This is a genomic window from Mycolicibacterium sp. XJ879 (assembly GCF_053483935.1).
In genome coordinates, this window is the sequence record NZ_JBEFTH010000001.1 from 171,254 (window position 1) to 228,113 (window position 56,860).

The following is a 56,860-nucleotide window of genomic DNA, read 5'->3' on the forward strand; positions in this document are numbered from 1 at the left end:
GTCGCGCAGGGTCGAGAAGATGCTCTTGGGCGTCTCGCGTTCGCCGAACGCGGGCGGAGTGGCGGGTACGAACGGCCGGTCCTTGAGGGCCGGGCGGTCGAGCCGGTAAACCTGCCACAGCGCCGAGAGGTCCAAAAGGCCCGGCACCTCGATGACGTCCCCGGTGTCCACCTCGAGTTCACGCAACAGCAACTCGAGCATGCTCTCGGTCATGTCGTCGGAAACTTCCAAGCGCACCGGCGAACCGAAACGCCGCCGCGCCAATTCCCGCTCCAGCGCCTGCAGAAGATCCTCGTCGCGGTCTTCCTCCACCTCGAAATCGGCGTTGCGCGTGATGCGGAACGCGTGGTGCTCGACGATCTCCATGCCCGGAAACAGCACGGGAAGAAACGCCGCGATCAGTTCCTCCATCGGAAGAAACCGCGCGACATGGTCGGCGTCGTCGCGGGCCCCCAGTTCGACGAACCGGTCCACGTTGTCGGGCACCTTGATTCGGGCGAAATGCTGGCCGCCGTCGTCGGGGTGTTTGACAGTGATCGCCAGGTTCAGGCTCAAGCCGCTGACGAACGGAAACGGGTGGGCGGGGTCGACGGCCAACGGGGTCAGCACGGGGAACACCTGCTCGTGAAAGTAGGTGGACAACCGGGTCCGTTCGGACTCGTCGAGTTCGGACCATGTCACGATCACGATGCCTTCGTCGGCCAGTGCGGGGCGCACGGAGTCGAGGAATACGTGCGCATGTCTGTCGGCGATCTGTTGTGTGCGTTCACTGATCCGGCGCAGTTGCTCCCGCGGCGACAGGCCGTCTGCCGAACGTACCGACAGCCCCATCTCGTCGCGGCGTTTGAGACCCGCGACGCGCACCATGTAGAACTCGTCGAGGTTGGACGCGAAGATGGCCAGGAACTTGGCCCGCTCCAGCAACGGCAGCGACGTGTCGGCGGCCAGCGCGAGCACCCGCGCATTGAAATCCAGCCAACTCAATTCGCGGTTGAGGTAACGATCCTCTGGCAGCGCATCCTCGACTGCCGGCGATGTCGCCGCAGGCGGGGCTGTCGGCGCCGAATCCGCCGGGGACGGCCTCGCCTGCGGCGCCGAGCCCACGTCCGGCGCCGCCGTCGACGTGGCGGTGGACGTCGACGGGGCGTCGTCGGCGCGGATCTGGGTTTCGGCTTCCGTCATGCCTTGATGATCCCTTACCGCGGGTGGTCCTGCCACCGCCTCAGCGCGTTGAATCGATCGCTGCCGCGGTCGCCGCGCCGACGCCGAGACGGCGCGCCACCAGCAGATCATCGGGGGTGTCGATGTCACACCGCAGGCCCGGCCACGGTCCGGTCAACTCGATGGCACCCGAGTTGCGATGGCGTCGTGCAGAATCAGGACCGAACTGAGGCGTCAACGCCACACCGAAGGCCAGTAGTGCCGACGTGCCGGTGCCGTGCCGGTCGCCGACGAAACTGCGCCGGTATCGACGGCCGGCGGCGATCGCGTCGGCAAGCTCCTGCGGCTGCAATGCGGGCAGGTCACCTTGCAGCACAACGATATTGGGAGTCTCGTCGCGCACCTCGGCCTCAGCCACCGCGATGGCGTTGTTCAGCGGGTTGTGATGGCCCTCGGGGGTCGGGTCGGTGAGCACACGTGCGCCGAGTTCGCGCACGGCATCGGCGGCGTCGTCGTCGGGTGTCACAACGGTTATGCCACGCACGTCGGCGACCGCCGACGCGGCGGTGATGGTGTCGATCAGCATGGCCAGCACGACGTTTTCCCGGGTGCTCGCGGAGAACACCGGAGCCAGCCTGGTCTTGGCGGCGCCGAGTCGTTTGACGGCGATCACCAGTCCGATGTCGCTCTCGCATGACCCGCTCATACGCGTCATCCTGCCAGCAGAGTTCTGCGCGCTAGGGTGAAGGCGTGGTCAAGGCAGCGGTGATGGGTGCCGGTGCGTGGGGCACGGCGCTGGCCAAGGTGCTCGCCGACGCCGGCACCGAGGTGAGGTTGTGGGCCCGTCGTCGGCAGCTGGCCGACGAGATCAACACCACGCACCGCAACGCCACATACCTGGGAGATGTGGCGCTGCCACCGTCGATCCGCGCGACCAGCGATCCCGCCGATGCGCTTTTCGGCGCCTGCACGGTGCTGCTGGCGGTGCCGTCGCAGACCCTGCGCGCCAACCTCGAACAGTGGAAAGATGCGATCGGCGACGACGTGACGTTGGTCAGCCTGGCCAAGGGCATCGAGCTCGACACGCTGATGCGGATGAGCCAGGTAATCGTGCAAGTCACCGGCGCGGACTGGGAACGCGTCGCCGCCGTCAGCGGCCCGAACCTGGCAAGCGAGATCGCCCAGGAGCAACCCGCCGCCACCGTGGTGGCTTGTAGCGACTCCGGGCGCGCGGTCGCGCTGCAGCGTGCCATGTCCACCGGTTACCTCCGCCCGTACACCAACGCCGACGTGATCGGCGCCGAGGTTGGTGGCGCATGCAAGAACGTCATCGCGCTGGCGTGCGGGATGGCCGCCGGGGTGGGACTGGGGGAGAACACCGCGGCCGCCATCATCACCCGCGGACTCGCCGAAATCATGCGCCTGGGAATCGCGTTGGGCGCCAAGCCGGCGACGCTGGCCGGACTGGCCGGCATCGGTGACCTGGTTGCAACCTGCATGTCACCGCACTCACGCAACCGGTCCTTCGGCTACCGGCTTGGTCGCGGCGGCACGATGGAATCGGCGATGCTGGCCGCAGGCGGTCAGGTCGCCGAAGGTGTCGCATCATGCCAGTCGGTGCTGGCGCTGGCGCAGAGCTACGACGTGGAGATGCCGTTGACCGACGCCGTCGTTCGGGTATGCCACAAGGGGTTATCGGTCGACGAGGCGGTCGCGCTGCTGCTCGGTCGTAGCACGAAGCCGGAGTAGCGGGATGGACGCCCAGTACGGCGACTCCACCCGCAGCGTCAAAGCGGTGGGTACAGAACCCATTCCGGGCAGCCCGGTGATGCCCCCTCCGGTGCCCGCGGCCGCCTACCACCTCTCGCCCGACGAGACCGAGCCGGTGGATTTCTACGGCCGCAACTCCAACCCGACATGGCGTCGTCTCGAGGCAGCGCTCGCCGAACTCGAAGGTGCGGCAGCGGCGCTGACGTTCGGCTCCGGTATGGCCGCGATCACCTCCGCGCTGCGGGTGCTGGCCAAACCCGGCACGAAATTGCTCATCCCAGCCGACGGCTACTATCAGGTCCGCCGCTATGCCGCTGAATACCTTGTGCCACACGGTGTTACGGTAGTCGAAGCGGTGTGCGCCGACATGTGCGCGGCGGCCGCCGACGCCGACGTCGTCCTCGCGGAGACGCCGGTGAACCCCGGGCTCGACGTTGTCGACCTACACCGGTTGGCGATGCACTGCCGAAGCCGCGGCACCATCCTCGTCGTCGACAACACCACGGCGACGCCCCTGGGCCAGCAGCCGTTGTCGTTGGGCGCCGATCTCGTGGTCGCCAGCGCCACCAAGGGGTTGTCGGGCCACAGCGATCTGGTCGCCGGCTATGTGGCGGGCAGTCACCCCGAGTTGATGGAGGTTGTGGCGCGGGAGCGGCTGTTGGCCGGGCCGATCCTCGGGGCGTTCGAGGCATGGCTGGTGTTGCGTGGCATCGGCAGCGCGGGGCTGCGGTTCGAACGGCAGTCGCAGAACGCCCAGGCGCTGGCGGTGATGTTGCGCAGCCACCCGGCGGTGCGTTCGGTGCGGTATCCGGGGCTGCCCGACGACCCGTCGCATCGGGTCGCCGCACAACAGATGAAGCGCTTCGGCGGACTCCTTGGTGTCGAACTCGAGAGCGCCGAAGCGGTGCACGCGCTGGTGGCGCGCAGCACGCTGTTGATCTCCTCGACCAGCTTCGGCGGAATCCACACCTCGGTCGACCGCCGCGCCCGCTGGGGTGACGCGGTCAGCGACGGGTTCGCGCGCATCTCGTTGGGCATCGAGGACATCGACGACCTGATCGCCGACGTCGAACAGGCGCTTGGCTGAAAACACCACGTCGCCGCGTCGACATCATCGCATTGGGCCTCGGGCGGTAGCCTCTCTAGGTTGTGACTGCCCACAGTGACTCCGGCTCGGAGCGCATCCGGGTCGCCGTTGTCTACGGCGGACGCAGCTCCGAGCACGCGATCTCATGCGTCTCTGCAGGCAGCATCCTGCGCCATCTGGATCCGGCGCGCTTCGATGTCACTGCGGTCGGCATCACGCCGCAGGGCGCATGGGTGCTCACCGACGCCCAACCCGACACCCTGGCGATCACCGACGGGCGGCTGCCCGAAGTGACCGAGGCGTCGGGCACCGAACTGGCTCTGGCCGCCGATCCCGGCCGTCGCGGCCAACTGCTGTCGCTGGAACGGGGCGCCGGTGAGCTGCTTGCCGCGGTGGACGTGGTGTTCCCCGTGCTGCACGGCCCCTACGGCGAGGACGGCACGATCCAGGGGCTGCTCGAGCTCGCCGGTGTGCCGTACGTCGGCGCCGGCGTGTTGGCCAGCGCGGCAGGTATGGACAAGGAGTTCACGAAGAAGCTGCTCACCGCGGCGGGCCTGCCGATCGGCGATCACGTGGTGCTGCGCCCGCGCGACGATACACTGGAGCTGGAGGCACGTGAACGGCTCGGTCTGCCCGTCTTCGTCAAACCGGCCCGGGGCGGCTCATCGATCGGCGTCAGCCGCGTCACCGCGTGGGATCGGCTGCCCGACGCGATCGCACAGGCCCGGCGCCACGACCCGAAAGTGATCGTCGAGGCCGCGATACCGGGACGCGAATTGGAATGCGGGGTGCTGGAATTCCCCGACGGCTGTGTCGAGGCGAGCGCGATCGGCGAGATCAGGGTGGTCGCCGCGCAGGGCCGCGAGGACGGATTCTACGACTTCGCGACCAAATATCTCGAAGAGGCCGCCGAACTCGACGTGCCCGCCAAGGTCGACGACGACACTGCGGATGCGTTGCGCAGCTTGGCTATTCGCACGTTTCACGCCATCGACTGCCAGGGGCTGGCCCGCGTCGACTTCTTTTTGACCGACGACGGCCCGGTGGTGAACGAGATCAACACCATGCCGGGCTTCACCACGATCTCGATGTATCCGCGGATGTGGGCTGCCAGCGGCGTGGACTATCCGACGTTGTTGGCCACCATGGTCGAAACGGCCGTTGCGCGCGGCACCGGCCTGCGTTAGCCCACCGGCGCTGGGTCAACGCGGGTGGTAGGCAAGGATTTAGCGATCGCTTCCGAGATCTCCTGAATCGGTGTCGGCCCGGAATCCTGCGGCAGGGTCAGCGCGATGTAGACGGGCCGGTCGACGGCATACCACGTGCTGCGCCCCGCCTCGGAGACCTGAAACCAGCTCACCGCATCGACGACCTGCAGCGGAGTGCCGACTATGAATTCGGCGGGCCGCTCTAGCCCACAGCGCAAGATGACCGCCTCACGGTCGGGGTCGGTGCGCCACGCCGCTGATCCGGGCGGTGCGGGTTCGGCCAGGCGGGCACGGTCGAAATCGCCCAGCTTGTCCGGCAGCGCGTCGACGAGCGCGTCGCACTCGGGGCTCTGCGCCTCGGGTGCGGGCACCGCCACGATCCCCACCACCTGTTGTTCGGCGGGGGTCTCGCGCAGCGCCGCGACCGCCAGGATCGCGACGACGGCACCCACCGCCACCACCACCGCCGCGATCAGCAGGGCCCGCGGCGGACCGTCTCGCTCCTCGGAGTCCACAGTCCAACTCTATGGCCGCATAGACTCCACGCCGCAGGGACCGGTGCAGCACGGGTTCCGGGGAGGTGACATGGCGACAGACGATCCCGCCGAGACCCTCGCGAGCCAGGGCGAGTTCGAGGTGATCTCGCAGTTGGTGGCCGATCGCGAACAACCCCCGGCGGTGGCACTCGGCCCCGGCGACGACGCGGCGGTGCTGTATACCCCCGACGGAAAGACGGTGGTGTCCACCGACATGCTGGTGGCCCAGCGGCACTTCCGGCTCGACTGGTCCACCCCGTATGACGTCGGGCGCAAGGCGATCGCCCAAAACGCCGCCGACATCGAGGCGATGGGGGCACGCGCCACAGCGTTCGTCGTCGCGTTCGGCGCACCGTCGGACACCGCAACGGCCCAGGCGCTCGAACTCGCCGACGGTATGTGGCACGAGGCGCTGCTGCTGGGTGGCGGCATCGTCGGGGGTGATCTGGTGAGCGCCCCACAATGGGTGATCTCGGTGACCGCGCTCGGCGACCTCGACGGCCGTGGACCGGTGCTGCGCAGCGGCGCCCAAGTGGGTGACACCGTGGCCGTGACTGGGACGCTGGGGCATTCGGCAGCCGGATATACGTTGTGGCACAACTCGATTAATGCGTTTGACGGGCTACGACGACGTCACCTGGTTCCCGAACCGCCGTATGGGCAGGGGCGGGTCGCCGCCGACGCCGGCGCTACCGCGATGACCGATGTGTCCGACGGGTTGCTGGCCGACCTCGGGCATATCGCCTCAGCCTCGGGTGTGGTCGTGGAGGTGTCAACGGACATGTTGAGGGGCGATCGCGAGGCCGTCGATGCCGCGGCGGCGGCGGTCGGCGCCGACCCGTGGGCGTGGGTGCTCGGCGGCGGTGAGGACCACGCGCTGGTCGCGGCGTTCGTGGATGCGGTGCCCGAGGGATGGCGGGTGATCGGGCGGGTGCTCGCCGGCGCGCCGCGGGTGCTGGTCGATGGCGCCGAATGGCAGGGCGATCCCGGCTGGCAGTCGTTTGACTCGTTAAGGTGACGGATCGTGACGGTGTACGCGATCGCGCAACTGAAGTTCACGGACCGTCGCGCCTATGACCGCTACCAGGCGCGCTTCATGGAGGTCTTTTCACGGTATGCCGGGACGCTGCTTGCCGCCGACGAAACTCCTCAGCTCGTGGAAGGCCAGTCGGATCGAGACAAGGTGGTGCTGATGTCGTTTCCCGACGAAGCGTCGTTTCATCGGTGGGCGCAATCACCTGAGTACCAAGAGATCTCCAAGGACCGCCAAGCCGGGGCGGATGCCGTGGTGCAGTTGATCAAGGGGCTGACGTGACGGCGCGACCGCTGGGCGAACTCGTCGAGGAAGGCTGGGCCAACGCGCTGGAACCGGTGGCGCCGCAGGTCGCCCAGATGGGGGAGTTTCTGCGTGCCGAGCTGGCTGCGGGTAACGGGTACTTGCCTGCCGGTCAGAATGTGTTGCGGGCCTTCACCTTTCCGTTCGATCAGGTCAGGGTGCTGATCGTGGGGCAGGATCCGTATCCCACGCCAGGCCACGCGGTCGGGCTGAGCTTCTCGGTGGCCGCCGACGTGCGTCCGCTGCCGCGAAGCCTGGAGAACATCTTCACCGAATACGGCAAGGACCTCGGTCATCCGCCGCCGGCCAACGGCGATCTCACGCCGTGGGCCGAGCGCGGGGTGATGCTGCTCAACCGGGTGCTCACCGTGCGGCCCGGCAGCCCGGCGTCACATCGCGGTAAGGGCTGGGAAGCGGTGACCGAATGTGCGATCAAGGCACTGGTCGCCCGCAAGCAGCCGCTGGTGGCGGTGCTGTGGGGGCGCGACGCGTCCACCTTGAAACCGATGCTCGAGGGCAACGACTGTGTGTCGATCGAGTCGCCGCACCCATCACCGCTGTCGGCCTCACGGGGCTTCTTCGGCTCGCGCCCGTTCAGCCGGGCCAACGAGCTGCTGGAGAAGATGGGCGCCGACCCGGTCGACTGGCGCCTCACCTAGGCCGTTAACCCGCCGAGCCGCCCGCACCTTCCGCCGAGATCGACGTTGCGGCGCGTTTCACTCGCACTTTGCCGCGCGTTTGTCCCTCTGGGCGCGACGAGTGCGCTTCTACGTGCCGGGGATCGGCGGCGGCGACGGAATCGGTGGCGGTGACGGGATCGGTGGCGGCGAGGGGATGTCGGGCACCGGAATCTCGACGGTGGCGTCGGGCGGCGGACCTGCGGTGGTCTCGGCCGGCAGTTCGGGCGATGGCGTCGTCGGCGCCGGCGTCTCGACCGTCGTTTCGACCGTCGTTTCGACCGACGTCGTAGTCGTCGTCGTGGTGGTGGTCTCGGAATCGGCGGCGTCGTCGCCACCGCAGGCCGTCACCAACGACGCCACCGCAATTCCGGAGGCCAGCGCGAACAGTTTCGGTTTAGATGCTCCGCGTGAGGTCATGAAGCCACCACTTACCCGAGACGGCAGGCGTTCAAACGCCTGGCCGGGGTGACTGTCACGTCGGGAACATCGATTCGCGCGCCGGACCACCGTCGCGCCGAGATCGACGTTCTGGCGCTCTTCACTCGCACTTTCCCGCCCGTTTGTCCCTTTCGGCGCAAAGGAGGGCGCGAAAGCGGGTCAGTTCTGGGGGGTCATCGTCACTTCGGGAACATCGATATCCGGTGAGGGAATCTCGATGGTGTTGTCGCCCTCGCCTTCGCCCTCGGTGGTTTGGGGCGCCTCAGTGGTCGTCTCGGTCGTGGTGGTGGTCGTGGTTTCGGTGTCGGCGGTCTGGCTGTCGCCGCATGCCGCTAACAGCCATCCAGCGGCAAGGGCTCCGCTGATGGTGACCAGTACAGGACGAGCGTATCCAGCGTGCATTTGTGACCGTTCCTTCCGACCGGGCCGGGTGCCCGATCTCCCGGTCAGCCTTTCCCGCCCGCGGCGATGCTAAACGTCGCCGTCACCGGGCAGCGTCAGGCGCGCGCGACCTTGCCGGCCTTGATGCACGACGTGCACGCGTTGATGCGCTTCTTGTTCCCGCCGGGAACGGCGGCGTGCACGGTCTGCACGTTCGGATTCCACCGACGGCTGGACCGGCGATGGGAGTGCGACACCGACTTGCCGAAGCCGGGGCCCTTCCCGCAGATATCGCAGACGGCAGCCATATGTAGAACTCCTCGGATCAGTACTTGGGGGTCCGGACTTCGTCCGCCGCGCGTCGCGACGGGGCCGACCCAACAACCTGATCAGGATACCGGCAGCTGCATTGATCACCAAAATAGGCGCTGTAAAGCTGTCGGCGCCCTCGAACGCGAGCTTGTGCGCGACGTCCGCGTGAAATCTCGCAGACAAGCTCACATCGGGCGCAAAGGGCGACCCGAACAGTGTGTCGGCGCCGTCAGCCGGAGTCGTTAGGCTGACGCCCACGGCGGCATCGGAGCGGCGATATCTGGCGGGAGGTGGGCATGTCGGGTCGACGGCTGGACGCCTCTGCGCTGCGGGGTTGGGCGCACACCGCCGTCGGCGACCTCATCACCCACACCGACGAGATCAACCGGCTCAACGTGTTCCCCGTCGCTGACGCCGACACCGGCACGAACATGCTGTTCACCATGCGTTCGGCGTGGGCGCAGGCCGACGCCCTGCCCGACACCGATGACATCGCGCAGGTGGCAGCGGCGCTGGCCCGCGGCGCGCTGCACGGCGGCCGCGGCAACTCCGGGGTCATCCTGTCCCAGATCCTGCGCGGGCTCGCCGACGTCAGCGCCGAAGCAGCCGCGCAGCGGCGTGCGGTGCTGGTCGAGGTCGACGGCGCCCTGCTGGCCTCGGCGCTTCGCCGGGCGGTCACGCTGGTGGTCGCCTCGATCGGCCAACCCGTACCCGGCACCATCTTCACCGTGCTGAGAGAGGCGGCCAACGCCGCCGAGCAGGCGGTTGCCCACGGCTCCGAGCTGGCCGACGTGCTGCTGGCCGCCGGTGATGCCGCGGCCGTCGCCCTGGACAAGACACCCGGGCAGCTCGCCGTATTGGCCGAGGCCGGCGTGGTCGACGCCGGTGGGCGGGGCCTGCTGGTGCTGCTGGACGCGATGAGCGCCACCGTGACAGAACACGCGCCCAGCAGGCCCGAGTACGTGCCGGCGCCACCGCACGCCCATGACGCCGTCGCCGCCGACACCACTGCACCGCCGCAGTTCGAGGTGATGTACCTGCTCACCGGCTGCGACGCCGGCGGGGTGGAGAAGCTGCGCGGCGAACTGGACCGGCTCGGCGATTCGGTGGCCATAGCCGCCGCCGGCGCCGGCGGGCAGTACTCGGTGCACGCGCACGTCGACGACGCCGGAGCCGCCGTCGAGGCAGGGCTGTCCGTGGGAACACCGAACCGCATCCAGATCACGTCGCTCACCGGCACCAGCGGTGCCCGCCCGTCGGGCGGATGGGCGCGGGAGCGGGCCGTCCTTGCAGTCGTCGACGGGGTAGGGGCGCAAGAACTGTTCGCGGGCGAAGGCGCACACGTGCTGCGCGTGCTACCGGATACCCCGGTCAGCGCCAAGCATCTGCTGCACGCGCTGGTCGACGCGGGCGCAGCCCAGGCCATGGTGTTGCCCAATGGCTACGTCGCCGCCGAGGAACTGGTCGCGGGGTGTACCGCAGCGATCGGCTGGGGGATCGACGTGGTGCCGGTGCCTGCGGCGTCGATGGTGCAGGGGCTGGCCGCGCTGGCCGTTCACGACGCCGAGCGCCAAGCCGTCGACGACGGCTACACAATGGCCCGCGCCGCGGCGGGCGCCCGGCACGGTTCGGTGCGGGTGGCCACCGAGGCGGCGCTGACCTGGGCAGGAACGTGCAAACCGGGGGACGGGTTGGGGATCTCGGGCGACGAGGTGCTGATCGTCGACGACGACGTGGCCGCCGCGGGTGCCGGGTTGATCGACCTGCTGCTGGCCGCGGGCGGCGAACTGGTCACCGTGCTCACCGGCGCCGGCGTCGACGGCAGCGTCGCCGCGGCGCTGCAGGAGCATGTGCACCGCCAACACCTCGGCATCGAGCTCGTCACCTACCACACCGACCACCAAGGCGATGCGCTGCTGATCGGGGTGGAGTAGCGGTGGCCTCCCTCGGCGATCGACTCGTCTACATCGTCGGCAAGAAGGCCGCAGAACCGCTGGAGGAACACTTCGGCATCCGCACCGTCGACGACCTGTTGCGGCACTATCCGCGCAAGTACAGCGACGGCATGACGGTCCTGGAAGAGGGCGAGGAACTCGAAGAAGGCGAACACGTCACGTTCGTCGACACCATCACCGACACAAAAGTCGGTGAGATGAAGCCGCAATACGACAAGAAGTCCAAGAAGGTGCGCAAACGCAAATGGCTGCGGGTAACCCTTGGCGATCGGCGCTCGCCAGTCACCGCGACGTTCTTCAACGCGGACTGGATGCTCGACGACCTGGTCGTCGGCACCCGGCTGATGTTGTCGGGAGAAGTCAAGTACTTCCGGCGCACACTGCAACTGACGCACCCCGCCTTTCTGGTGTTGGAATCGCCGAAGGGCAAGACGTTCGGCACCAAGTCGCTCAAGACCATCGCCTCGGCGTCGCGAGCAACCGGTGAGGACGTGTTGTCGGCGTTCGAACGGGAGTTCTTCCCGATCTATCCCGCCAACAAGAAGATGCAGAGTTGGGACATCTACGCGTGTGTGCGCCAGGTGCTCGACGTGCTCGATCCCATCGAGGAGCCGCTACCGAAAAGGCTTCTGCAGCAGCATGATCTGATCACCGAAGACCAGGCGCTTCGCGCCATCCACGTCGCCGAGAACAAGGTCGAACGCGAACGGGCCCAGCGCAGGCTCACCTACGACGAAGCGATAGGCCTGCAATGGGCGCTGGTGAAGCGGCGGTACAGCGATGTGAGCGAGTCCGGTCCGGTCGCCCCGCTGCGCGACGACGGCCTGGTGGCGGCGTTGCGCGGACGGCTGCCGTTCGAATTGACCGACGGTCAGACCGAAGTGCTCGACGTCATCGCTGCCGAGCTGGCGGCCAGCAGGCCGATGAACCGCATGCTGCAAGGCGAGGTGGGTTCGGGTAAGACGATCGTCAGCGTGCTGGCGATGTTGCAGATGGTCGACGCGGGCTACCAGTGCGCGCTGCTGGCGCCGACGGAAGTTCTTGCCGCCCAACATGACCGATCGGTGCGCGACGTGCTCGGACCCCTCGCAATGGCGGGCCAGCTCGGTGGCGCGGACGGTGCGACCCGGGTGGCACTGTTGACCGGGTCGATGTCGGCTGCGCAGAAGCGTGCGGTGCGTGACGAGGTCGCCAGCGGTGAGGCGGGCATCGTCATCGGTACCCATGCGCTGTTGCAGGACGCCGTCGAATTTCACCGGCTGGGCATGGTCGTCGTCGACGAACAACACCGGTTCGGCGTGGAGCAGCGAGATCGCCTGCGCAGCAAAGCCCCCGACGGAGTGACGCCGCATCTGTTGGTGATGACCGCCACGCCGATCCCGCGCACCGTCGCCCTGACCCATTACGGGGACCTGGAGACCTCGACATTGCGCGAACTGCCCCGCGGCAGGCAACCGATCGCCACCAACACCATCTTCATCGCCAAGCACCGGTCCTGGCTGGACCGGGCCTGGCAGCGCATCACCGAAGAGGTCCGCGCGGGCCGACAGGCCTATGTGGTCGCCTCGCGCATCGACGCCGACGACAAACCCAAGGGCGCGGAGGATCCCGAGCGGCAGAGGGTGCCGCCGCCGGTCACCGTCGTCGACCTGTTCGAGGGGTTGCGCCAAGGCCCGCTTTCGGGGCTGCGGCTCGGGCTGATGCACGGTCGACTGCCCGTCGACGAAAAAGACGCGGTGATGGGCGCGTTCCGGGCCGGTGAAATCGACGTGCTGGTGTGCACCACGGTCATCGAGGTCGGCGTCGACGTGCCCAACGCGACGGTGATGCTGGTGATGGACGCCGACCGGTTCGGCATCAGCCAGCTGCACCAGTTGCGGGGCCGGATCGGCCGCGGTGAGCACCCCAGCCTGTGCCTGCTGGCCACCAACCTTGCCGAGGACTCCAAGGCCGGCGCGCGCCTGAAGGCCGTCGCCTCCACGCTGGACGGCTTCGAACTCGCCGACCTCGACCTGAAGGAGCGCCATGAGGGAGATGTGCTGGGGCACACTCAATCCGGGCGGGCGATCACGCTGAGATTCCTGTCGCTGGTGGAGCACCTGGAGATCATCCTGGCCGCCAGGAAGTTCTGTGAAGAGATGTATCAGAACAACCCGACCGATGCCGGGCTGGCCATGCTGGCCGCACCGTTCACCGACACCGACCGCGTCGAGTACCTCGAGAAGTCATGAACCGCAAGCGCTTTCTGTGGCTGGCCGCGTTCGTCGCACTCTCCGTGCTCGTCGCGGTGCAGACCACCGCGTCGACCGGACAGCACGCCCCGGTTGCCTCCGACGCGGAGATACCAACCGTCGCACCGGGCGTCGACGTGCTGGCCGGTGTTCCGGTGATACCGCAGCGAATACGCACCCACGACTATCGGCGGGCGGCGTTCGGTGACAGCTGGACCGACGACACCACCGCCCCCGGCGGCCACAACGGCTGTGACACCCGCAACGACATCCTCGAGCGCGACCTCGCCGACAAAACCTACGTGCCGATCACGCGATGCCCCACCGCCGTTGCCACCGGCACGCTGCAGGATCCCTACACCAATGCCGTCGTGGCGTTCACCCGCGGCGCGGGCGTCGGGGCGTCGGTGCAGATCGATCACCTCGTGCCGCTGGCGCTAGCGTGGGATCTCGGTGCGCGCGACTGGCCAGGCCACATGCGGGTCCGGTTCGCCAACGACCCGGCCAACCTGCTCGCCGTCGCGGGGGATGCCAACCAGGACAAGGGCGATCAGGAACCCGCCGACTGGATGCCACCGAACACCGCGTTTCACTGTCAGTACGCCATGCAGTTCATCGATGTGCTGCGCGGATATGAGTTGCCGATCGACGCGTCGTCGGCGACGGTGCTGCGCGACGCAGCGGCGACGTGCCCGGCCGGCTAGCGCCACCTCGCCAGGCCTTGGCCGAAAACATTACGGGTGTAGACATATCGGCTCATGGGTTTCCTGTCCGGCAAGGTCGCCATCGTCACCGGCATCAGCCGAGGTGTTGGCGTTGGCATCGCACACGAACTGCCGAGGGAAGGCGCGACCGCCGCTCGCGCGGCCAATCTGATCGAGGCCGTGTGCCGCGCACCTAGCGGCATCCTGGCCGCACACGACCTACGTCAACGCTCGACACCGTGGCCGCACAAGCGCCCGGGATCGGCGACGAAGAACGTCGCGCGTACGCCGTGGATGCGTCGCCCACCTCGCCGAGATGGCTGAGCGCATCACCCAGGTCGGTCACCCCTTCAGCCCTGACCTCGACGCCGCGCTCGCACGGCGTCTCGGCAGCAGAGGAAGCTACTCGCCCTGATAGGTGTCGGGGTTCGGGCGGAAACGGGTGCCGTCGTCGAGCCCGTTGAGCGCGGCCATCTGCTCGTCGGTGAGCTCGAAGTCGAACACCTCGATATTCGATTTGATCCGCTCCGGCGACGAGGACCTGGCCACCACGGCGTTGCCCAGCTGCAGGTTCCAGCGCAGCAGCACCTGCGCGGGCGTCTTACCTTGCTCCTGGGCCACGGAGGTGACCGACGCGTTGTCCAGAAGCCGCCCCACGCCCAGCGGGCTGTAGGCCTGGGTGACGATGCCGTAGCCGGCGTTGACCGTGCGCAGCTCGGCCTGGTTCAGCAGCGGGTGCAGTTCGATCTGGTTGACCGCCGGGGTGAAGAACGACAGGTCGATGATGTCCGAAAGGTGTTCGGCGTGAAAGTTGGCCACCCCGATCGACTTGGTCTCGCCGTCCTCCTTGCGCTTCATCAGCCCGCCCCAGCTGTCGACGAACTTGCCGTGCTCGCCGGCGGGCCAGTGGATCAGGTACAGGTCGACGTAATCCATCGCGAGCCGTTGCAGGCTTGCCTTGAGCGCGTCCTGTGACGATTGGAAACCCAGATCGGATGCGGCCAGCTTGGTGGTGATGAAGACTTCCTCGCGCGGCACCCCCGAGGCTTTGACGGCGCGGCCGACCGCTTCCTCGTTGCCGTACGCGGCGGCGGTGTCGATCAACCGGTACCCCGACTCGAGCGCGGTGCGAACCGCTTGTTCGGTCTCGGTGTCGGACAACTCACCGACACCTAAGCCGATCACCGGCATCGCGTTGTCGTCGTTGAGCGCGACGGTCGGAATCGCGGTCATGTCACCTACCCTGTGAAGTTGAATGTACGGGGGTCGGGACCCAGGCGCGTGTCGTCGCCGAGCGAAGAGATGGACGCCATGTCCTGCTCGCTTAGCTCGAAATCGAACACGTCGAAGTTGCTCACAATTCTCTCTGGGGTCACCGATTTCGGGATGACTATATTGCCGAGTTGGATATGCCACCTAATCAGTACCTGCGCGGGCGTTTTCGACTGTGCCTCGGCGACGGCCGTCACGGTCGGATCGGTCAGCAGTGAACCCTGGCCAAGAGGACTCCACGCCTCGGTGGCAATGCCCAGCTGAGCGTGCATTTCGCGCAGCTCATGCTGTTGCAGACGCGGATGCAACTCGATCTGGTTGACCGCGGGCACGATGCCCGTGGCGTCGACGAGCTTGCGCAGATGCTCGGGGGCGAAGTTGCTGACCCCGATCGAGCGGATGCGGCCCTGGTTGCGCAGATCGGCGAACGCCTTGAAGGTCTCGACGTATGCGTCGTTGGCCGGCACCGGCCAGTGGATCAGGTACAGATCGAGGCAGTCCAGCCCGAGCCGGCCCATGCTGGCGTCGAACGCCCTGAGCGTGCTGTCGTAGCCCTGGTCGGCGTTCCACAGTTTGGTGGTCACGTAGACGTCCGCACGGGCCAGCCCGGATTTCGAGATCGCCTGGCCCACCTCGCGCTCGTTGCCATACGCTGCGGCGGTGTCGATGTGTCGATAACCGGCCTCCAACGCCGTCGCCGCCGCACGCTCGGTGTCTTCGGGCGGGGTCTGCCAAACGCCGAGCCCGACCTGGGGAATCGAGTTGTCGTCGTTCAGCCTGATCGAGGGAAACGAGGGAGTTGCCATGGTTCAAAGTCTGCCAGGTGAGGTTTCGTGGAGCCCGAGCCGTAAGGACGCCATCGTCAACGCCGCGGCGGGCCTGACCCTGCGTGCCCTGCCCCGAATCCCCGACCCGGTCAAGCGCGCACTGCTGGGCGGGCGCGCGGTCACCATCGACGGCAACACGCTGGACACGACGCTGCAGCTGATGCTCGCCGGGCAGCAGGCGGCAGGCATCGACGGCCTGGCGGGCAGCAATGACGTCACCGCCGCCCGCCAGCAGCTCGAAGCCCTATCGGCCAGTTTCAAACAGAACATCCCGGTGGCCGCAGTGACCAATCTCTCGATACCGGGCCCGGCCGGACCCATCGCGGCGCGCCATTACCGGCCCGACGCCGGCCACGCTCCGTTGCTGGTCTTCTACCACGGCGGCGGTCAGGTGATCGGCAGCATCGAGACCCACGACGACCTGTGCCGTCTGCTCTGCCGCGACGGCGGCGTGCACGTGCTGTCGGTGGACTACCGGCTGGCCCCGGAGCACAAGGCGCCCGCGGGCACCGACGACGCCTACGCCGCCTTCGTATGGACGCTCGACCACGCCGGCGAACTCGGCGCAGATCCGCGGCGGGTCGCGGTCGGCGGCGACAGCGCCGGCGCCAACCAGGCCGCGTTGGTGTCCCTGCGCGCCCGCACCGACGGGGTGCGGTTGCCTACGCTGCAGCTGCTGTTCTATCCGGTTACCGACTACAGCGCCCAGACCCGATCCAAGACGCTGTTCGCCGAGGGTTTCTTCCTGACCCAACACGACCTGGACTGGTTCAGCGGGCACTACCTCGACGGCGCGGCCGTAGCGCCGACGGATCCGCGGGTGTCGCCGCTGCTGACCGACGACCTGTCCGGTCTGCCGCCCGCCCTGGTGCTGACCGCCGGCTTCGACCCGCTGCGCGATGAGGGCAGGCAATACGCGCAGGCCATGCGTGCTGCCGGCGTCGCGGTCGACTACCGCGAGTTCGGGTCGCTGGTCCACGCCTTCGCGAACTTCTTCCCCTTGGGCGGGGACAGCGCCACCGCGATGGCCGAGAGCATCTCGGCGATGCGCGCGCACCTGGCCCGCGCCTGAACGACGGCAGAAACGTCGCCGGTACGCTTACCCCGTGGCCTCCAAACCCAAGAAGAATTCCCGCTACGACCTCAAGGCGGCGGACCGCAAGCGCAACCTGGCGATTCAGATCGGGTTGACCGCGGTCGTGGTCGTGTTCGCCGTCGGGTTGGTGCTCTACATCGTCATGTCGGCCGAGGAGAAGCCCAGGGACGGCGACGCTCAGGCGATCCGGGTGACCTCCAGCGACCTGATCACCGAGGAAGGCAGCTCGGAGCCCAAAGCGGTGGTCTCGCTCTACGAGGACTTCCTGTGCCCCGCGTGCGCGAACTTCGAGCAAATGTTCGGTCCCACGCTGAACAAGCTGATCGACAGCGGCGCCATCGCCGCTGACTACTACATGATCTCCATCCTGGACCGCCAGGGTGACGGCTATTCGACCCGCGCGGCCAACGCGGCCTACTGCGTGGCCGACGAGTCGACCGACGCGTTCCGGCGCTTCCACGCCGCGCTGTACGCCCAGCAGCCCCCCGAGGGCGTCGGCCCGTTCCCCGACAACGCCCGGCTCATCGAAGTGGCGCGGCAGGCCGGCGCGGCAGGCGGTGTCCCCGAGTGCATCAACAGCGGCCGCTACAACGACATGGTGAAGGGCATGGCCTCGGCCACCGGCGTGCGGTCCACACCGACCGTGCGCATCAACGGCGAGGACTACAAGCCCACGACGCCGGATGCGCTGATCGCCAAGATCGAGGAGATCGTCGGCAACGTGCCTGCGCTGGACGCCGGTGCGCCGCCGCCCGCACCTGATCCCACCCCCGCAGTACCGGCGCCGTGACCGTCACCGCGCCCGGCACCGACGCACCGAGCGAACCCGCGGACACACCGTCGGGCCCGCAGGTGCGGCGGCCGAGCGCGGTCTGGCTGTTGGTCGCCGGGCTCGCCGGTCTGGCGGCGTCGTTCACGCTGACCGCCGAGAAGATCCAGACGCTGATCGACCCGGACTACGTGCCGAGCTGCAGCATCAACCCGGTGCTGTCGTGCGGTTCGGTGATGATCACCCCGCAGGCGTCGCTGTTGGGCTTCCCCAACCCGCTGATCGGCATCGCCGCGTTCACCGTCGTCGTGGTGACCGGGGTGCTCGCGCTGGCCCGCGTGGAGCTGCCCCGCTGGTACTGGGCGGGCCTGGCGGCGGGCACGCTGATCGGTGCGGTGTTCGTGCACTGGTTGATCTTTCAGAGCCTGTACCGCATCGGCGCGCTGTGCCCGTACTGCATGGTGGTGTGGGCGGTGACCATACCGCTGCTGGTGGTGGTCGGCGCCATCGCCGTGCAACCCGGACGCGGCGGGGCCGTCGCCCGCGGTCTGTACACCTGGCGTTGGTCGCTGGTGACGTTGTGGTTCACCGCGCTTATTCTGCTGATCCTCGTGCGGTTCTGGAGTTACTGGTCCACGCTCGTCTAGTCCCCACTGAATCCGACCGGGTTAAGGTAGCGCGTGATCTCTAAAGTCCTGGTGGCCAATCGCGGTGAGATCGCGATTCGGGCGTTTCGTGCGGCCTACGAGTTGGGGATCGCCACGGTTGCGGTGTATCCGTATGAGGATCGTAATTCGTTGCATCGGCTCAAGGCCGATGAGTCGTATCAGATCGGTGAGACCGGCCATCCGGTGCGGGCGTATCTGTCAGTCGACGAAATCGTCCGTGTCGCACAGGGCGCCGGTGCGGACGCGGTTTATCCGGGGTACGGCTTTTTGTCGGAGAACCCCGAGTTGGCCGCCGCGTGCGCACAAGCCGGGATCACGTTCGTCGGTCCGAGCGCCGAGGTGCTGGAGCTGACGGGCAACAAGTCCCGCGCGATCGGCGCGGCCCGCGACGCCGGCCTGCCGGTGCTGGACTCCTCGGCGCCGTCGGCGTCGGCCGAGGAGCTTTTGGCCGCCGCGGAGGCCATGGAGTTCCCGCTGTTCGTCAAGGCGGTGTCGGGCGGCGGGGGACGGGGCATGCGCTATGTCGCCGACCGCGACGCGCTGCCCGAGGCGATCGATGCGGCCGGCCGTGAAGCCGAGTCCGCGTTCGGCGACCCGACGCTGTATTTAGAGCAGGCGGTGGTGAACCCGCGCCACATCGAGGTGCAGATCCTGGCCGACACCCACGGCAACGTGATCCACCTGTTCGAACGTGACTGCAGCGTGCAGCGCCGCCACCAGAAGGTCATCGAGCTGGCCCCGGCCCCCAACATTTCCGACGACCTGCGCGCGCGGATGTGCGCTGATGCCGTCGCGTTCGCCCGTCACATCAACTACAGCTACGCGGGCACCGTGGAGTTCCTGCTCGATGAGCGCGGCCACTACGTGTTCATCGAATGCAATCCGCGTATCCAGGTCGAACACACCGTGACCGAGGAGATCACCGACGTCGACCTGGTCGGCTCCCAACTGCGCATCGCCGACGGCCAGACGCTCGACGAGCTCGGGCTGAGCCAGGACTCGGTGCGGGTACGGGGCGCGGCCATGCAGTGCCGGATCACCACCGAGGATCCGGCCAACGGCTTTCGGCCCGACACGGGCCGCATCACCGCCTACCGGTCTCCGGGCGGTGCGGGGATCCGGTTGGACGGCGGTTCGCATCTGGGCGCGGAGATCAGCGCGCACTTCGACTCGATGCTGGTCAAGCTGACCTGTCGCGGCCACGATCTGTCGGCGGCGATCGCGCGGGCGCGACGGGCGTTGGCGGAGTTCCGGATTCGCGGTGTGTCGACGAACATCCCGTTTTTGATGGCGGTGGTCAACGACGCGGACTTCCGCGCCGGGCGCATCAATACGTCGTTCATCGATGAGCGACCGTATCTGCTGACCGCCCTGACCCCGGCCGACCGCGGCACCAAGATCCTCAACTACCTCGCCGATGTCACCGTCAACCAACCGCACGGGGCGCGCAGCGCCGCGGTGTATCCGCGCGACAAGCTGCCGCACACCGACCTGCGCGCCGCACCGCCCGACGGGTCCAAACAACTGTTGGAGCAGCTGGGCCCCGACGGTTTCGCGCGGTGGCTGCGCGATTCGGCGGCGTTGGGTGTCACCGACACCACGTTCCGCGACGCCCATCAGTCCTTGCTGGCCACCAGGGTTCGCAGCACCGGACTTTTGGAGGTGGCGCCGTACGTGGCGCGCACGACGCCGCAGCTGTTGTCGGTGGAATGCTGGGGCGGGGCGACTTACGATGTGGCGCTTCGGTTCCTGAAAGAAGATCCGTGGGAGCGGCTGGCCGCGCTGCGGGAGGCCATTCCCAACATCTGCCTGCAGATGCTGCTGCGCGGACGCAACACGGTCGGCTACACGCCGTATCCGGGATCGGTCACCGATGGGTTCGTCGCGGAGGCGACGGCCGTGGGTATCGACATCTACCGGATCTTCGATGCGCTCAACAACGTCGAGTCGATGCGCCCGGCCATCGACGCGGTCCGCGAAACCGACACGGCGATCGCCGAAGTCGCGATGAGCTACACCGGGGATCTGTCCGACCCCGGCGAAAACCTCTACACCCTGGACTATTACCTCAAGCTGGCCGAGCAGATCGTCGACGCGGGCGCGCACGTGCTGGCCATCAAGGACATGGCCGGGTTGTTGCGCCCGCACGCCGCGCACACCTTGGTCTCCGCGTTGCGGTCCCGGTTCGACCTGCCGGTGCACGTGCACACCCACGACACGCCGGGCGGGCAGTTGGCGACCTATCTGGCCGCGTGGCAGGCGGGCGCCAACGCGGTCGACGGGGCGTCGGCGCCGTTGGCGGGCACTACCAGCCAGCCCGCGTTGAGCTCGATCGTGGCCGCGGCCGCGCACACCGAGTATGACACCGGGCTGTCTCTTGCGGCGGTGTGCGACCTCGAACCGTACTGGGAGGCGCTACGGAAGGTCTACGCGCCCTTCGATGTTGCGGCGTCGGGTCCCTTCACGTCGACGGGGCGGGTCTATCACCACGAGATCCCCGGCGGTCAGTTGTCGAACCTGCGTCAACAGGCCATCGCGCTGGGCTTCGGTGACCGGTTCGAGGAGATCGAGGCCAATTACGCTGCGGCCGATAAGATCCTGGGTCGGCTGGTGAAAGTGACCCCGTCGAGCAAGGTGGTAGGCGACCTGGCGCTGGCCCTGTTGGGTGCGGGGATCACCGCTGACGAGTTCGCCGAGGACCCTTCGCGGTTGGACATCCCCGACTCGGTGATCGGTTTCTTTCGCGGGGAACTCGGCGACCCGCCCGGCGGGTGGCCCGAACCGCTGCGCACCAAGGCGCTTGCCGACCGGGCGCCGGCCAAACCCCAAGCTGAGCTCAGCGCCCACGATGAGGCCGCGCTGGGCCAGCCGGGACCCAACCGGCAGGCGACGTTGAACCGGCTACTTTTCCCCGGCCCGACAAAGGAATTCGAGGAGCACCGGGAACTCTACGGTGACACCTCGAGCCTGTCGGCCAACCAGTTCTTCTACGGGCTGCGCTCCGGCGAGGAACACCGGGTCAAGCTCGAACGCGGCGTCGAACTGCTGATCGGGCTCGAGGCGGTCTCCGAGGCCGACGAACGCGGCATGCGCACCGTGATGTGCATCATCAACGGCCAGTTGCGCCCCGTCGTCGTGCGCGACCGCAGCATCGCCAGCGACGTCCCCGTCGCCGAGAAGGCCGACCGGTCCAACCCCGATCACGTCGCGGCCCCGTTCGCCGGTGTGGTCAACGTCAACATCGCCGTCGACGACGAAGTGCAAGCCGGCCAAACCATCGCCACCATCGAGGCGATGAAAATGGAAGCCGCGATCACCGCACCCAAGGCCGGCAAGATCAGCAGGATCGCGGTGTCGACCACCGCACAAGTCGAAGGCGGCGACCTGCTGGTGGTGGTCAGCTGACCCGCATCATCGCCGGAACACTCGGTGGACGCCGAATCACGGTGCCGCGCACCGGGACCCGACCGACTACCGACCGGGTGCGCGAGTCGCTGTTCAACGTGCTGGCTGCGCGGGTCGACCTGGCCGGCGCGTCGGTGCTCGACCTGTACGCGGGCTCGGGCGCGCTCGGACTGGAGGCGCTGTCGCGGGGTGCAGCCACCGCGCTGTTCGTGGAGTCCGATCCGCGCGCGGCCGCCGTCATCGCCAAAAACGTCGCCGCACTTGGCGTGACGGGTGCCACGGTGCGCCGCGGCACCGTCGTCTCGGTGCTGACGGCGGGTGCGCAGCGGCCGGTGGACCTGGTCCTGGCCGACCCGCCCTACGGCGTCGACGCCGCCGAAATGCGGCGCATACTGGACGCTTTGAGCCGGCACGGATGGAGCGCGTCCGGCACCGTCGTCGCCGTCGAACGCCCAACGGCGACGCCAGCGCTGGACTGGCCGGACGGTTGGGCGCCGTGGGAACCGCGGCGCTACGGCGATACCCGCGTGGAGTTGGGGGAGCGGCGCTGACCCCCTGATAGCGTCATCACCCATGAGTGGCGTGGTATGCCCGGGCTCCTTCGACCCGGTGACCCTCGGCCATGTCGACGTCTTCGAACGCGCGGCGGCCCAGTTCGACGAAGTCATCATCGCGGTGTTGGTGAACCCCAACAAGAAGGGCATGTTCGATCTCGACGAGCGCCTCGCGATGCTCGAGGAATCCACCGCACACCTGCCCAACGTGCGCGCCGAGGCCGGTGAGGGCCTGGTGGTCGACTTCGTCACGAACCACGGGCTGAGCGCCATCGTCAAGGGACTGCGCTCCAGCACCGACTTCGAATACGAGTTGCAGATGGCGCAGATGAACAAACACGTCGCCGGCGTCGACACGTTCTTCCTCGCCAGCGCGCCGCGCTACTCGTTCGTGTCGTCGTCGCTGGCCAAGGAGGTCGCATCGCTGGGCGGCGACGTGACCGAGCTGCTGCCCGAACCGGTCAACCGACGGCTGCAGGCAAAGCTCAAGGATTAGCTCGCTCACATCACGGGTAATCGCTGGTAGGCGCACAGCCCCTCGTGCCCCGCCCAACCCATTGAGTATGGAGTTCTTGCCATGGTGCAGACGTTCGTTCAGTCGACCGATGATGTTGTGAACTTTTTGACCGATCAGCACAACCTGATCAAGGACCTGTTCGAAGAGGTGCTCAGCGCTTCCGACGACAAAGCCCGCGAGACCGCCTTCGTCGAATTGCGCCAACTGCTCGCGGTGCATGAAACCGCCGAGGAGATGGTGGTGCATCCGCGCGCGCGCCGTGAGATCGCCGACGGTGAGGCGATCGTCGACGCCCGCCTCCAAGAGGAGCACGACGCCAAGGAAGAGTTGACGGCGCTGGAGCAGATGGACATCGGGTCCACGGAGTTCATCGACGCGCTCAAGCGGTTCCGTGAGGACATCCTGCACCACGCCCAGGCTGAGGAGCGCGAGGAGTTCAGCAAGCTGCAACGCGAACTCGACGCCGACGACCTCGAGCGGATGGTCAAGGCGGTGCAGGCCGCGCAGGCCATCGCGCCGACCCGCCCGCACGCCGGTGTGGAGTCGGCCACCGCCAACTTCGCCGTGGGCCCGTTCGCGTCGATGCTCGACCGCGCCCGGGACATCATCTCCGGCGTCCTGCGGTAGTCCGGCTGCTGGTGGCGCCGCAGCACCGCACGTCCGCGGTGGGCTTTCCGATTGACATAATGTAGGAGTGAGCAATTTCACACGGGAGTTGCAGCCTGGGGAAGCGGCGACACAGCAAGACGCCCGAAATGCGACACACCGGCGTCGGTAGCTGAGTCACAGGCGTAACACCAGGCACACTGGTAACTGTCAACTACGCCTGGAGGGTGTTGCCGTGTACCGAGTTTTTGAAGCGCTCGACGAGTTGGGCGCGATTGTCGAAGAAGCCCGCGGTGTGCCGATGACGGCCGGCTGCGTGGTGCCCCGCGGTGATGTCCTCGAGTTGATCGACGACATCAAGGATGCGATCCCCGGCGAACTCGACGACGCCCAAGACGTGCTGGACGCGCGCGACGGGTTGCTGCGCGAGGCCAAGGAGCATTCCGACTCGATGGTCGCGACCGCGTCCGCCGAGGCCGACTCCATGATCAACCACTCCCGCGCCGAGGCCGACCGGCTGCTCGCCGACGCCAAGGCCCAGGCCGACCGAATGGTCGCCGAGGCCCGTCAGCACAGCGAACGTATGGTCACCGAGGCCCGCGACGAGGCCAGCCGGGTCGCGGCGACCGCCAAGCGGGAGTACGAGGCCAGCACGGGGCGGGCCAAGACCGAGGCCGACCGCCTGATCGAGAACGGCAACCTCGCCTACGAGAAGGCCGTGCAGGAAGGCATCAAGGAACAGCAGCGGCTGGTGTCGCAGACCGAGATCGTGCAGACCGCGACGGCCGAGGCGACCCGCCTCATCGACTCGGCGCACGCCGAGGCCGACCGGCTGCGCGGCGAGTGTGACATCTACGTCGACAGCAAACTCGCCGAGTTCGAGGACTTCCTCAACGGCACGCTGCGCTCGGTGGGACGGGGCCGCCACCAGCTGCGCACCGCCGCCGGGACGCACGACTACGCAGCCCGTTAGCGCTGGGCGGGGTCGCCGTAGGATTGAACTATGGCGACGCATGCGAACGCGGCGGCGCACCAAGGGTCGCGAACGCCGCTTGTCATCGATATTTCCCGGCTCGGCAGGCGGCCCGGCTCCATGTTGACGGTTTCCGAGACGGTTTCTGCCCCATCGCGCATCGGGCTGGACCTGATCGGAATCGCCGAAGGTGCACCGCTGGAACTGGACCTTCGGATCGAATCCGTCTCGGAGGGGGCGTTGGTGACCGGCACGGTGGCCGCGGAGACCTCGGGCGAATGCGCGCGCTGCCTGACCGGTGTCACCGGCCACGTGGAGATCGAGCTCACCGAGCTGTTCGCGTATCCGGACAGCGCGACCGACGAGACCACCGACGCCGACGAGGTCGCGCGGGTCTCCCACGAGGGAGGGGCCGACACCATCGACCTGGAGCAGCCGATCATCGACGCGGTGGGCCTGGAGCTGCCGTTCGTGCCGCTGTGCGAACCGGACTGTCCGGGCCTGTGCCCGGAGTGCGGTGTGGCGCTGGCGACCGCAGAGTCCGGACACCACCACGAGCAGATCGATCCACGGTGGGCCAAGCTGGCAGGCATGTTCGACGAGGGCGTCGGTGACTGACCGCGAGCCGCTGCTGGCGGCGCTCGGCGTGAAGCTGCCCGACGACCTGCTCACCATGGCGTTGACGCACCGCAGTTACTCATACGAGCACGGCGGGCTGCCCACCAACGAGCGCCTGGAGTTTCTCGGCGACGCGGTGCTGGGGCTGACCATCACCGAAGAGCTCTACCACCGCCACCCCGATCGCACCGAGGGCGATCTGGCCAAGCTACGGGCCAGCATCGTCAACACCCAGGCGCTGGCCGACGTCGGGCGCAACCTCTCCGGCGCCGGGCTGGGCAGCTATCTGCTGCTGGGTAAGGGCGAGGAGAACTCCGGCGGCGCGGACAAAGCCAGCATCCTGGCCGACGGTATCGAATCCTTGCTTGGCGCAATCTATATCGAGCACGGCATCGACATCGCCCGCGAGGTGATCCTGCGGCTGTTCGGTGAATTGCTCGACACCGCACCGACGTTGGGTGCCGGCCTGGACTGGAAGAGCAGCCTGCAGGAGCTGACCGCGGCGCGGGGGATGGGTGCGCCCTCGTACGTGGTGACCTCGACGGGACCAGACCACGACAAGGAATTCACCGCGACGGTGATCGTCACCGAGATCGAGTACGGAAAAGGTGTGGGCCGCACCAAGAAGGAGGCCGAACTCAAGGCGGCCTCGGCGGCGTGGAACACGCTGTCCGCGGCATCTGATGTAGATGCCTGAGCTTCCCGAAGTCGAGGTCGTTCGACGGGGATTGCACGCGCACGTGGTCGACAAGACCGTCACCGCGGTGCGGGTGCACCATCCGCGCGCGGTGCGTCGGCACGAGGCGGGTCCTGCCGATTTGACCGCGCGGCTGCTGGGGTCGCGCATCGTCGGCACGGGACGCCGCGGCAAGTACATGTGGCTGACGCTGGACGACGGCTCAGCGCTGGTGGTGCACCTGGGCATGAGTGGGCAGATGCTGCTGGGCGCGGTGCCCAACGAGCGACATCTACGGATCGCGGCGCTGCTCGACGACGGCACCGCGCTGAGCTTTGTCGATCAGCGCACCTTCGGTGGGTGGCTGCTCACCGACATGGTCACCGTCGACGGCAGCGATGTGCCGCTGCCCGTCGCTCACCTCGCCCGTGACCCCCTGGACCCGAGATTCAACCGCGACGGTGTCGTTACGGTGTTGCGGCGCAAGCACTCCGAGATCAAGCGTCAGCTGCTGGACCAGACGGTGGTGTCGGGTATCGGCAACATCTACGCCGACGAGGCGCTGTGGCGGGCCCGGATCAACGGCGCCCGGTTGGCCTCAGCGCTGACCCGCCGTCAGCTCGGCGAGGTGCTCGATGCGGCGGCCGAGGTGATGGCCGAGGCGCTGTATCAGGGCGGTACGTCGTTTGACTCGCTGTATGTCAACGTCAACGGCGAGTCCGGCTACTTCGAGCGCTCGCTGGACGCCTACGGCCGCGAGGGTGAACCGTGTCGGCGCTGCGGCGCGGTGATGCGGCGGGAGAAGTTCATGAACCGCTCGTCGTTCTACTGTCCGAGATGCCAGCCGCGCCCGCGGGTGCGCCGCGCGTAACCGCGAGATGCACGTTAGCGATATCTCTACTCGCACTTTCCCGCGCTAACGTGCATCTCGTGACGGAACTTTGGGTGGAGCGCACCGGCGTGCGCCAATACGTCGGGCGCAGCTCACGCGGCGCGCAGGTGCTCGTCGGCAACGAGGACGTCGACGGCGTCTTTACTCCGGGCGAGCTGATGAAGATCGCGCTGGCGGCCTGCAGCGGGATGGCCAGCGACTCGCCGCTACGGCGCCGGCTCGGCGACGACTATCCGGCCACGATCCGGGTGTTCGGCGCCGCCGACCGCGACCAGGAGCGGTACCCGCTGTTGGAAGAATGCATGGAACTGGACTTGTCCGGGCTCTCCGAGGACGAGCGGACCCGCGTGCTCACGGTCGTCGAACGCGCCATCGACCAGGTCTGCACGGTCGGCCGCACGCTCAAAGCCGGGACTAAAGTGACGTTTGAGGTAAATGATGCAGGAGTTAGCTGAGGTACGCCTGACGGCATGGGTGCACGGGCACGTCCAAGGTGTCGGCTTCCGGTGGTGGACCAGATCGCGCGCGCTGGAGTTGGGGCTGACCGGCTACGCCTCCAACCGGCCCGACGGCCGCGTCCAGGTGGTCGCCCAAGGCCCGCGCGACGCCTGCGAAAAGCTCCTTGAACTGCTGCGAAGCGGTAACACACCCGGCCGCGTGAACAATGTGGTCGCCGAGTTCTCCGAAGTTCGCGACTCACTTGTCGGCTTCATCGAGCGATAGCCCGCGCGGCGGTAGGGTTGCACGTCGTGCACCTCAAGAGTCTGACGCTGAAGGGCTTCAAGTCCTTTGCTTCGCCCACGACTCTGCGTTTCGAACCGGGCATCACCTGTGTGGTCGGCCCCAACGGGTCGGGCAAGTCCAACGTGGTCGACGCGCTCACCTGGGTGATGGGCGAACAGGGCGCCAAGACGTTGCGTGGCGGCAAGATGGAAGACGTCATCTTCGCGGGCACGTCCTCACGGCCGCCGCTGGGCCGCGCCGAGGTGACCGTGACGATCGACAACTCCGACAACTCGCTGCCGATCGAGTACTCCGAGGTGTCGATCACCCGGCGGATGTTCCGCGACGGCGGAAGCGAATACGAGATCAACGGCAGCAGTTGCCGTTTGATGGATGTGCAGGAGCTGCTGTCGGATTCGGGCATCGGTCGCGAAATGCACGTCATCGTCGGCCAGGGCAAGCTCTCCGAGATCCTCGAATCGCGGCCGGAGGACCGGCGCGCGTTCATCGAGGAGGCCGCCGGTGTGCTCAAGCACCGCAAGCGCAAGGAGAAGGCGGTCCGCAAGCTCGACGCGATGTCGGCCAACCTGGACCGGTTGACCGATCTGACCACCGAACTGCGCAGACAGCTCAAACCGCTCGGCAGGCAAGCGGAAATGGCCCGGCGCGCCCAGACGATCCAGGCCGATCTGCGCGACGCTCGCCTGCGGCTGGCCGCCGACGACCTCGTCACCCGCCGCACCGAGTTCGACAACACCAACCAGGCCGAGACGACGCTGCGGCGCGAGCACGACGAGTTGAGCACCCGGCTCGAGGCCAAGACCGTCGAACTGGCCAACCACGAGTCGGCCGTCAACAGCCTGTCCGAGCGGGCCGACGCCGCACAGCAGACGTGGTTTTCGTTGTCGGCGCTGGCCGAGCGGGTCAGCGCGACGGTGCGCATCGCCAACGAGCGTGCGCAGTACCTCGACACCGAGCCCGACGGGTCCACCGGCCCCGACCCCGACGAACTGGACGTCCAGGCCGACCAGGTCGCCGCCGAGGAACGCCACCTGCTCAAGGAGCTCGAGGAGGCCCGGGCCACGCTGGAGGCGGCCCGCAGCGAACTCGCCGAGCGCGAAGAGGTGGCCGCCGAGGCCGAACAGGCGCACATGGCGGCCGCGCGCGCCGAGGCCGACCGTCGCGAGGGGGTGGCCCGGCTGGCCGGCCAGGTCGACACGATGCGCACCCGTGTGGAGTCGATCGACGAAACCGTGGCCCGGCTGAGCGCAGGTATCGACGAGGCGGCGGCGCGCGCCCAGCAGACGCAGGCCGAGTTCGAGACCGTGCAGGGCCGCGTCGGCGAACTCGACGCCGGCGAGGTGGGGCTGGACGAACACCACGACCGCACCGTGACCGCGCTGCGGCTCGCCGACGAACGGGTCACCGAACTGCAGGCCGCCGAGCGCGGCGCCGAACGCCAGGTCGCGTCGCTGCTGGCGCGCATCGAGGCGCTCTCGGTGGGTCTGGACCGCAAGGACGGGGCTGCTTGGCTGCAGGAAAACCGAAGCGGCGCAGGGCTGCTCGGGACAGTCGCGAACCTGCTCAAGGTGCGCGACGGTTATCAGGCGGCGGTGGCCGCCGCGCTGGGCGCCGCTGCGGACGCCGTGGCCGCTGAAGACGCCGGGGCGGCCCGTTCGGCCGTCGCCGCACTCAAGGAGTCGGACGCCGGGCGCGCGGCGATCGTGCTCAGCGATTGGGGTGCCCACACCCCGCCGCAGCGCGGGCAGCTGCCCGACGGCGTCGTGTGGGCGGTCGAGCTCGTCGAGGCGCCGCCGCGGCTTCAGGGCGCGGTCACCGCGATGCTGGCCGACGTCGCCGTGGTGGCCGATCTATCCGCGGCGCTCGATGTGGTCGGCTCCCGGCCGGAGCTGCGGGCAGTCACCACCGACGGCGACCTCGTCGGCGCCGGCTGGATCAGCGGCGGCTCCGATCGCAAGCCCAGTACGCTGGAGATCGCCTCGGAGGTGGACAAGGCCCGCGCTGAACTGGCCGCGGCCGAAAAGCAGGCAGGTGAGCTGTCGGCGGCGTTGGCCGGTGCGCTGGCCGAACAAGCGGCGCGCCGCGACGCCAGCGAGCAGGCGCTGGCCGCGCTCAACGAGTCCGACGCGGCGATCTCGGCGATCTACGAGCAGCTGGGCCGCCTCGGGCAGGACGCCCGCAGCGCCGACGACGAGTGGCAGCGGCTGATCAAGCAGCGCGACGAGCTGGAAGCCAACCGGTCGCGCACCGTCGAGGAACTCGTCGGGCTCGAGCAGCGGCTGCACAACGCGCAGCAGGAGCCGACGTTTGAATCCGAACCGGTGAACCGCCAGGATGCCATGGCCGCCGCCGAAGCTGCTCGCGCCGTCGAGGTTGAGGCGCGGCTCACGGTGCGGACGGCCGAAGAACGCGCCAACGCCGTTCGGGGCAAGGCGGATTCGCTGCGACGCGCTGCGGCCGCGGAGCGGGAGGCGCGGGTGCGCGCGCAGCGGGCCCGGGAAGCGCGCGCCCACGCCGCCAAGGTGGCCGCGGCTGTCGCAGAATCGGCACGCCTTGTCGCACAACGGCTCGGCGCGGTGGTGGCGGTGGCCTCGCGCGCCCGCGACGCGGTCGCCGAGGAACGTCAGCACCGCTCGGCCGCATTGACCAAGACCCGCGACGACGTCAACGAACTCACCGCCAAGATCAACGGCCTCACTGACGCACTGCACCGTGACGAGGTCGCCAAAGCCCAAGCGGCACTGCGGATCGAACAACTCGAAGAACACATCCTCGAACAGTTCGGGATGGCCACCGCCGACCTCATCGCCGAGTACGGGCCCGATGTGCCGTTGCCGCCGTCGGAGCTGGAGATGGCCGAGTACGAGCAGGCCCGCGAACGCGGGGAGCAGGTCACCGCACCGGCGCCGATGCCGTTCGACCGGCCCACCCAGGAGCGGCGCGCCAAGAAGGCCGAACGTGAGCTGGGCGAGTTGGGCCGGGTCAACCCGTTGGCGTTGGAGGAGTTCGCGGCGCTCGAGGAGCGCTACAACTTCCTGTCCACCCAACTCGAGGATGTCAAGGCGGCGCGCAAGGACCTGCTCGACGTCATCGAGGACGTCGACGACCGTATCCTGCAGGTGTTCACCGAGGCCTATACCGACGTGGAACGCGAGTTCCAGCAGGTTTTCTCGGCGTTGTTCCCCGGTGGTGAGGGCCGGCTGCTGCTCACCAACCCCGACGACATGCTGACCACCGGCATCGAGGTCGAGGCCCGCCCGCCGGGTAAGAAGATCAAGCGGCTGTCGCTGTTGTCGGGCGGGGAGAAGTCGCTGACCGCGGTGGCGATGCTGGTGGCGATCTTCCGGGCCCGGCCGTCGCCGTTCTATGTGATGGACGAGGTCGAGGCCGCGCTCGACGATGTGAACCTGCGTCGGCTGCTCGGGTTGTTCGAGCAGCTGCGGTCGCAGTCGCAGCTCATCGTCATCACCCATCAGAAGCCGACGATGGAGGTCGCCGACGCGTTGTACGGCGTCACGATGCGCGACGACGGCATCACCCAGGTGATCAGCCAGCGGATGCGTGGCCAGGAGCTGGTGGCCGCGACGAACTGACACACGAACCCGTCGTCGAGACGGACGTTTTGGTGGATTCCGCTCGCACCTTTCGACCAAAGCGTGCGTCTCGGCGCAACCAGGGGGCGGGCGGCACCCGCATCCGCCCTGAGACAATGGCGGCGTGACAGAAGGTTTGTGGATCGCGATCGCGGTCATCGCCGTACTGCTGGTTGCCGCGCTTGTCGTCGGGTTGGTGCGCTACCGGCGGCGACGGATCAGCCTGAAATCCGCAGACACCGCCACGCCGCTGGACCGCTCGGGCGGCTACACCGCGTCGTCGGGGTTCACGTTCTCCTCGGGCGCGGCGACCGCTGAGCCCGTCGAGCGGATCGACACCACCGGGCTGCCCGCCGTCGGCGACGACGCCACGATTCCGCGCGACGCGCCGAAGCGCTCGATCGCCGACGTGCAACTTCCCGAGCCCGCGCCACCGGTCGAAGAACCCGAAGCACCCGTCGAAGAACTCGAAGAGCCCGCGCCACCCGTCGAGGTGCCTTCCGCGCCGGCCGCGCCGGAACTCGAGGAGATCGCCCCACCGGAAGGCCGGCTGGAACGGCTGCGCGGACGGCTGGCCAAATCGCAGAACACGCTGGGCCGCAGCATGCTCGGCCTGCTCGGCGGCGGCGACCTCGACGAGGATTCCTGGGAAGAGGTCGAGGACACGCTGCTGATCGCCGACCTCGGCCCCGCCGTCACCGAGTCGGTCATCACCGCTTTGCGTTCGCGGATGGCCGCGGCTCGCATCCGCACCGAAGACGATGCCCGCGCCGTGCTGCGCGAGGTGCTCATCGAACAACTTCAGCCCGACCTCGACCGTTCGATCAAGGCGCTGCCGCACGCCGACAAACCGTCGGTGCTGCTGGTCGTCGGGGTCAACGGCACCGGAAAGACCACGACGGTCGGCAAGCTCGCCCGCGTTCTGGTCGCCGACGGACGCCGCGTCGTGCTCGGCGCGGCCGACACCTTCCGTGCCGCGGCGGCCGACCAGCTGCAGTCGTGGGCGTCGCGGGTGGGTGCGCAGGTGGTCCGCGGTGCCGAGGGCGCCGACCCCGCGTCGGTGGCGTTTGACGCCGTCGACGCCGGCATCGAGTCGGGCGCCGACGTCGTCGTCATCGACACCGCCGGACGGCTGCACACCAAGACCGGCCTGATGGACGAGCTCGGCAAGGTCAAACGTGTGGTGAGCCGCCGCACCCAGGTCGACGAGGTACTGCTGGTTCTCGACGCCACGATCGGTCAGAACGGGCTGCCGCAGGCGCGGGTGTTCGCCGAGGTCGTCGACATCACCGGGGTGGCGCTGACCAAGCTCGACGGCACCGCCAAGGGTGGCATCGTCTTCCGCGTCCAGCAGGAACTCGGTGTTCCGGTCAAGCTCGTCGGCCTGGGCGAAGGCCCCGACGACCTCGCGCCGTTCGAGCCCGCGGCGTTCGTCGACGCGCTCTTGGGCTGACGGCGCACCTGCCGGTGCCCGCCGGCGAAACATGAGCGTAACGATGTCCGCGGATGCGTTCACATCAACGAAACGCACACGCATCACCGGTGAAACGCCGGGCGCAGAGTCTCTTCGGGAGGCCCGATCTCTATCGGCCCACGTCCCAAGGAGGTTCACACAAAGTGCTTCTAGCCTTACCAGACGACGCGTTCGCGCCTTTCGGGCCCGGCGGGCTGAGTTCCGGCGATACCGCATGGGTGCTCACCGCTGCCGCGCTGGTGTTGTTCATGACACCGGGCCTGGCGTTTTTCTACGGCGGCCTATCCCGGCAGAAGTCCGTTCTCAACATGATGATGATGTCGTTCGGTTCCATCGGCGTCGTCAGCGTCATCTATGTGCTGTGGGGCTACTCGATGTCGTTCGCCTCGGCGCACACGGGTCAAAGTGACATCCTGGGCGTCTTCGACAACCCGTTTGCATTGTTCGGGTTGAGCCCCCTGCTCCAGACCCAAGAACTGGGCGCCGACACCCTTTATGTGGTCGGTGGGTTCGGCAGCGTGCCTGCGATCGTGTGGGCGGGTTTCCAGCTCACGTTCGCCGTGATCACCGTCGCCCTGATCAGCGGCGCGGTGGCCGAGCGGATGAAGTTCGAAACGTGGCTGGTGTTCGGCGCGATCTGGGTCACGCTGGTGTACTTCCCGCTGGCGCACATGGTTTGGGGTGGAGGACTGTTGTCGGGTACTGAAAACAGCATTGCCTCATGGCTATTCGGCTACGACGCGGATGCGGGTGCGGCCAACGTGGCGCCGATCGACTTCGCCGGCGGCACCGTGGTGCACATCAACGCCGGGATGGCTGCCCTGGTGTTGGCCCTGCTGCTGGGCAAACGACGGGGCTTCGGCAAGATGGCCTACCGCCCGCACAACATCCCATTCGTGATGCTCGGCGCCGCGATCCTGTGGTTCGGGTGGTTCGGCTTCAACGTGGGCTCAGAGGGTGCGGCCGACATGATCGCCGGCCAGGTCTGGGTGAACACCACGGCCGCAACAGCCGCCGCGATGCTCGGCTGGTTGCTGGTCGAACGTATCCGCGACGGCAAGCTGACGAGCGTGGGCGCGGCCTCCGGCATTGTCGCGGGACTCGTGGCGGTCACCCCGGCCTGCGGTGCACTGTCGCCGATCGGAGCGCTCATCCTCGGTGTGTTCGCCGGTGCGTTGTCGTCGCTGGCGGTCAGCCTGAAGTACAAGCTGGGTTACGACGATTCGCTCGACGTCGTCGGCGTGCACCTCGTCGCCGGCCTGTGGGGCACCATCGGCATCGGCCTGCTGGCCACCGAAACCGGCCTGTTCTACGGCGGCGGTATCCAACAGTTGGTGGTGCAGGCGGTAATCGCACTGGCCGCAGTGGTGTTCACTGGCATCATGACGGCGATCATCGCGTTCATCGTCAAGCCCATGGGGTGGCGGGTGAGTGCGGAGAACGAGGAAACTGGTATCGATGAGACCGAACACGCTGAAACGGCTTACGAGCTCGCCTGAGCGGCGACAATTTCATTGGAAGGGAACACCTACATGAGGCTGATTACGGCGATCGTCAAGCCGTTCACGCTCGAAGACGTCAAGACCGGGCTCGAGCAGACGGGCATTCTCGGGATGACCGTCAGCGAGGTTCAGGGGTATGGACGCCAGAAGGGTCACACCGAGGTGTACCGCGGCGCCGAATACTCCGTCGATTTCGTGCCGAAGGTGCGCGTCGAGGTCGTGGTCGAGGACTCGGCGGTGGACAAGGTGGTCGATGTCATCGTGCAGGCCGCACGCACCGGAAAGATCGGCGACGGGAAGGTGTGGGTCAGCCCCGTGGACACCGTGGTGCGGGTGCGCACCGGTGAGCGGGGGGCCGACGCCCTTTGAGCCGCATCTGAACTCACGAGGTCGTCGTCCGGCCACACACCGTAGGCATCGATTTGGTTGAGGCCGGAGAAGGACACCGATGACAGCGCAGACACCCGATCCCGCTCTCGGCGAGCCCACATGGGCGGCGCCGGGGGCGGGATCGGCTCGTCCGGCCACCGACCTCGTCGCCGCGTGCAAGCAGCTGCTCTCGGGTCCGACGCGCCAACTGGATTCGACCGCGCTGCGGGATGCGCTGCTGGAGCTGCACGAATTCTGGCTCAACGCAAAGGCAACCGAAATCGGGGTCACGCCATCCAGTGGCTTCGCCATCGTCGCGACCGGCGGGCTCGGACGCGGTGAGCTGGTGCCCTACTCCGACCTCGACCTGATGCTGCTGCACGACGACATGCCAGCCGACATCGTCGGAAAGGTCGCAGAGCTGTTGTGGTATCCGTTCTGGGACGCCAACATTCGTATCGACCACAGCGTGCGCACCGTCCGTGAGGCGTTGCGGGTCGCCGACACGGACATCTCGGCGGGTCTGGCGATGCTGGAAGCCCGCCACATCGCCGGGAATTCGGAGTTGGCGTCGGCGCTGGTCAGCGGCGCGCGCCGGCAGTGGCGCACCGGAATCGCCTCGCGGTTCGACGAACTCGTCGAACATACCCAGGCGCGATGGCAGCGCAGCGGTGAGATCGCGCACCGCGCTGAACCCGATCTCAAATGCGGCCGCGGCGGGTTACGCGACGTGCAACTGCTCAACGCGCTGGCCATCGCGCAATTGGCCGACGGCTACCCCAACCGGTCGTCGGCCTCACCGAGCGCGACGCTGGGCGAGGCGCACCTGGCGTTGCTCAACGTGCGCACCGAACTTCACCGGGCCGCAGGCCGTGGACGCCAGGTGCTGCTGGCCCAGCACGCCGACGAGATCGGCGCCGCGTTGCAGATCGGGGACCGGTTCGATTTGGCGCGGATGCTGTCCGACGCCGCACGCACCATCAGCTTCTATGTGGAGACCGGGCTGCGCACCGCAGCCAACGCGCTGCCGCGCCGTGGTCTCGCGGCGTTCCGCAGGCCTGCGCGTCGTCCCCTCGACGAAGGCGTCATCGAGTTCGCCGGCGAGGTGATCCTGGCCCGCGACGCCCGTCCGCAGCGCGACCCCGGCCTGGTGCTGCGGGTGGCGGCCGCCTCGGCCACCACCGGCCTGCCGATGGCGGCGTCCACGCTGGGGCGGCTGGCCGAGACGGCGCCTGAACTGCGCGCGCCCTGGCCGCGCCAGGCGCTCAAAGACCTGCTGGTGATCCTGGGCGCAGGGTCGGCCACCGTGACGACCATCGAGGCGCTGGACCGCACCGGCCTGTGGGGCCGGCTGTTCCCGGAGTGGGGTGCGGTGCGCGACCTTCCGCCGCGCGACGTCGTGCACATCTGGACCGTCGACCGACATCTGGTCGAAACCGTCTCGCGCGCAAGCGCGTTCACCACCCGGGTGTCGCGTCCGGACCTGCTGGTCCTCGGTGCGCTGTGCCACGACATCGGCAAAGGCCGCGGCGGCGACCACAGCGTCATCGGCGCAGAGCTGGCCGTGCAGATCGGCACCCGGCTGGGTTTGCGGCCCTCAGACGTCGAAACGCTGTCGAAGATGGTGCGCTACCACCTGCTGCTCGCGCATACCGCGACCCGACGCGATCTGGCCGATCCCAGGGTCATCGCCTCGGTGGTCGACGCGCTCGACGGTGACCCGGTGCTGCTGGAACTGTTGCACGTGCTCGCCGAGGCGGACTCGCAGGCCACCGGACCGGGCGTGTGGGGTGATTGGAAAGCCGCCCTGATCGGCGACCTGGTGCGGCGCTGCCGGCTGGTGATGGCCGGCCAGCCGCTGCCGCAACCCGATCCCATTGATCCGCACCATGTTTCGTTAGCAGCCGACGCCGGTGTGCACGTCGAGCTGGTGGCCGGCGACAGCCCGCACGTCTACCAGGTCACGATGATCGCGCCCGACCGGCGCGGGCTGTTGTCGAAGGCGGCCGGTGTGCTGGCGCTCAACTCGCTGCGCGTGCATTCCGCGTCGGTCAACGGCCTTTCCGGTTCGGCGATCAACACCTTCGTCGTATCCCCGCATTTCGGCTCGCCGCCGTCCGCGGAGTTGCTGCGACAGCAGCTCGTCCTCGCGCTCGACGGAGACCTCGACGTGCTGGGGTCGCTGGACCGCCGCGAAAGCGACGCCGCGCATCACGGGACCGCCAGGGCCGGGCAGGCGACGGCCGCCGTGCCCATCAACCACGTCACCGCACCACCGCGGATCCTGTGGTCTGACGGCGCCGCGCCGGGGGAGCAGGTGGTCCAGGTCCGCAGCATCGACCGCACCGGCCTGCTGGCGAGGCTGACGGCCGTGTTCGAACGCGACGGTGTCGACATCGCCTGGGCCAAGGTCACCACGCTGGGGTCGTCGGTGGTCGATGTGTTCGGCGTCACCGGCGACGTCGCCGCCCGCGCCGACATCGAACGCGAGCTGTATGCGGTGCTACCCGCCCCGCCCGTCAAAGCGGTGCCCGAGGCCGGCTGAGCCCGCCGATGCACTAGTTCGGCGGTGGACCGGCGACGTCGGGGTGCAGGTAGGCCGGTCCCGGCAGCCCGAGGCGACGCATCGCCAGCCCGGTCAGCGCCTCGAAGATGGCTCGTCGCGCGTTCATGGTCGTGGTGTAGCCCGGGTCGAGGTGTGGGGCGACCTCGACGACCTCCATTCCCACCACCGGCGTTTCATGACAGATCCGCCGGATGGCAGGTAGCAGTTCGCGGTTGGTCAGACCGGGTGGCTCCGGGGTTCCGGTGCCGGGCGCGAACGCGGGATCCAACACGTCGATGTCCAGCGACAGGTACAGGTATTCCGGTCCGTCCAACGCTTCGCTGATCGCCTGTTCGAGCACGGTGTCGAAGCCACGCCGGTCGATCTCGGCCATGAAGTGTGTGCGAAGCCCGTTTTCCCGCATCCACGCGAACAACGCGTCATCGGGTGCGACGGCGCTGCGCAGCCCGATCTGGATGAAGTTGCGTCCCGGGATGTGCTCGTCGTCGATCAACCGCCGAATGGGCGTGCCGTGCGACGCCAGGTGGCCGACGAGGTCGTTGGCGCAGTCGGGATGGGCGTCGAAGTGCACGACGCCGACCTTGCCCGGCCCGTACACGTCGGCCAGGGCCGCGGCGTTGGGCCACAGGATCGAGTGGTCCCCGCCGAGCACGATCGGGACCGCGTTCACTTCGGCGATCTCGCGGACCAGTGAGCGGACCGGCTCCATCGAGTTCTCGATGCTCAACGGGTCCACTGCCGCATCCCCGTAGTCGACGACCGTGAGCACCTCGAACGGGTGCACCCGGGTGCTGTCGTTGACGAGCATCCCCGGCGTGTGGGCCAGCACCCGCTCGTCGGCGCGGATCCCACGCGGCCCGAACGCCGCACCGCGATGGCCCATCGACATGTCAACGGGTGCGCCGAGCACCGCCACGTCGACGGCTCCGGCGCGCAGATCGTCCTGGTTGAGGCACAGCGGCAAACCGAACAGGGTGGCGATGCCGGCGTAGGCGGGAGCGAACTGGTAGCGCTGCAGGTTGATCGGACCCGGCTCGCGGTGCGGATCCCTCGAGCGGTCTACGGGCGCCCGCCAAACCTCTCCCGACAGATCCATGCCAGTCTCCCCATGTAGTTGCCGGTCCGTGCGCCAGCAGAACCTACGCGACAACCGCCGCGAAGTCTCGTATTCGGCGTCGGCAGCGAGTCGAACCGATGAGGCGCGCTCCGATGGTGTCGGCGGATGCCAAGTAGTCTTGGCCTCGTGTTTGAATCGCTGTCCGACCGATTGACCGGCGCCCTGACGGGGCTGCGCGGCAAGGGCCGGCTGACCGACGCCGATATCGACGCGACGGCCCGCGAGATCCGGCTGGCGTTGCTGGAAGCCGACGTGTCGCTGCCCGTCGTGCGCAACTTCGTGACCCGCATCAAGGAGCGCGCCAAGGGTGCGGAGGTGTCCGCCGCGCTCAACCCTGCTCAGCAGGTCGTCAAGATCGTCAACGAGGAACTGATCGCGATCCTCGGCGGCGAGACGCGTCAGCTCGCGTTCGCCAAGACCCCGCCGACCGTCATCATGCTCGCCGGTCTGCAAGGCTCCGGTAAGACGACGCTGGCCGGCAAGCTTGCGAAATGGTTGAAGGACCAAGGTCATACCCCACTCCTGGTGGCATGTGACCTGCAGCGTCCCGGCGCGGTCAACCAGCTGCAGATCGTCGGCGAACGCGCCGGCGTGCAGGTGTTCGCGCCGCACCCCGGCGTGGGGCCCGACGGCCAGGAGAACGCCGCGCCCGGCGATCCGGTCGCCGTCGCCGCGGCCGGGCTGGAGGAAGCCAAGACCAAGCTCTACGACGTCGTGATCGTCGACACCGCGGGCCGCCTTGGCATCGACGATGAGCTGATGAGCCAGGCCGCGGCGATCCGCGAGGCCGTCGACCCCGACGAAGTGATCTTCGTGCTCGACGCGATGATCGGCCAGGACGCCGTCACCACCGCCGAGGCGTTCCGTGCGGGGGTCGGCTTCACCGGGGTGGTGCTGACCAAGCTCGACGGCGACGCTCGCGGCGGCGCCGCGCTTTCGGTGCGCGAGATCACCGGCGTACCGATCCTGTTCGCCTCCGCCGGGGAGAAGCTCGAGGACTTCGACGTCTTCCACCCCGACCGGATGGCCAGCCGCATCCTGGGCATGGGCGATGTGCTCACCCTGATCGAGCAGGCCGAACAGGTCTTCGACGCGCAGAAGGCCGAGGAGGCCGCGCACAAGATCGGCAGTGGCGAGTTGACGCTCGAGGACTTCCTCGAGCAGATGCTGGCCATCCGCAAGATGGGCCCGATCGGCAACCTGCTGGGGATGCTGCCCGGGGCTGGTCAGATGAAGGACGCGCTGGCCGCCGTCGACGACAGGCAACTGGACCGGCTGCAGGCCATCATCCGCGGCATGACGCCCGAGGAGCGCGCGGACCCGAAGATCATCAATGGGTCGCGCCGGCTGCGCATCGCCAACGGATCCGGCGTGACCGTCGGCGAGGTCAACCAGCTCGTCGAGCGCTTCTTCGAGGCCCGCAAGATGATGTCGCAGATGGCCGGGCAGATGGGTATGCCGTTCGGCCGCAAGAACTCTCGCAAGGGCGGCAAGAAGGGCAAGAAGGGCAAGAAGGGCGGTAGGGGGCCGACGCCACCGAAGACGCGCAACCCGCTGGGCGCCGGGATGCCGGGGCTGCCCGCGGGCTTCCCGGACCTGTCGGAGATGCCCAAGGGGCTCGACGAGTTACCGCCCGGGCTCGCCGACATCGACCTGTCGAAGCTGAAGTTCCCGAAGAATTGACCCGTCTGCATGTGCGCGGGCGGGGGCTGCCCGACGACGAACCGGTCGAGTGGTGGGTCATCAACGGTGTGCTGAGCGCCGAGCCGGTCGCCGACGCCACGACGGTGTTTGACGGCGGCTGGATCCTGCCCGGCCTGGTCGACGCGCACTGCCACGTCGGCCTCGGTGACCACGGGGCGCTGGACAATCTCGACGACTGCGTCGCGCAGGCCGAGCTCGAACGTGACGTCGGCGCGCTGCTGTTGCGGGACTGCGGTTCGCCCATCGACACCCGGGCCCTTGCCGACCACGACGATCTGCCGGAGATCATCCGCGCGGGCCGCCACCTCGCTCGGCCCAAGCGCTATCAGCGCGGGTTCGCGATCGAACTCGACGACGAGTGGGCACTGCCCGACGCGGTGGCCGAACAGGCCAGGTTCGGCGACGGCTGGGTCAAGCTCGTCGGCGACTGGATCGACCGCGACGTCGGCGATCTGGCGCCGTTGTGGTCCGACGACGTGCTCACGGCCGCCATCGACGCCGCCCACGCCAACGGCGCCCGCGTCACCGCGCACGTGTTCAGCGAGGACGCGCTGCCGGGGTTGATAAAGGCCGGCATCGACTGCATCGAGCACGGCACCGGGCTGACCGACGACACCATCGAGTTGATGGTCGAACACGGCACCGCGCTGGTGCCGACGCTGATCAACGTCGAGAACTTTCCCGGCATCGCCGCGGCCGCCGCCAAATATCCCGCCTATGCCCAGCACATGCGCGACCTCTACGAGCGGTGTTCGGCGCGGATCGGCGCGGCCCGCGAGGCGGGAGTGCCGATCTATGCGGGCACCGATGCGGGCAGCATGGTCGCCCACGGCCGTATCGCCGACGAGATCGACGCGCTCACAGGTATCGGGATGAGCCCGACGCAGGCGCTGGGCGCGGCGTGCTGGGACGCCCGCGAATGGCTGGGCCGGCCGGGCCTGCAACACGGGGCGCCGGCGGACCTGGTGTGCTTTCGCGAGGATCCACGCACCGGCGCGGCGGTCGTCAACCACCCCGATCTGGTGGTTCTGCGCGGCGTCACCGTCTAGCGCGAGCAGACACAGAATGGCCGATTCTTGGCCAGATTTGCACGCTTCTGCGTCTGGTCGCCGAGGAAACGGTCACCGGTACTGGCTGAAGCCCCAGTCCAGCAGCTCGATGGCCTGCCCGTAGAGATCCCCGCTGCCGTACAGCTGCGCCACCACGAGCCGGCGCCCATCGCGTTGGGCCGCACCGACATAGGTCTTGCGGGCGAGGTTGGTGTAGCCGGTCTTGCCAACCAGCGTGCCGGGATAGCGCTTGAGCAGTTCGTTCTGGTTGGTGATGGTCTTGGGCCCGTTGTCGGTGGGAAACAGCGACGACGGCTGGCGCACGATCGCCGCGAACGCCGGATACCGCAGCGCCGCGCGGTAGATGACGGCCAGATCGTTGGCGGTGGTGGCCGATTCCATCCCCGGCCCATCCAGACCCGACGGTGAGGAGGCGCGGGTGGCGCGCGCGCCCAGCGCCGCGGCTTTGGCGTTCATCCGCGCGACCGCGACACGGTAGCCACCGAGCCCGTCGGCCAGCGTGTTCGCGGCATCGTTACCTGATACCAGCATCAGACCGTCGAGCAGCTGACGCACCGTGTACAGCCGGCCGGCTTTGACGCCGGCGCAGGAGCATTCGACGTCGGCGGCGGCCTGGCTGGCGCGGATCACCGCGTTGAGCGGTAGGTGGTCGAGCACGACCATCGCCAGCAACGCCTTGATGGTGCTGGCCGGTGGATGCGACGCATATGGGTTGCGGGAGGCCAGGATTCGGCCGTTGTCGAGGTCGGCGAGCACCCACGCCTGCGCCGGCCCGCCCGGAAGCGTGACGGCGCCCGACGGTTCGACGCCGGGCTGCGCGGGCGCCGGGGTTGCCATGACCACGGCTGCCGACAGCGTAATGGCCAACGCGGCCAGCAGCTTTCGCATGGGCGCCGAGCGTATTCACCGCGGTCGCCGTCGCGGTCTCGAAAGTGTTGCGATTCGGCAACTTTCGTGGCGCAGGCAGCGGTTTCTATTCGGCCAGCAGACACAGAAGGCCCCAGAACGCGCCTCGAAGAGGGGCTTCTGCGTCTGCTCGCGCGGAGAGTGAGCTGGTTACAGGTAGCCGATGCTCTTGTTCGGGTCCAGTGCGAAACCCCAGTCGAACAGGTTGGCGGCCTGGTCCCAGTAGGTCGGCTGCCCGGGTTTGTCCATGCCGAACATCAACGCCACGACCAGCCGGCGGCCGTCACGTTCGGCGGCGCCGACGAACGTCTTGCGGGCGATGTCGGTGAAGCCGGTCTTGCCGCCGATGGTGCCGGGGTAGCGCTCGAGCAGCTCGTCCTGGTTGACCAGCACGCGGTCGCCGTTCTTGGTCGGGAACACAGCGGTCGGCTGCCGGGTGATCTGGGCGAACACCGGGTTGGCCATCGCGGCGCGGAAGATCACCGCCAAGTCGTGCGGTGAGGACCACATCGCGACGCCGGGACCGTCCAGCCCCGACGGTGACCCGGCATTGGTGCCGTAGGCGCCGAGCAACGCGGCCTTGGCGTTCATCTTCGTCAACGCGACGTCATGGCCGCCGAGCATGGTGGCCAACGTGTTGGCCGCGTCGTTGCCCGACACCAACAGCAGCGCCTCGAGAAGCTGACGCGTGGTGTAGACCATGCCGGGCGTCACACCCGCGCAGTTGCACTCGACCTTGGTGTCGGCCTCGTTGGCGACGATGGTGGCGTCCAGCGGCAGCTCGTCGAGCACGGTCAGCGCCAACAGCACCTTGATGGTGCTGGCGGGGGCGTACTGGCCGTACTCGTCGCGGGCGGCGAGCACGGCGCCGGTGTCCATGTCGGCGATGAGCCAGGCCTGCGCTGGGCCCTCCGGGATGGGCACCGAACCCGCGGGTTGCTCGACGCCGAGCGGCGCGGCAATCACCGTCGCGGACTGTCCGAGGAGCAGACACAGGGCGGCCGTGAAGCCGATCAACAGCCTTCGCATGGGCAGGCAGCTTAGTCGTGTTGAATCGACCCATGTTGAGCCTGGAAGAGATTTCGGATCGGTTGGAGATCCAGCAGCTGCTGATCGACTACTCGACGGCCATCGACCAACGCCGGTTCGACGACCTCGATCGTGTGTTCACCTCAGATGCCTACATCGACTACCGGGCGATGGGCGGCATCGACGGCCACTATCCGCAAGTCAAAGCGTGGCTGGCCGACGTGCTGCCGAACTTCCCGGCCTATGCCCACATGTTGGGCAACTTCGAGGTCCGCATCGCCGGTGACACCGCGTCGTCGCGGACCATCTGCTTCAACCCGATGGTGATGGGCGGGGAACAGGGCCAGATCCTGTTCTGCGGCCTCTGGTACGACGACGAGTTCGTCCGCACCTCGCAGGGCTGGCGGATGACCCGGCGGGTCGAGACCAAGTGCTTCGACAAGCTGGTGTGACCCGATGAGCGACGAGCGGGTCCGCACCATCGAGCGGGCGCTGGGCCTCACCGATCTGACGGAGCTGACGGCGGCGGTGCGCGCGTTGACGCCGTCGGAGGCCGTCGAGGTGCTCGAGCGCCACGACAGCACCGATCGCGCCGTGCTGTACCGGCTGCTCGCCAAGGATCAGGCGCTGCGGGTGTTCGAAGCGTTGGATCCGAGCCTGCAGAGCGACCTGGTGCGCGCGCTGCAGGACGACGACGATGTCGCGGCCTTGTTCGCCGGTCTGGAACCCGATGACCGGGTGGAGCTGCTCGATGAGCTGCCCGCATCGGTCGCACGACGGCTGATGCGGGGGCTCCCTGCGCCCGAACGCGATATGACAGCCGGCATCCTCGGCTATCCGCCGGGGTCGATCGGCAGGCGGATGAGCCCGGAGTTCGTCGCGCTGCGCACGGATCTGACTGCCGGGCAAGCGCTCTCGGCGGTTCGCCAGCGCCTGGCCGACGCCGAGACCGTGTACACGCTGCCCGTGACCGACGACCAGCGCGCCGTCGTGGGCATCGTCAGCCTGCGCGACCTGATGAGCGCAGCGCCCGACACGCCGATCCGCGACATCATGCAGCACGCGTACTTTGCGCGGGCCACCGACAGCGCCGAGGAAGCGGCGCGGCGGTGCGCTGATCTGAAGCTGCTCGCGCTTCCGGTGGTCGACAAGGAGTCGCGGCTGGTCGGCATCCTCACCGTGGACGACGCGCTGCGCATTCTGGAATCCGCCGAGACCGAGGACCAAGCCCGTATCGGCGGCACCGAACCATTGCGGCGCCCCTACCTGGCCAGCCCGGTCGGCGCGCTGGTGCGCGCCCGCGTGGTCTGGCTACTGGTGCTGGCTATCGGCGCGACGCTCACGGTGCAGGTGCTGTCGGTTTTCGAAGGCACGCTGAGCGAGGTGGTGGCGTTGGCCCTGTTCGTACCGTTGCTGATCGGCACCGGAGGTAACACCGGTAATCAAGCCGCCACGACGGTGACGCGGGCGCTGGCGCTGGGTGACGTCGGTCCCCGCGATATCGCCAAGGTGCTGGCACGCGAGTTCAAGGTCGGGGTCTCGCTCGGTTTGTTGCTCGGCGCGGTGGCGTTTCTGCTGACCACCGCGGTCTATGACCGCCAGCTGGGCACGGTGATCGGGCTGACCCTGCTGGCGGTGTGCACGATGGCCGCCACGGTCGGCGGCGCGATGCCGTTGCTGGCCCGTGCCGTTCGCGCTGATCCGGCGGTGTTCTCAAATCCGTTCATCACCACGTTCGTCGACGCCACCGGGCTGCTGATGTACTTCCTGATCGCCAGGGCCGTTCTGGGCATCTGACCGATTTCCGCTGGATCGCCCGGTTCTGGCACAATGGGCGGCTGTCTGCCCACGGCCACGGCCGTGCGGCGGTCACACACGTAAGGCAAAACCGGACCCGGGCATCCCGCCCAGGTTGCTGAATTGCCAGCGTGGCAATCACAGGAGAAGTCGCTTAACCATGGCTGTCAAGATCAAGCTCACCCGGCTTGGCAAGATCCGCAATCCCCAGTACCGCATCTCCGTCGCCGACGCGCGCACCCGGCGCGACGGCCGCGCGATCGAGGTCATCGGCCGGTACCACCCGAAGGAAGACCCCAGCCTCATCGAGATCGACTCGGAGCGGGCCCAGTACTGGCTCAGCGTCGGCGCCCAGCCCACCGAACCGGTGCTGGCGCTGCTGAAGATCACCGGCGACTGGCAGAAGTTCAAGGGTCTGCCCGGCGCCGAGGGCTCGCTGAAGGTCAAGGAACCCAAGCCCAGCAAGCTGGACCTGTTCAACGCCGCGCTGGCCGAGGCCGAGGGCGGCCCCAGCACTGAGGCCACCCAGCCCAAGAAGAAGAAGGCGCCCGCCGCCAAGAAGGCGGCGGACAAGGCGAGCGAGGAGTCGGCCAAGAAGGCGGTCGAAGCCGAGGCCACCGCCGATCCGTCCGGCGCCAAGGACGCATCTGAGGCGGCAGCTGAAGGCGCCGACGCCACCACGGCCGGCGCCGCGGAGAACGCCGCAGGCGAGTCCGCGCCGGCCGAGAGCTGAGCGCGGCCGTGAGCTCAGTCGTCGTCGACGCCGTCGAGCATCTGGTGCGCGGAATCGTGGACAACCCCGACGATGTCCGCGTCGACATGGTCACCAGCCGGCGCGGCCGCACCGTCGAGGTGCATGTCCACCCCGATGACCTCGGCAAGGTGATCGGGCGCGGGGGCCGCACCGCGACCGCGCTGCGCACGCTGGTTGCCGGGATCGGCGGTCGGGGCATCCGCGTCGACGTGGTGGACACCGACCAGTAGACGCTTCCATGGACCTGGTTGTCGGGCGGGTCGCCAAGGCGCACGGCGTCGCAGGCGAGCTCGTCGTCGAGGTCCGCACCGACGATCCCGACGAGCGGTTCGTTCCCGGTGCGTCGCTGCGCGGCCGGCCCCCCAAAGGCGGATCCGAACAGCGCTACGAAATCGAATCGGTACGCCCGCACGGCAATCGGCTGCTGGTGCGCCTCGTCGGGGTGAGCGACCGCAACGGCGCAGACGCATTGCGGGGCACCCTTTTCCTGGTGAACGCAGCCGAACTGCCGCCCATCGATGACCCCGACGAGTTCTACGACCATCAACTCGAAGGGTTGGCTGTCCGCACCACCGACGGCGCGCACGTCGGCGCGGTCGCCGAGGTGCTACACACCGCCGCAGGCGAACTGCTCGCGGTACGGGACGGCGACCGAGAGATACTGGTGCCGTTCGTGAGCGCGATCGTGACGTCGGTGTCGCTGGCCGACGGTGTGGTCGAGATCGACCCGCCCGAGGGCCTGCTGGAGCTGGGCTGATGCGCATTGATGTGGTGACCATATTTCCCGACTATCTCGACCCGCTGCGACAATCGTTGCCCGGCAAGGCGATCGACGCCGGCATCGTCGCGTTCGCGGTGCACGATCTGCGGCGCTGGACCCACGACGTGCACCGGTCCGTCGACGACACGCCCTACGGCGGTGGCCCCGGCATGGTGATGAAGGCCACGGTCTGGGGCGATGCACTCGACGAAATATGTTCGCCGGAAACGCTTCTGGTGGTGCCGACCCCGGCAGGTCGGCTGTTCACCCAGCGGGATGCGCAACGTTGGAGCGCCGAGAAGCACCTGGTGTTCGCCTGCGGGCGCTACGAGGGCATCGACCAGCGCGTCGTGGAGGATGCAGCGCGCCGGATGCGGGTGGAGGAAGTGTCGGTCGGTGACTACGTGCTACCCGGCGGTGAATCGGCGGCGCTGGTGATGATCGAAAGTGTCGTACGCCTGCTACCCGAGGTTCTGGGCAATCCCGCGTCACACCAAGAAGATTCGCATTCCGACGGCTTGCTGGAGGGGCCAAGCTATACCCGGCCACCGAGCTGGCGCGGCCTCGACGTGCCCGAGGTCCTGCTGTCGGGGGATCACGCCAAGATCGCGGCCTGGCGCCGCGAGCAGAGCCTGCAGCGCACGCGGGAGCGCCGCCCGGACCTGCTCGACTAGTTGATCTGGCCGCCGGGGAACATCGTCTTGACGGCCTCGGTGATGGTGTTGCGCGCGGTCGCGTCGTCGGTGGGGTGCATCGAGCCGATCGCCATCACGTAACGTCGGTCCGGCCCGATCACGCCCGTCGACAGGTGCACCCAGTTCCCGGCGTCCCAGCAGCAGAACCAGCCCTGTTTGACCGCGACGGGTTCGGCGTAGAGCCCGTCGGGGATGCCGAACCGCTGCGGATACACGCCGCCGGGCACGGTGCCGTCCGGCGCGGTCGGGGTGTGCTCCGCCAGGGCGGACAGGATGACGTCGGCCTGCTCGGACGGCAACCCGCCGGCGCCGGAAAGCAACATGTCGTAGTAGCGGACCAGGTCGGGTGTCGTGCTCAAGGTGTTGTACCAGCGCCCGTTGTAGGGCGCGGTGGTGGCGTTCAGGCCGTAGCGGTCCTTGATCCGGGCGATGACGTCACTGCCGCCGCTGCGATTCCAGAAGACCTCGGCCGCGCTGTCGTCGGACGCCCGCAACATGACGTCGAGGGACTCGCGGTCCTCTGGGGACAGTTGTGTCTTGCCCTCGGCCACCTGCAACAGCAGGTCGTCGGCGATGAACACCTTGACCACCGACGCGATCGGCATCGCCATGGCGTTGCCGTTGGAGACCACCTGACCGGTGTTGCGATCGAGCACGGTGACCGTGATGTCGGCGCCGGCCGCGGCAGCGGCCGCGGTGGCCTGCTCGGTCCGCTCTTGCAGCCCCTCGAACGACGCGGGGAGTTCGCCGGGCGGGGCTTCCGGGAGCGGAGCCATGCGGCCCTGCGGCGCGATGACGACAACGGGGGCTTCGGCGGGCGGGGGAGGCGTGCCGTACACCTTGGCCTCGCATCCCGAACACCCGAGCACCGCAACGCTGGTCGCCGCTAGCGCCGTGACCAGCTTCGACGGCAACCGTCGCATTGCCCTCCTTCGCGGCTCGCCCGCACCATCGGCACCCATCTCAGCGCCATACCCTCTGTCAGGCAGCCTAACCGCGACGGCGCCCAACTGCTCGGCCGACATCGCCACGTCCCGGCGACCTGGCCACGGCATTCACCGGATTTCAGAGATCCGACGCCCATCTGGCACAATTGAGCAGTTGTCTGTGCAGGCTGGTTCTGCCCACTGCGAGATACACCCCATACGCCCGATCCATCGGCTCGGCCACGCGTCGCAACGGCGACCGCGGCGCCGGCAGCCCGACAGCAAGGAAGTGTCACCGATGAACACGCTGGACTTCGTCGATCAGACGTCGCTGCGCGACGACATCCCGGACTTCGGCGCCGGCGACACCGTCAACGTCCATGTGAAGGTCATCGAGGGCTCCAAGGAGCGCATCCAGGTCTTCAAGGGTGTCGTCCTGCGCCGCCAGGGCGGCGGCGTCCGCGAGACCTTCACCGTGCGCAAGGAAAGCTACGGCGTCGGCGTCGAGCGGACCTTCCCGGTGCACTCACCCAACATCGACCACATCGACGTCGTCACCCGCGGCGACGTCCGCCGCGCCAAGCTTTACTACCTGCGTGAACTGCGCGGCAAGAAGGCCAAGATCAAGGAAAAGCGCTGACGTTTCGTCGGCTGCTCGCGCGCGGACTCTGATCATTGGAGCGCTCACGGCGCGGTGATGAACAACGCGCTGGCTACCCTGATGCGGTGACCGGACCCACTGCGCCCGATGATTCGTCGGCCGAGCCCGAACTCGACACCACCGCTTCCGACGCCGACCCGACGGACGAGAAACCCGAAAAGCCCAAGAAAAAGGGCGGCGCGCTGCGGGAATTCGCAATCCTCGTCTCGATCGCGCTGGTGCTCTACTACGTGATGCTGACGTTCGTCGCGCGGCCCTACCTCATACCGTCGGAGTCGATGGAGCCCACGTTGCACGGCTGCCCGGGCTGCACCGGCGACCGCATCATGGTCGACAAGATGACCTATCGGTTCACCGAGCCCGAACCCGGCGACGTGGTGGTGTTCAAGGGCCCGCCGAACTGGAACATCGGCTACAAGTCGATCCGGTCGGACAATACCGCGGTGCGCTGGGTGCAGAACGCGTTGTCCGTCATCGGGTTCGTCCCGCCGGACGAGAACGACCTCGTCAAGCGCATCATCGCGGTGGGTGGACAGACCGTGCAGTGCCGCGAGAGCACCGGGCTGACGGTGGACGGCGAGCCACTCGACGAGCCGTACCTGGACCGCGAAACGATGAACGTGCCGGACCCGAACTTCTACAAGTGTCTGGGCCCCGAGTTCGGACCGGTGACCGTGCCCGAGGGCAGGCTGTGGATGATGGGCGACAACCGCACCCATTCGGCCGACTCGCGCGCGCACTGCACCAACACCCCCGCCGATGCGCAGCGTGGAATCCTGTGCACCGGTGATCCGATGGCAGGCACCGTGCCGGTGGACAATGTCATCGGAAAGGCGCGCTTCATTGCCTGGCCCCCGTCGCGGTGGGGTGGCGTGGGAAGCGTGAACCCGCAGACCTGAGTCCCGACGCAGTAGGAGAGTTACTGTTGCCGCCGACATGGCCTCCGCGAACGGTGATCCGCAAATCATCGGGCCTGCGAACGCTGGAGTCCGCGCTGTACCGCAGCGGCCTCGGGCCGGTGGCCGGCGTCGACGAGGTCGGTCGCGGGGCGTGCGCGGGACCGCTCGTGGTCGCCGCATGTGTGCTCGGGCCCAACCGGTTGGAGAGCCTGTCGGCCCTCGACGACTCGAAGAAGCTCAACGCCAAGGAACGCGAGCGACTCTTTCCGCTGATCTGCCGATACGCGCTGGCCTATCACGTGGTGTTCATCCCATCCGAAGAGGTGGATCGGCGCGGCGTGCACGTCGCCAATATCGAGGGCATGCGCCGCGCGGTGGCGGGCCTGTCGGTGCGGCCCGGCTACGTGCTCTCCGACGGGTTCCGGGTACCGGGCCTACCGACACCGTCGTTGCCGGTGGTGGGCGGTGACGCGGCCGCGGCGTGTATCGCGGCGGCCAGCGTGTTGGCCAAGGTCAGCCGCGACAGGTTGATGGTCGAGATGGAAGCCGAGCATCCCGGCTACGGCTTCGCCGACCACAAGGGCTACAGCACCCCGGCGCACAGCGCCGCACTGGCCGAACTCGGGCCGTGCATCCAGCACCGCCACTCGTTCATCAACGTGCGCCGGGTGGCCACCAGGACGGGGATCAAAGTGGTCACCGAGTTGAGGACCGGACCGGCAGGCGACGGGGGTGAGCCGGATCAGTGCATCGAAGTCGGGTAATGGGAGAATTGACGAATACCGGATGTGCGACGAGCGGACGTGCCGGTGGGACCGATATGAAGGACAGCTGAGCTGATGAGTGCCGAAGATCTCGAGAAGTACGAAACCGAGATGGAGCTCTCGCTCTACCGCGAGTACAAGGACATCGTCGGGCAGTTCAGCTACGTCGTGGAGACCGAGCGCCGCTTCTACCTCGCCAACAGTGTGGAGCTGGTGCCCCGCAACACCGACGGTGAGGTCTACTTCGAGCTGCGGCTGGCCGACGCCTGGGTGTGGGACATGTACCGGCCCGCGCGGTTCGTCAAGCAAGTCCGGGTGATCACCTTCAAGGACGTCAACATCGAAGAGGTCGAGAAGCCCGAGCTGCGCCTGCCCGAGTAGCAGGCCGGGGGTCTGCCTGGAATTGACACGGCCGCAAGGGCTGTCGCCGGCTGACCTACCGGCCGGCCTATTTGTATAAAAATTGCCATTCGGACGTCGCGGGCGGTTCTTCCGGCGATCATGAAGGTCGAGCGCGGGTCGCCGCCGTGCCGCCGTTTTACGTTGCCGACCTAAGGTTTGCTCCGCGACGGCGGGCGTTGCCGCCTGACGAAGGTCTCGGACACAAGCTGTCGCGGCGTTTCACGCGCAAGACAGATAACTCAGATTTGTCTTGCCCATAGCCTTTGCCTGCGTCGAACCATGGTCTGCGTTCATATAGCAAATGATGCCGGTCGGTGTGCCCGATGGGGGTTGGCGGGGCAACCGAACTGCGGTATGTGTTGCGCGGTGAGCTGTTGACCCAAAGATGTGTTCCGGCGTAAAGTGCTGCACCGTCGTCTAACGCGCGATGGGGGTGCGACCGGCTTGTCGAACCGAACGCCGTGGCGCCGCTCGGTGCACTGCGTGTGCGGAGCCCATCGATGACACGAACGCTGCTACGTCCACTGGTGGGTTTGATCGCCCTCGTCGTGGTCGTGGTGGTAGTTGTGTTGGCGGGGAGCCTCTTCCGCGGCAGCTTCACCGATTCCGTGCCGGTAACGGTGCTGTCGCAACGCGCCGGCCTGGTGATGAACCCGGACGCCAAGGTCAAGGTCCGCGGGGTGCAGGTCGGCAGCGTTGCCTCGATCGAAGAATTGCCCGGCGGCGAAGCGGCGATCCACCTCGACATGGACCCCGCGCGGCTGCACGCGATACCGGCCAACGCGTGGGTCGATATCGCTTCGCCGACGGTATTCGGTGCCAAGCAGGTCCAGTTCGTCTTTCCCGATCACCCGTCGACGGAGTCGCTGCGAGCTGGTCAGGTGATCGACGCACAGCACGTCATGGTCGAGGTCAACACCGTATTCGAGCAGTTGACCTCGGTGCTGTCGAAGGTCGAGCCCGCCAAACTCAATGCCACGCTGGGCGCGATCGCGTCCGCAGTCAGCGGCCGCGGCGAGAAGTTCGGCCAGATGCTGTCGGATCTGGACGCCTATCTGGCCACGCTCGAACCCAGCCTTCCCGCACTTCGAGCCGACCTGCAAACGGCGCCGGGCGTGGTGCGCGGATACGCCGATGTGGCACCGGATTTCGTGACGATCGCCGACAACGCCGCGCGGATCAGCGACTCGATCGTCGACCAACAGTCCCACCTCGACGCGGCACTGGTGAGCGTGACGGGTCTGGCCGAGATCGGCGATCAGGTGCTGGCTGAGAACCGTCAACCGCTGACCGATGTGCTGGCACTGCTGGTGCCGACCACCGATCTGCTCAACGAGTACAACCAGGCGCTGTGGTGTGCGCTGTCCGGCATGGTCGAGGCGACACACGTGCCCCCGCTCAAAGAGCCCGGCGTGGTGGTGTTGGCCGGATTCCTTTGGGCGCAGGAACGATACCGTTATCCGCTGGACCTGCCCAAGGCCGGTGCGGAGGGTGGGCCGCAGTGCACCGGGCTGCCGAACCTCCCGTTCGAAGCGGTTGCGCCGTACGTCGTCGCCGACACCGGGACCAACCCGTGGCGGCGCACCTATCCGGGTGTGGTGCTCAATTCCGACCTGATCAAACAGATCATGTTCGGCGACACCGAGACCGCCGGCCCGCCCCGCAACACCGCGCAGGTCGGTCAACCCGGATGAGACAGTCGTTTCGCCCCACGCTGATCAAGTTCGCGGTCTTCGCGGCGGTGATGATCATGCTGACGGCTTCGCTGTTCTTCATCTTCGGCCAGTACCAAACCGGTTCGAGGAAGGGCTATTCGGCGGTGTTCGCCGACGTATCCCGGCTCGAAACAGGGGCATCGGTGCGGGTCGCGGGCATGCGCATCGGCACGGTGAACAGCGTCGAACTGCAACCGGACAAGTCGGTGGTCGTGGCGTTCGACGCGGACCCGAACGTCGCGATGACCACCGGCACGCGTGCGGCGGTGCGCTATCTCAACCTGGTCGGGGACCGCTACCTGGAGTTGATCGAGGGTCCCGCGGGCACACCGCTGCCGCCCGGCGGACAGATCCCGAAGGACCAGACCAGGTCCGCGCTCGACCTCGACCTGCTGCTCGGCGGGCTCAAACCGGTTCTGCGGGGACTCAATCCGCAGGATGTCAACGCGCTGTCCGCGTCGATCATCGGGATCTTCCAGGGCCAGGAGAACACGCTGCATTCCCTGTTCTCCAACACGTCGGGCTTCGCCGCGGCGTTGGCCGAGCACAACAAGACGATCCAGGCGCTGATCGACAACCTGCGCACGCTGCTGGCGGCCGTGACCAAAGAGGGCGATAAGTTCTCCGACACGATCGGGCAGCTCGAGACTTTGGTGAGCGCGCTTGCCGCCGAACGTGATCCGATCGGAACAGCCATCGAAGCGCTGAACAACGGCACGGCGTCGGTGGCCGAGCTGCTGGCCGATGCGCGACAGCCGTTGGCGGACAGCGTCGATGAACTGAGCCGACTGGCCGGCCACCTCGATGCCCAGAAGGATCGCCTCGACACCAGCCTGCAGAAGGCCCCGGAGAACTACCGCAAGCTGGTGCGCACCGGCGCCTACGGCAGCTTCTTCAACTACTACATCTGCGAGTTGAAGTGGCGGGTGACCGATCTGCAGGGTCGGACCGCGGTCTTCCCGTGGATCAAACAGGAGAACGGGAGGTGTACCGAGCCCTGATGCTGAAATATCGAGGAAGACAGTTGGTTCGGGTGGGACTCCTGGGCACCGTGCTGGTGGTCTTGGTCATCGCGGTCGGCCTCGCCCCCGAACGGCTGCTGTCCTGGGCGACGTCGATCCGGTACCAGGCGCAGTTCACCGACGCCGGCGGCATCACGGCGGGCAACGAGGTGACGATCTCCGGTATGAAGGTCGGCTCGGTCTCCGACGTCGCGCTGCGGGGACGCCATGCCGTGGTGACGTTCAGCGTCGACGCGACGGTTCAGCTCGGATCGGACACCACCGCGCACGTGCGCACCGGCACCCTGCTGGGAGAACGCGTGCTGACCCTGGAGTCCGGCGGCGACGGCGCGATGAGGCCGGTGGACGTGATCCCGGTGTCGCGCACGGCCTCGCCCTACTCGCTGACCGAGGCCGTCAGCGAGTTGACCACGAACACCGCCGGAACCGACACCGCTTCCCTGAACCAGTCGCTGGACACCCTGTCGACGACGCTGGATGAGGTCGCGCCACAGTTGGGTCCGGCGTTCGACGGCGTGACCAAGCTGTCCCGGGCGATGAACGAACGCGACGACACGCTGGGCGATCTGCTCGAGCACGGTGCCGATATCTCCGCGATCCTGGCGGACCGCAGCGCGCAGGTGAACACGCTGATCCTCAACGCCAACGACTTGGTGGCGGTGCTGTCGGAGCGCCGCCGCGCGATCGTCGAGCTGCTGGTGCACACCTCGGCGCTGTCCAAGCAGATGTCGGGCCTGATCCGCGACAACGAGGCCGAGCTCGCGCCGACGCTGGACAAGCTCAACGGTGTCACCGCGATCCTGGAGAAGAACCGCGACAACATCGCCAAAGCCCTTCCCGGGCTGGCGAAGTTCCAGATCACCCTCGGCGAGACCATCGGCAACGGCCCGTACTACCAGGCCTACATCCCCAACATCATGTTCGCCCAGCTGCTGCAGCCGTGGCTGGACTACGCGTTCGGGTTCCGGCGCGGGGTCGACGCCGGCCAGCCCCCCGACAACGTCGGTCCACGCGCTGAACTTCCGTTCCCGTACAACGGCATTCCGCAGCCGTGGGAACAGTGGGGGGAGCCGCCGCGATGATCCGCAGCCGTGGTGTGCAGCTTGTCCTGGCGGTGACGCTGGTCGCACTGTTGGTCGGCGGGATCGCGGTCGTGATCGCGCAGACCGTGTGGCGTCCGACCCGGATCATCGCCTACTTCACCACCGCCACCGCGATATACCCCGGCGATGAGGTGCGTATCGCGGGCGTCAAGGTGGGCTCGATCGAGTCGATCGAGCCGGTCGGCACGCAAGCGAGGATGGCGCTTTCCGTCGGGCACGGCGTCTCCGTTCCCGCCGACGCCAAGGCCGTCATCGTCGCGCAGAACCTCGTCTCGGCGCGTTACCTGCAACTCACACCGGCATACGAATCGGGTCCGGTGATGCAGGACGGTGCGGTGATTCCGGTCGAGCGCACCGCGGTTCCGGTGGAGTGGAACGAGGTCAAAGAACAACTGATGCGGCTGGCCACGGAATTGGGGCCCGGTAGTGGCACCGGTGCCGCCGCAACGGGTTCGGTCGGCCGGTTCATCGACAGCGCGGCGTCGGCGATGGATGGCAACGGCACCAGGCTGCGCCAGACACTCGAACAACTGTCGGGGGTGGGTCGGATTTTGGCCGATGGTGGCGGCAACATCGTCGACACGATCACGAACCTGCAGACTTTCGTGACCGCGCTGCGCGACAGCAATCAACAAATCGTGCAGTTCCAGAACAGGTTCGCCACGCTGACCAGCGTGGTCAACGACAGCAGGTCGGAACTGGACGCGGCGCTGACCAACCTGTCCGAGGTCGTCGGTGAGGCAACGCGTTTCGTTCACGGTACGCGGGACAAGACCTCTGAGCAGATCCAGCGGCTGTCCAACGTCGTGCAGAACCTCGCCGAGCACCGCATGGAGCTGGAGAACGTTCTGCACATCGCACCGCACTCGATCGCCAACTCGGTCAACATGTTCGATCCGCGCACTGGGGCTGCCAGCGGAGTGTTCGTGATGAACAACATGGCCAACCCGGAATGGTTCATCTGCGGAATGATCGGGGCTCTGGAGAACGTCACCGCCCCGGCCACCTCCAAGCTGTGTACCCAGTACCTCGGGCCAGGATTACGCCTGGCGAACTTCAACAACCTTCCGTTCCCGTTCAGCCTGTTTCTGAGCTCCAATCCACCGCCGCACATGTTGCGCTACAGCGAGCCGAGCCTGATGCCCGGGGCACCGGGTCCGCCGCCGGAACCACCCGACACCCCGCCGGCCGTGTCGGCGTACACGGGTGCCGGCGATGTTCCTCCGCCGCCCGGCTACAGTCCGCCGGCGGGCCCGCCGACGTTGCCGGAGATGCTGCTGCCGGCCGAGCAAGCGCCGCCGAACGAGGTGACCCCGCCATGATCGGTGTGCGGGCGGGACGCCGGGTGTTGGCGATCGGTTCGGCCGTGGTGCTGAGCACCGCAGGCTGCGCATTTCAAGGGGTGAACTCGCTACCGCTGCCCGGCGCGGTCGGGCGGGGGCCGGATGCGCACTTGTATCACGCCGAGCTGGCCAACGTTGGGACACTGGAGTCCAATTCACCGGTGATGATCGACGACGTCGTGGTCGGCAGCGTCGGCAAGATGACGTTGCACGGCTGGCATGTCGATCTGGAGCTGTCGGTGCTGCCCGATGTCGCGGTGCCGGCCAACGCGGTGGCGAGCGTCGGGCAGACCAGCCTGTTGGGTTCGATGCACGTCGCGCTTGATCCGCCGCCGGGTGAAGCTGCGAGCGGTCGGTTATCACCCGGCGCGACAATCGGCTTGACCAATTCCTCGACCTACCCGTCGACCGAACGCACACTGTCCTCGCTGGCGGCCGTCGTCAACGGCGGCGGGCTGGGCCAGATCGGGGACATCATCGGCAATTTCAACATCGCCCTCTCGGGCCGCAGAGGTGTCGTGCGCGATCTGCTCACCCGGCTCGACACGTTCGCGGGCACGCTGTACGAACAGCGTGACAACATCATCGCGACGATCGACGAGCTGAACCGCTTCTCCGAACGCCTGGTCAGCCAGCGCGACGTGATCACGCGAGCGCTGAACAAGATTCCACCGGCTCTCGATGTCCTGCTCGAGGAGCGGCCGAAGATCACCACGGCTCTGAAACGGTTGGGGGGGTTCAGCGACACCGTTTCCGGGCTCGTGACCGACACGCACGCCGATCTGGTGAAGAACCTGCAGAACCTGGCGCCGACGCTGCGTGCTCTGGCCGATGTCGGCCCGGAGATCGACAGCGCGCTGGCCTATCTGCCGACGTTCCCGCTGACCCAGAACATCATCGACCGCGGTGTGCGCGGTGACTACATGAACCTGTTCGTGACGGTCGATCTGACCAACTCGCGGATGAAACGCGGCTTGCTGCTCGGCACCGGGCTGGGTCAGGACCGGGCGTCTCTGATCCCCGCACCGGGGGATCCGGGCTACGACGCGTACTACACGAAGTTCCCGCTCGGTGTCGGTACCTCACCACCGTTCGGCCCGATCCCGAACGCAGATCCGGCGCCGTGGGAGCCGGGGGGCGGTGGCTGAGATGCTCTCGCGGTTGGTCCGAATTCAGCTGGTGATCTTCACGATCGCTTCGGTCGTGGCCATGTTGGTGATGGCCTTCGTCTACCTGCAGGCGCCGACACTGCTCGGTGTTGCGCGGCTCACCG

Annotated in this window: 57 protein-coding genes and 1 pseudogene (2 of these 58 cut by a window edge); 46 read left to right on the forward strand and 12 right to left on the reverse strand. The window is 67.7% G+C overall.

The features are described from left to right. Window positions 1-1,182 carry the 5' portion of an RNA degradosome polyphosphate kinase gene (locus ABQF13_RS00845; RefSeq protein ID WP_448390761.1) on the reverse strand. 1,038 nt of this gene lie to the left of the window's left edge, so the window shows 1,182 of its 2,220 coding nt (coding positions 1-1,182); its start codon is at window positions 1,180-1,182; its stop codon lies beyond the left edge, outside the window. Between the two features lie 40 nt (window positions 1,183-1,222). After that, the gene (cofC, locus tag ABQF13_RS00850) at window positions 1,223-1,867 is read right to left on the reverse strand and encodes a 2-phospho-L-lactate guanylyltransferase (RefSeq protein ID WP_448390762.1); all 645 of its coding nucleotides are present in this window, start codon (window positions 1,865-1,867) and stop codon (window positions 1,223-1,225) included. 44 nt (window positions 1,868-1,911) lie between these two features. On the opposite strand from cofC, the gene ABQF13_RS00855 reads away from it, so the two are divergent. From ABQF13_RS00855 to ABQF13_RS00865, 3 genes are all read left to right on the forward strand, one after another. Further along, complete coding sequence (locus tag ABQF13_RS00855; RefSeq protein WP_448390763.1) at window positions 1,912-2,910, forward strand: NAD(P)H-dependent glycerol-3-phosphate dehydrogenase; 999 nt, start codon at window positions 1,912-1,914, stop codon at window positions 2,908-2,910. Window positions 2,911-2,914: 4 nt separating this feature from the next. Beyond that, window positions 2,915-4,018 (forward strand): cystathionine gamma-lyase, encoded by a 1,104-nt coding sequence (locus ABQF13_RS00860; RefSeq protein ID WP_448390764.1) that lies wholly within the window; start codon window positions 2,915-2,917, stop codon window positions 4,016-4,018. Between the two features lie 62 nt (window positions 4,019-4,080). Further along, the gene (locus tag ABQF13_RS00865; RefSeq protein ID WP_448390765.1) at window positions 4,081-5,205 is read left to right on the forward strand and encodes a D-alanine--D-alanine ligase family protein; all 1,125 of its coding nucleotides are present in this window, start codon (window positions 4,081-4,083) and stop codon (window positions 5,203-5,205) included. Here the strand turns inward: ABQF13_RS00865 and ABQF13_RS00870 are convergent. Then, entirely contained in the window at window positions 5,202-5,741 is a 540-nt protein-coding gene (locus tag ABQF13_RS00870) for a DUF3515 domain-containing protein (RefSeq protein ID WP_448390766.1), read from the reverse strand. The genes ABQF13_RS00865 and ABQF13_RS00870 overlap by 4 nt on opposite strands. A 70-nt stretch (window positions 5,742-5,811) precedes the next feature. Here ABQF13_RS00870 and ABQF13_RS00875 point away from each other — a divergent pair, with 70 nt between their 5' ends. The 3 genes from ABQF13_RS00875 to ABQF13_RS00885 are packed head-to-tail and all read left to right on the forward strand — an operon-like array spanning window position 5,812 to window position 7,757. Then, window positions 5,812-6,780 carry a thiamine-phosphate kinase gene (locus ABQF13_RS00875; protein ID WP_448390767.1) on the forward strand — a complete coding sequence of 323 codons (969 nt, stop codon included), beginning with the start codon at window positions 5,812-5,814 and terminating at the stop codon, window positions 6,778-6,780. A gap of 6 nt (window positions 6,781-6,786) precedes the next feature. Continuing rightward, on the forward strand, window positions 6,787-7,077 hold the full coding sequence (locus ABQF13_RS00880; RefSeq protein ID WP_448390768.1) for a DUF1330 domain-containing protein: 291 nt from the start codon (window positions 6,787-6,789) through the stop codon (window positions 7,075-7,077). After that, a complete protein-coding gene (locus ABQF13_RS00885) occupies window positions 7,074-7,757 on the forward strand; it encodes a uracil-DNA glycosylase (RefSeq protein ID WP_448390769.1) in 684 nt (227 codons plus the stop codon). The genes ABQF13_RS00880 and ABQF13_RS00885 overlap by 4 nt, the downstream gene beginning before the upstream one ends. Before the next feature lie 108 nt (window positions 7,758-7,865). On the opposite strand, the gene ABQF13_RS00890 is transcribed toward ABQF13_RS00885, so the two are convergent. The 3 genes from ABQF13_RS00890 to rpmB all read right to left on the reverse strand — a co-directional run bounded on the left by ABQF13_RS00890 (window position 7,866) and on the right by rpmB (window position 8,905). Further along, window positions 7,866-8,195 carry a hypothetical protein gene (locus tag ABQF13_RS00890; protein ID WP_448390770.1) on the reverse strand — a complete coding sequence of 110 codons (330 nt, stop codon included), beginning with the start codon at window positions 8,193-8,195 and terminating at the stop codon, window positions 7,866-7,868. 180 nt (window positions 8,196-8,375) lie between these two features. Next, window positions 8,376-8,618, reverse strand: a complete 243-nt coding sequence (locus ABQF13_RS00895; RefSeq protein WP_448390771.1) for a hypothetical protein — start codon at window positions 8,616-8,618, stop codon at window positions 8,376-8,378. A gap of 95 nt (window positions 8,619-8,713) precedes the next feature. Next, window positions 8,714-8,905, reverse strand: coding sequence for a 50S ribosomal protein L28 (rpmB, locus tag ABQF13_RS00900; RefSeq protein WP_448390772.1), 192 nt, complete (start codon window positions 8,903-8,905; stop codon window positions 8,714-8,716). Between the two features lie 300 nt (window positions 8,906-9,205). Here rpmB and ABQF13_RS00905 point away from each other — a divergent pair, with 300 nt between their 5' ends. From ABQF13_RS00905 to ABQF13_RS00920, 4 genes and pseudogenes are all read left to right on the forward strand, one after another. Then, a complete protein-coding gene (locus tag ABQF13_RS00905) occupies window positions 9,206-10,843 on the forward strand; it encodes a fatty acid kinase ATP-binding subunit FakA (RefSeq protein ID WP_448390773.1) in 1,638 nt (545 codons plus the stop codon). Window positions 10,844-10,845: 2 nt separating this feature from the next. Further along, on the forward strand, window positions 10,846-13,095 hold the full coding sequence (recG, locus tag ABQF13_RS00910; protein WP_448390774.1) for an ATP-dependent DNA helicase RecG: 2,250 nt from the start codon (window positions 10,846-10,848) through the stop codon (window positions 13,093-13,095). Next, window positions 13,092-13,799 (forward strand): HNH endonuclease family protein, encoded by a 708-nt coding sequence (locus tag ABQF13_RS00915; RefSeq protein WP_448390775.1) that lies wholly within the window; start codon window positions 13,092-13,094, stop codon window positions 13,797-13,799. The genes recG and ABQF13_RS00915 overlap by 4 nt, the downstream gene beginning before the upstream one ends. 54 nt (window positions 13,800-13,853) lie before the next feature. Next, window positions 13,854-13,964: pseudogene (locus tag ABQF13_RS00920) on the forward strand (oxidoreductase); the annotation flags it as partial. Between the two features lie 237 nt (window positions 13,965-14,201). Here ABQF13_RS00920 and ABQF13_RS00925 read toward each other — a convergent pair. Beyond that, window positions 14,202-15,032 (reverse strand): aldo/keto reductase, encoded by an 831-nt coding sequence (locus ABQF13_RS00925; protein ID WP_448390776.1) that lies wholly within the window; start codon window positions 15,030-15,032, stop codon window positions 14,202-14,204. Window positions 15,033-15,037: 5 nt separating this feature from the next. Then, a complete protein-coding gene (locus ABQF13_RS00930; protein ID WP_448390777.1) occupies window positions 15,038-15,877 on the reverse strand; it encodes an aldo/keto reductase in 840 nt (279 codons plus the stop codon). On the opposite strand from ABQF13_RS00930, the gene ABQF13_RS00935 reads away from it, so the two are divergent. The 18 genes from ABQF13_RS00935 to ABQF13_RS01020 all read left to right on the forward strand — a co-directional run bounded on the left by ABQF13_RS00935 (window position 15,876) and on the right by ABQF13_RS01020 (window position 36,899). Continuing rightward, window positions 15,876-16,970 (forward strand): alpha/beta hydrolase, encoded by a 1,095-nt coding sequence (locus ABQF13_RS00935; RefSeq protein WP_448390778.1) that lies wholly within the window; start codon window positions 15,876-15,878, stop codon window positions 16,968-16,970. The two genes, ABQF13_RS00930 and ABQF13_RS00935, sit on opposite strands and share 2 nt — an antisense overlap. Window positions 16,971-17,004: 34 nt before the next feature. Then, window positions 17,005-17,784: a DsbA family protein gene (locus ABQF13_RS00940; protein WP_448390779.1), complete on the forward strand. Its 780-nt coding sequence runs from the start codon at window positions 17,005-17,007 to the stop codon at window positions 17,782-17,784. After that, window positions 17,781-18,410 carry a vitamin K epoxide reductase family protein gene (locus tag ABQF13_RS00945; RefSeq protein WP_448390780.1) on the forward strand — a complete coding sequence of 210 codons (630 nt, stop codon included), beginning with the start codon at window positions 17,781-17,783 and terminating at the stop codon, window positions 18,408-18,410. The genes ABQF13_RS00940 and ABQF13_RS00945 overlap by 4 nt, the downstream gene beginning before the upstream one ends. A gap of 33 nt (window positions 18,411-18,443) precedes the next feature. Beyond that, complete coding sequence (locus ABQF13_RS00950; RefSeq protein ID WP_448390781.1) at window positions 18,444-21,836, forward strand: pyruvate carboxylase; 3,393 nt, start codon at window positions 18,444-18,446, stop codon at window positions 21,834-21,836. Next, window positions 21,833-22,387 carry a 16S rRNA (guanine(966)-N(2))-methyltransferase RsmD gene (gene rsmD / locus ABQF13_RS00955; RefSeq protein WP_448391362.1) on the forward strand — a complete coding sequence of 185 codons (555 nt, stop codon included), beginning with the start codon at window positions 21,833-21,835 and terminating at the stop codon, window positions 22,385-22,387. The genes ABQF13_RS00950 and rsmD overlap by 4 nt, the downstream gene beginning before the upstream one ends. A 22-nt stretch (window positions 22,388-22,409) precedes the next feature. After that, complete coding sequence (gene coaD / locus ABQF13_RS00960; RefSeq protein WP_448390782.1) at window positions 22,410-22,886, forward strand: pantetheine-phosphate adenylyltransferase; 477 nt, start codon at window positions 22,410-22,412, stop codon at window positions 22,884-22,886. An 81-nt stretch (window positions 22,887-22,967) separates the two neighbouring features. Beyond that, a complete protein-coding gene (locus ABQF13_RS00965) occupies window positions 22,968-23,534 on the forward strand; it encodes a hemerythrin domain-containing protein (protein ID WP_448390783.1) in 567 nt (188 codons plus the stop codon). 214 nt (window positions 23,535-23,748) lie between these two features. Next, window positions 23,749-24,486 (forward strand): cell division protein SepIVA, encoded by a 738-nt coding sequence (sepIVA, locus tag ABQF13_RS00970; protein ID WP_448390784.1) that lies wholly within the window; start codon window positions 23,749-23,751, stop codon window positions 24,484-24,486. A 30-nt stretch (window positions 24,487-24,516) separates the two neighbouring features. Continuing rightward, window positions 24,517-25,104 (forward strand): YceD family protein, encoded by a 588-nt coding sequence (locus ABQF13_RS00975; RefSeq protein WP_448390785.1) that lies wholly within the window; start codon window positions 24,517-24,519, stop codon window positions 25,102-25,104. Further along, entirely contained in the window at window positions 25,097-25,801 is a 705-nt protein-coding gene (rnc, locus tag ABQF13_RS00980) for a ribonuclease III (RefSeq protein ID WP_448390786.1), read from the forward strand. Before ABQF13_RS00975 ends, rnc begins: the two co-directional genes overlap by 8 nt. Next, complete coding sequence (gene mutM, locus ABQF13_RS00985) at window positions 25,794-26,651, forward strand: DNA-formamidopyrimidine glycosylase (protein ID WP_448390788.1); 858 nt, start codon at window positions 25,794-25,796, stop codon at window positions 26,649-26,651. The genes rnc and mutM overlap by 8 nt, the downstream gene beginning before the upstream one ends. A gap of 59 nt (window positions 26,652-26,710) precedes the next feature. Beyond that, window positions 26,711-27,127 carry an OsmC family protein gene (locus ABQF13_RS00990; protein ID WP_448390789.1) on the forward strand — a complete coding sequence of 139 codons (417 nt, stop codon included), beginning with the start codon at window positions 26,711-26,713 and terminating at the stop codon, window positions 27,125-27,127. Continuing rightward, window positions 27,111-27,395 (forward strand): acylphosphatase, encoded by a 285-nt coding sequence (locus ABQF13_RS00995; protein ID WP_448390790.1) that lies wholly within the window; start codon window positions 27,111-27,113, stop codon window positions 27,393-27,395. Before ABQF13_RS00990 ends, ABQF13_RS00995 begins: the two co-directional genes overlap by 17 nt. Before the next feature lie 26 nt (window positions 27,396-27,421). Continuing rightward, window positions 27,422-31,009: a chromosome segregation protein SMC gene (gene smc / locus ABQF13_RS01000; RefSeq protein ID WP_448390792.1), complete on the forward strand. Its 3,588-nt coding sequence runs from the start codon at window positions 27,422-27,424 to the stop codon at window positions 31,007-31,009. 124 nt (window positions 31,010-31,133) lie between these two features. Continuing rightward, window positions 31,134-32,462 (forward strand): signal recognition particle-docking protein FtsY, encoded by a 1,329-nt coding sequence (ftsY, locus tag ABQF13_RS01005; protein ID WP_448390793.1) that lies wholly within the window; start codon window positions 31,134-31,136, stop codon window positions 32,460-32,462. 164 nt (window positions 32,463-32,626) lie between these two features. Then, complete coding sequence (locus ABQF13_RS01010) at window positions 32,627-33,982, forward strand: ammonium transporter (protein WP_448390794.1); 1,356 nt, start codon at window positions 32,627-32,629, stop codon at window positions 33,980-33,982. Between the two features lie 33 nt (window positions 33,983-34,015). Then, window positions 34,016-34,354, forward strand: a complete 339-nt coding sequence (locus ABQF13_RS01015; RefSeq protein WP_448390795.1) for a P-II family nitrogen regulator — start codon at window positions 34,016-34,018, stop codon at window positions 34,352-34,354. A 79-nt stretch (window positions 34,355-34,433) separates the two neighbouring features. Further along, window positions 34,434-36,899, forward strand: a complete 2,466-nt coding sequence (locus ABQF13_RS01020) for a [protein-PII] uridylyltransferase (RefSeq protein ID WP_448390796.1) — start codon at window positions 34,434-34,436, stop codon at window positions 36,897-36,899. A gap of 13 nt (window positions 36,900-36,912) precedes the next feature. Here ABQF13_RS01020 and ABQF13_RS01025 read toward each other — a convergent pair whose 3' ends face one another. Continuing rightward, entirely contained in the window at window positions 36,913-38,016 is a 1,104-nt protein-coding gene (locus ABQF13_RS01025) for an agmatinase family protein (protein WP_448390798.1), read from the reverse strand. 147 nt (window positions 38,017-38,163) lie between these two features. Here ABQF13_RS01025 and ffh point away from each other — a divergent pair, with 147 nt between their 5' ends. Both ffh and ABQF13_RS01035 read left to right on the forward strand, forming a co-directional pair. Continuing rightward, window positions 38,164-39,720, forward strand: a complete 1,557-nt coding sequence (gene ffh / locus ABQF13_RS01030; RefSeq protein WP_448390799.1) for a signal recognition particle protein — start codon at window positions 38,164-38,166, stop codon at window positions 39,718-39,720. After that, window positions 39,717-40,790 (forward strand): metal-dependent hydrolase family protein, encoded by a 1,074-nt coding sequence (locus ABQF13_RS01035; protein ID WP_448390800.1) that lies wholly within the window; start codon window positions 39,717-39,719, stop codon window positions 40,788-40,790. The genes ffh and ABQF13_RS01035 overlap by 4 nt, the downstream gene beginning before the upstream one ends. Window positions 40,791-40,862: 72 nt before the next feature. Here ABQF13_RS01035 and ABQF13_RS01040 read toward each other — a convergent pair whose 3' ends face one another. Then, a complete protein-coding gene (locus ABQF13_RS01040) occupies window positions 40,863-41,699 on the reverse strand; it encodes a D-alanyl-D-alanine carboxypeptidase family protein (protein WP_448390801.1) in 837 nt (278 codons plus the stop codon). A 168-nt stretch (window positions 41,700-41,867) separates the two neighbouring features. Then, a complete protein-coding gene (locus ABQF13_RS01045; RefSeq protein ID WP_448390803.1) occupies window positions 41,868-42,746 on the reverse strand; it encodes a D-alanyl-D-alanine carboxypeptidase family protein in 879 nt (292 codons plus the stop codon). 32 nt (window positions 42,747-42,778) lie between these two features. Here ABQF13_RS01045 and ABQF13_RS01050 point away from each other — a divergent pair, with 32 nt between their 5' ends. The 6 genes from ABQF13_RS01050 to trmD all read left to right on the forward strand — a co-directional run bounded on the left by ABQF13_RS01050 (window position 42,779) and on the right by trmD (window position 46,731). Further along, window positions 42,779-43,198 (forward strand): nuclear transport factor 2 family protein, encoded by a 420-nt coding sequence (locus ABQF13_RS01050; RefSeq protein WP_448390804.1) that lies wholly within the window; start codon window positions 42,779-42,781, stop codon window positions 43,196-43,198. A gap of 4 nt (window positions 43,199-43,202) precedes the next feature. Beyond that, entirely contained in the window at window positions 43,203-44,543 is a 1,341-nt protein-coding gene (gene mgtE / locus ABQF13_RS01055; protein WP_448390805.1) for a magnesium transporter, read from the forward strand. A 160-nt stretch (window positions 44,544-44,703) separates the two neighbouring features. Next, window positions 44,704-45,276 (forward strand): 30S ribosomal protein S16, encoded by a 573-nt coding sequence (rpsP, locus tag ABQF13_RS01060; protein ID WP_448390806.1) that lies wholly within the window; start codon window positions 44,704-44,706, stop codon window positions 45,274-45,276. A gap of 8 nt (window positions 45,277-45,284) precedes the next feature. Further along, window positions 45,285-45,527, forward strand: coding sequence for an RNA-binding protein (locus tag ABQF13_RS01065; RefSeq protein WP_003881089.1), 243 nt, complete (start codon window positions 45,285-45,287; stop codon window positions 45,525-45,527). An 8-nt stretch (window positions 45,528-45,535) separates the two neighbouring features. Continuing rightward, window positions 45,536-46,054: a ribosome maturation factor RimM gene (gene rimM, locus ABQF13_RS01070; RefSeq protein WP_448390807.1), complete on the forward strand. Its 519-nt coding sequence runs from the start codon at window positions 45,536-45,538 to the stop codon at window positions 46,052-46,054. Then, entirely contained in the window at window positions 46,054-46,731 is a 678-nt protein-coding gene (gene trmD / locus ABQF13_RS01075; RefSeq protein WP_448390808.1) for a tRNA (guanosine(37)-N1)-methyltransferase TrmD, read from the forward strand. The genes rimM and trmD overlap by 1 nt, the downstream gene beginning before the upstream one ends. Here trmD and ABQF13_RS01080 read toward each other — a convergent pair. Continuing rightward, on the reverse strand, window positions 46,728-47,675 hold the full coding sequence (locus tag ABQF13_RS01080) for a serine hydrolase (RefSeq protein WP_448390809.1): 948 nt from the start codon (window positions 47,673-47,675) through the stop codon (window positions 46,728-46,730). The genes trmD and ABQF13_RS01080 overlap by 4 nt on opposite strands. 301 nt (window positions 47,676-47,976) lie before the next feature. Here ABQF13_RS01080 and rplS point away from each other — a divergent pair, with 301 nt between their 5' ends. From rplS to ABQF13_RS01130, 10 genes are all read left to right on the forward strand, one after another. Then, entirely contained in the window at window positions 47,977-48,318 is a 342-nt protein-coding gene (rplS, locus tag ABQF13_RS01085; protein ID WP_448390810.1) for a 50S ribosomal protein L19, read from the forward strand. Between the two features lie 86 nt (window positions 48,319-48,404). Beyond that, window positions 48,405-49,238, forward strand: coding sequence for a signal peptidase I (gene lepB / locus ABQF13_RS01090; RefSeq protein ID WP_448390811.1), 834 nt, complete (start codon window positions 48,405-48,407; stop codon window positions 49,236-49,238). Between the two features lie 26 nt (window positions 49,239-49,264). Then, complete coding sequence (locus tag ABQF13_RS01095) at window positions 49,265-50,002, forward strand: ribonuclease HII (RefSeq protein ID WP_448390812.1); 738 nt, start codon at window positions 49,265-49,267, stop codon at window positions 50,000-50,002. A 75-nt stretch (window positions 50,003-50,077) separates the two neighbouring features. Further along, window positions 50,078-50,383 (forward strand): DUF2469 domain-containing protein, encoded by a 306-nt coding sequence (locus ABQF13_RS01100; RefSeq protein ID WP_078020019.1) that lies wholly within the window; start codon window positions 50,078-50,080, stop codon window positions 50,381-50,383. Window positions 50,384-50,904: 521 nt separating this feature from the next. After that, the gene (locus tag ABQF13_RS01105; RefSeq protein WP_448390814.1) at window positions 50,905-52,098 is read left to right on the forward strand and encodes an MCE family protein; all 1,194 of its coding nucleotides are present in this window, start codon (window positions 50,905-50,907) and stop codon (window positions 52,096-52,098) included. Further along, complete coding sequence (locus ABQF13_RS01110) at window positions 52,095-53,120, forward strand: MCE family protein (RefSeq protein WP_448390815.1); 1,026 nt, start codon at window positions 52,095-52,097, stop codon at window positions 53,118-53,120. The genes ABQF13_RS01105 and ABQF13_RS01110 overlap by 4 nt, the downstream gene beginning before the upstream one ends. Then, the gene (locus tag ABQF13_RS01115; RefSeq protein WP_448390817.1) at window positions 53,120-54,223 is read left to right on the forward strand and encodes an MCE family protein; all 1,104 of its coding nucleotides are present in this window, start codon (window positions 53,120-53,122) and stop codon (window positions 54,221-54,223) included. Before ABQF13_RS01110 ends, ABQF13_RS01115 begins: the two co-directional genes overlap by 1 nt. Next, the gene (locus ABQF13_RS01120; protein ID WP_448390818.1) at window positions 54,220-55,566 is read left to right on the forward strand and encodes an MCE family protein; all 1,347 of its coding nucleotides are present in this window, start codon (window positions 54,220-54,222) and stop codon (window positions 55,564-55,566) included. Before ABQF13_RS01115 ends, ABQF13_RS01120 begins: the two co-directional genes overlap by 4 nt. Further along, on the forward strand, window positions 55,563-56,735 hold the full coding sequence (locus tag ABQF13_RS01125; RefSeq protein WP_448390819.1) for an MCE family protein: 1,173 nt from the start codon (window positions 55,563-55,565) through the stop codon (window positions 56,733-56,735). The genes ABQF13_RS01120 and ABQF13_RS01125 overlap by 4 nt, the downstream gene beginning before the upstream one ends. 1 nt (window position 56,736) lies before the next feature. After that, window positions 56,737-56,860 carry the beginning of an MCE family protein gene (locus ABQF13_RS01130; protein WP_448391363.1) on the forward strand. The gene runs 1,388 nt beyond the window's last position, so 124 of the gene's 1,512 nt are visible here — the first part of the coding sequence; it begins with the start codon at window positions 56,737-56,739; its stop codon lies off the right edge, out of view.

Excerpts from the sequence above, each read along its gene's own strand:
- cofC (WP_448390762.1), bottom strand. The coding sequence starts at position 1,867 with ATGAGCGGGTCATGCGAGAGCGACATCGGACTGGTGATCGCCGTCAAA.
- ABQF13_RS00860 (WP_448390764.1), top strand. The coding sequence starts at position 2,915 with ATGGACGCCCAGTACGGCGACTCCACCCGCAGCGTCAAAGCGGTGGGT.
- ABQF13_RS00875 (WP_448390767.1), top strand. The coding sequence starts at position 5,812 with ATGGCGACAGACGATCCCGCCGAGACCCTCGCGAGCCAGGGCGAGTTC.
- ABQF13_RS00890 (WP_448390770.1), bottom strand. The coding sequence starts at position 8,195 with ATGACCTCACGCGGAGCATCTAAACCGAAACTGTTCGCGCTGGCCTCC.
- ABQF13_RS00895 (WP_448390771.1), bottom strand. The coding sequence starts at position 8,618 with ATGCACGCTGGATACGCTCGTCCTGTACTGGTCACCATCAGCGGAGCC.
- rpmB (WP_448390772.1), bottom strand. The coding sequence starts at position 8,905 with ATGGCTGCCGTCTGCGATATCTGCGGGAAGGGCCCCGGCTTCGGCAAG.
- ABQF13_RS00905 (WP_448390773.1), top strand. The coding sequence starts at position 9,206 with ATGTCGGGTCGACGGCTGGACGCCTCTGCGCTGCGGGGTTGGGCGCAC.
- ABQF13_RS00915 (WP_448390775.1), top strand. The coding sequence starts at position 13,092 with ATGAACCGCAAGCGCTTTCTGTGGCTGGCCGCGTTCGTCGCACTCTCC.
- ABQF13_RS00925 (WP_448390776.1), bottom strand. The coding sequence starts at position 15,032 with ATGACCGCGATTCCGACCGTCGCGCTCAACGACGACAACGCGATGCCG.
- ABQF13_RS00935 (WP_448390778.1), top strand. The coding sequence starts at position 15,876 with ATGGTTCAAAGTCTGCCAGGTGAGGTTTCGTGGAGCCCGAGCCGTAAG.
- ABQF13_RS00930 (WP_448390777.1), bottom strand. The coding sequence starts at position 15,877 with ATGGCAACTCCCTCGTTTCCCTCGATCAGGCTGAACGACGACAACTCG.
- coaD (WP_448390782.1), top strand. The coding sequence starts at position 22,410 with ATGAGTGGCGTGGTATGCCCGGGCTCCTTCGACCCGGTGACCCTCGGC.
- ABQF13_RS00965 (WP_448390783.1), top strand. The coding sequence starts at position 22,968 with ATGGTGCAGACGTTCGTTCAGTCGACCGATGATGTTGTGAACTTTTTG.
- ABQF13_RS00975 (WP_448390785.1), top strand. The coding sequence starts at position 24,517 with ATGGCGACGCATGCGAACGCGGCGGCGCACCAAGGGTCGCGAACGCCG.
- mutM (WP_448390788.1), top strand. The coding sequence starts at position 25,794 with ATGCCTGAGCTTCCCGAAGTCGAGGTCGTTCGACGGGGATTGCACGCG.
- ABQF13_RS00995 (WP_448390790.1), top strand. The coding sequence starts at position 27,111 with ATGCAGGAGTTAGCTGAGGTACGCCTGACGGCATGGGTGCACGGGCAC.
- ABQF13_RS01015 (WP_448390795.1), top strand. The coding sequence starts at position 34,016 with ATGAGGCTGATTACGGCGATCGTCAAGCCGTTCACGCTCGAAGACGTC.
- ABQF13_RS01020 (WP_448390796.1), top strand. The coding sequence starts at position 34,434 with ATGACAGCGCAGACACCCGATCCCGCTCTCGGCGAGCCCACATGGGCG.
- ABQF13_RS01025 (WP_448390798.1), bottom strand. The coding sequence starts at position 38,016 with ATGGATCTGTCGGGAGAGGTTTGGCGGGCGCCCGTAGACCGCTCGAGG.
- ABQF13_RS01040 (WP_448390801.1), bottom strand. The coding sequence starts at position 41,699 with ATGCGAAAGCTGCTGGCCGCGTTGGCCATTACGCTGTCGGCAGCCGTG.
- ABQF13_RS01045 (WP_448390803.1), bottom strand. The coding sequence starts at position 42,746 with ATGCGAAGGCTGTTGATCGGCTTCACGGCCGCCCTGTGTCTGCTCCTC.
- ABQF13_RS01050 (WP_448390804.1), top strand. The coding sequence starts at position 42,779 with ATGTTGAGCCTGGAAGAGATTTCGGATCGGTTGGAGATCCAGCAGCTG.
- mgtE (WP_448390805.1), top strand. The coding sequence starts at position 43,203 with ATGAGCGACGAGCGGGTCCGCACCATCGAGCGGGCGCTGGGCCTCACC.
- rpsP (WP_448390806.1), top strand. The coding sequence starts at position 44,704 with ATGGCTGTCAAGATCAAGCTCACCCGGCTTGGCAAGATCCGCAATCCC.
- rimM (WP_448390807.1), top strand. The coding sequence starts at position 45,536 with ATGGACCTGGTTGTCGGGCGGGTCGCCAAGGCGCACGGCGTCGCAGGC.
- trmD (WP_448390808.1), top strand. The coding sequence starts at position 46,054 with ATGCGCATTGATGTGGTGACCATATTTCCCGACTATCTCGACCCGCTG.
- ABQF13_RS01080 (WP_448390809.1), bottom strand. The coding sequence starts at position 47,675 with ATGCGACGGTTGCCGTCGAAGCTGGTCACGGCGCTAGCGGCGACCAGC.
- rplS (WP_448390810.1), top strand. The coding sequence starts at position 47,977 with ATGAACACGCTGGACTTCGTCGATCAGACGTCGCTGCGCGACGACATC.
- ABQF13_RS01100 (WP_078020019.1), top strand. The coding sequence starts at position 50,078 with ATGAGTGCCGAAGATCTCGAGAAGTACGAAACCGAGATGGAGCTCTCG.
- ABQF13_RS01105 (WP_448390814.1), top strand. The coding sequence starts at position 50,905 with ATGACACGAACGCTGCTACGTCCACTGGTGGGTTTGATCGCCCTCGTC.
- ABQF13_RS01110 (WP_448390815.1), top strand. The coding sequence starts at position 52,095 with ATGAGACAGTCGTTTCGCCCCACGCTGATCAAGTTCGCGGTCTTCGCG.
- ABQF13_RS01115 (WP_448390817.1), top strand. The coding sequence starts at position 53,120 with ATGCTGAAATATCGAGGAAGACAGTTGGTTCGGGTGGGACTCCTGGGC.
- ABQF13_RS01120 (WP_448390818.1), top strand. The coding sequence starts at position 54,220 with ATGATCCGCAGCCGTGGTGTGCAGCTTGTCCTGGCGGTGACGCTGGTC.
- ABQF13_RS01125 (WP_448390819.1), top strand. The coding sequence starts at position 55,563 with ATGATCGGTGTGCGGGCGGGACGCCGGGTGTTGGCGATCGGTTCGGCC.